This window comes from Xenorhabdus sp. BG5 (assembly GCF_015163665.1).
Classification (GTDB): Bacteria; Pseudomonadota; Gammaproteobacteria; order Enterobacterales; family Enterobacteriaceae; genus Xenorhabdus.
Genome location: NZ_JADEUG010000020.1, coordinates 1 through 57,671, shown reverse-complemented (window position 1 = coordinate 57,671; position 57,671 = coordinate 1). Strand labels below are relative to the sequence as shown.

52 protein-coding genes and 1 pseudogene (1 of these 53 running past the window's edge) are annotated in these 57,671 nt (G+C 43.8%); 37 read left to right on the top strand and 16 right to left on the bottom strand.

Annotation, left to right across the window (positions count from 1 at the left end; translation table 11 throughout):
• Nucleotides 1–67: the end of a bifunctional isocitrate dehydrogenase kinase/phosphatase gene (gene aceK / locus IQ209_RS11795; protein ID WP_193851487.1), read on the top strand. 1,736 nt of this gene lie to the left of the window's left edge; the window shows 67 of its 1,803 coding nt (coding positions 1,737–1,803); its start codon lies beyond the left edge, outside the window; the stop codon is at nucleotides 65–67.
• 205 nt (nucleotides 68–272) lie between these two features.
• Here the strand turns inward: aceK and iclR are convergent, their stop codons facing one another.
• Nucleotides 273–1,103: a glyoxylate bypass operon transcriptional repressor IclR gene (gene iclR, locus IQ209_RS11790; protein ID WP_193851486.1), complete on the bottom strand. Its 831-nt coding sequence runs from the start codon at nucleotides 1,101–1,103 to the stop codon at nucleotides 273–275.
• Between the two features lie 207 nt (nucleotides 1,104–1,310).
• Complete coding sequence (gene lysC, locus IQ209_RS11785; RefSeq protein ID WP_193851485.1) at nucleotides 1,311–2,684, bottom strand: lysine-sensitive aspartokinase 3; 1,374 nt, start codon at nucleotides 2,682–2,684, stop codon at nucleotides 1,311–1,313.
• A 276-nt stretch (nucleotides 2,685–2,960) separates the two neighbouring features.
• Here lysC and pgi point away from each other — a divergent pair, with 276 nt between their 5' ends.
• The 3 genes from pgi to ubiA all read left to right on the top strand — a co-directional run bounded on the left by pgi (nucleotide 2,961) and on the right by ubiA (nucleotide 6,297).
• A complete protein-coding gene (pgi, locus tag IQ209_RS11780; RefSeq protein ID WP_193851484.1) occupies nucleotides 2,961–4,607 on the top strand; it encodes a glucose-6-phosphate isomerase in 1,647 nt (548 codons plus the stop codon).
• 281 nt (nucleotides 4,608–4,888) lie between these two features.
• Nucleotides 4,889–5,395 (top strand): chorismate lyase, encoded by a 507-nt coding sequence (gene ubiC, locus IQ209_RS11775; RefSeq protein ID WP_193851483.1) that lies wholly within the window; start codon nucleotides 4,889–4,891, stop codon nucleotides 5,393–5,395.
• A gap of 47 nt (nucleotides 5,396–5,442) precedes the next feature.
• A complete protein-coding gene (gene ubiA / locus IQ209_RS11770; RefSeq protein WP_193851482.1) occupies nucleotides 5,443–6,297 on the top strand; it encodes a 4-hydroxybenzoate octaprenyltransferase in 855 nt (284 codons plus the stop codon).
• An 83-nt stretch (nucleotides 6,298–6,380) separates the two neighbouring features.
• Here ubiA and plsB read toward each other — a convergent pair whose 3' ends face one another.
• Complete coding sequence (gene plsB, locus IQ209_RS11765) at nucleotides 6,381–8,837, bottom strand: glycerol-3-phosphate 1-O-acyltransferase PlsB (RefSeq protein WP_193851481.1); 2,457 nt, start codon at nucleotides 8,835–8,837, stop codon at nucleotides 6,381–6,383.
• A gap of 137 nt (nucleotides 8,838–8,974) precedes the next feature.
• Between plsB and IQ209_RS11760 the strand changes: the two genes are divergently transcribed.
• A complete protein-coding gene (locus tag IQ209_RS11760) occupies nucleotides 8,975–9,346 on the top strand; it encodes a diacylglycerol kinase (RefSeq protein ID WP_193851480.1) in 372 nt (123 codons plus the stop codon).
• Nucleotides 9,347–9,464: 118 nt separating this feature from the next.
• On the top strand, nucleotides 9,465–10,079 hold the full coding sequence (gene lexA, locus IQ209_RS11755; protein WP_193851479.1) for a transcriptional repressor LexA: 615 nt from the start codon (nucleotides 9,465–9,467) through the stop codon (nucleotides 10,077–10,079).
• 149 nt (nucleotides 10,080–10,228) lie between these two features.
• Here lexA and zur read toward each other — a convergent pair whose 3' ends face one another.
• Entirely contained in the window at nucleotides 10,229–10,741 is a 513-nt protein-coding gene (gene zur / locus IQ209_RS11750) for a zinc uptake transcriptional repressor Zur (RefSeq protein WP_193851478.1), read from the bottom strand.
• A 141-nt stretch (nucleotides 10,742–10,882) separates the two neighbouring features.
• Between zur and IQ209_RS18345 the strand changes: the two genes are divergently transcribed.
• The 5 genes from IQ209_RS18345 (at nucleotide 10,883) to dusA (ending at nucleotide 13,837) form a co-directional block, all read left to right on the top strand.
• A complete protein-coding gene (locus IQ209_RS18345) occupies nucleotides 10,883–11,095 on the top strand; it encodes a hypothetical protein (protein ID WP_228005849.1) in 213 nt (70 codons plus the stop codon).
• Entirely contained in the window at nucleotides 11,080–11,460 is a 381-nt protein-coding gene (locus IQ209_RS18340) for a DUF1266 domain-containing protein (protein ID WP_339378877.1), read from the top strand. Before IQ209_RS18345 ends, IQ209_RS18340 begins: the two co-directional genes overlap by 16 nt.
• Nucleotides 11,461–11,586 (top strand): hypothetical protein, encoded by a 126-nt coding sequence (locus IQ209_RS18585; RefSeq protein WP_255528773.1) that lies wholly within the window; start codon nucleotides 11,461–11,463, stop codon nucleotides 11,584–11,586.
• Between the two features lie 73 nt (nucleotides 11,587–11,659).
• On the top strand, nucleotides 11,660–12,673 hold the full coding sequence (locus IQ209_RS11740; RefSeq protein WP_193851477.1) for a hypothetical protein: 1,014 nt from the start codon (nucleotides 11,660–11,662) through the stop codon (nucleotides 12,671–12,673).
• 189 nt (nucleotides 12,674–12,862) lie between these two features.
• Nucleotides 12,863–13,837: a tRNA dihydrouridine(20/20a) synthase DusA gene (gene dusA, locus IQ209_RS11735; RefSeq protein WP_228005848.1), complete on the top strand. Its 975-nt coding sequence runs from the start codon at nucleotides 12,863–12,865 to the stop codon at nucleotides 13,835–13,837.
• Nucleotides 13,838–13,862: 25 nt separating this feature from the next.
• On the opposite strand, the gene IQ209_RS11730 is transcribed toward dusA, so the two are convergent.
• Entirely contained in the window at nucleotides 13,863–14,846 is a 984-nt protein-coding gene (locus tag IQ209_RS11730) for a quinone oxidoreductase (protein WP_193851476.1), read from the bottom strand.
• A gap of 182 nt (nucleotides 14,847–15,028) precedes the next feature.
• Here IQ209_RS11730 and dnaB point away from each other — a divergent pair, with 182 nt between their 5' ends.
• The 3 genes from dnaB (at nucleotide 15,029) to IQ209_RS11715 (ending at nucleotide 18,885) form a co-directional block, all read left to right on the top strand.
• On the top strand, nucleotides 15,029–16,438 hold the full coding sequence (gene dnaB, locus IQ209_RS11725; RefSeq protein WP_193851475.1) for a replicative DNA helicase: 1,410 nt from the start codon (nucleotides 15,029–15,031) through the stop codon (nucleotides 16,436–16,438).
• 102 nt (nucleotides 16,439–16,540) lie between these two features.
• Nucleotides 16,541–17,620 carry an alanine racemase gene (alr, locus tag IQ209_RS11720; protein WP_193851474.1) on the top strand — a complete coding sequence of 360 codons (1,080 nt, stop codon included), beginning with the start codon at nucleotides 16,541–16,543 and terminating at the stop codon, nucleotides 17,618–17,620.
• Between the two features lie 68 nt (nucleotides 17,621–17,688).
• On the top strand, nucleotides 17,689–18,885 hold the full coding sequence (locus tag IQ209_RS11715; protein ID WP_193851473.1) for an amino acid aminotransferase: 1,197 nt from the start codon (nucleotides 17,689–17,691) through the stop codon (nucleotides 18,883–18,885).
• A gap of 344 nt (nucleotides 18,886–19,229) precedes the next feature.
• Here IQ209_RS11715 and IQ209_RS11710 read toward each other — a convergent pair whose 3' ends face one another.
• The 3 genes from IQ209_RS11710 to uvrA form a co-directional block, all read right to left on the bottom strand.
• Nucleotides 19,230–19,796: a disulfide bond formation protein B gene (locus IQ209_RS11710; RefSeq protein ID WP_193851472.1), complete on the bottom strand. Its 567-nt coding sequence runs from the start codon at nucleotides 19,794–19,796 to the stop codon at nucleotides 19,230–19,232.
• Nucleotides 19,797–19,808: 12 nt separating this feature from the next.
• Nucleotides 19,809–19,967 (bottom strand): DUF5993 family protein, encoded by a 159-nt coding sequence (locus tag IQ209_RS11705; RefSeq protein WP_193851471.1) that lies wholly within the window; start codon nucleotides 19,965–19,967, stop codon nucleotides 19,809–19,811.
• A gap of 253 nt (nucleotides 19,968–20,220) precedes the next feature.
• Entirely contained in the window at nucleotides 20,221–23,052 is a 2,832-nt protein-coding gene (gene uvrA / locus IQ209_RS11700) for an excinuclease ABC subunit UvrA (RefSeq protein ID WP_193851470.1), read from the bottom strand.
• Between the two features lie 250 nt (nucleotides 23,053–23,302).
• Here uvrA and IQ209_RS11695 point away from each other — a divergent pair, with 250 nt between their 5' ends.
• The gene (locus IQ209_RS11695; RefSeq protein ID WP_193851469.1) at nucleotides 23,303–23,818 is read left to right on the top strand and encodes a single-stranded DNA-binding protein; all 516 of its coding nucleotides are present in this window, start codon (nucleotides 23,303–23,305) and stop codon (nucleotides 23,816–23,818) included.
• A 109-nt stretch (nucleotides 23,819–23,927) separates the two neighbouring features.
• Here the strand turns inward: IQ209_RS11695 and IQ209_RS11690 are convergent, their stop codons facing one another.
• The 4 genes from IQ209_RS11690 to IQ209_RS11675 form a co-directional block, all read right to left on the bottom strand.
• On the bottom strand, nucleotides 23,928–24,710 hold the full coding sequence (locus IQ209_RS11690; RefSeq protein WP_193851468.1) for an aminoglycoside adenylyltransferase family protein: 783 nt from the start codon (nucleotides 24,708–24,710) through the stop codon (nucleotides 23,928–23,930).
• Between the two features lie 204 nt (nucleotides 24,711–24,914).
• The gene (gene glk / locus IQ209_RS11685) at nucleotides 24,915–25,883 is read right to left on the bottom strand and encodes a glucokinase (RefSeq protein ID WP_193851467.1); all 969 of its coding nucleotides are present in this window, start codon (nucleotides 25,881–25,883) and stop codon (nucleotides 24,915–24,917) included.
• A gap of 119 nt (nucleotides 25,884–26,002) precedes the next feature.
• Nucleotides 26,003–26,638, bottom strand: coding sequence for an RES family NAD+ phosphorylase (locus IQ209_RS11680; RefSeq protein ID WP_193851466.1), 636 nt, complete (start codon nucleotides 26,636–26,638; stop codon nucleotides 26,003–26,005).
• On the bottom strand, nucleotides 26,631–27,386 hold the full coding sequence (locus IQ209_RS11675) for a hypothetical protein (protein WP_339378876.1): 756 nt from the start codon (nucleotides 27,384–27,386) through the stop codon (nucleotides 26,631–26,633). The genes IQ209_RS11680 and IQ209_RS11675 overlap by 8 nt, the downstream gene beginning before the upstream one ends.
• Before the next feature lie 708 nt (nucleotides 27,387–28,094).
• Between IQ209_RS11675 and IQ209_RS11670 the strand changes: the two genes are divergently transcribed.
• From IQ209_RS11670 to IQ209_RS11660, 3 genes are all read left to right on the top strand, one after another.
• The gene (locus tag IQ209_RS11670; RefSeq protein WP_193851465.1) at nucleotides 28,095–29,441 is read left to right on the top strand and encodes an NCS2 family permease; all 1,347 of its coding nucleotides are present in this window, start codon (nucleotides 28,095–28,097) and stop codon (nucleotides 29,439–29,441) included.
• Between the two features lie 292 nt (nucleotides 29,442–29,733).
• Nucleotides 29,734–31,383: a Na+/H+ antiporter gene (locus tag IQ209_RS11665; protein WP_193851464.1), complete on the top strand. Its 1,650-nt coding sequence runs from the start codon at nucleotides 29,734–29,736 to the stop codon at nucleotides 31,381–31,383.
• Between the two features lie 21 nt (nucleotides 31,384–31,404).
• Nucleotides 31,405–32,304, top strand: coding sequence for a carboxylate/amino acid/amine transporter (locus tag IQ209_RS11660; protein WP_193851463.1), 900 nt, complete (start codon nucleotides 31,405–31,407; stop codon nucleotides 32,302–32,304).
• Here the strand turns inward: IQ209_RS11660 and metR are convergent.
• Nucleotides 32,189–33,145 (bottom strand): HTH-type transcriptional regulator MetR, encoded by a 957-nt coding sequence (metR, locus tag IQ209_RS11655; protein WP_193851462.1) that lies wholly within the window; start codon nucleotides 33,143–33,145, stop codon nucleotides 32,189–32,191. The genes IQ209_RS11660 and metR overlap by 116 nt on opposite strands.
• A gap of 107 nt (nucleotides 33,146–33,252) precedes the next feature.
• Between metR and metE the strand changes: the two genes are divergently transcribed.
• The 13 genes and pseudogenes from metE to hemB all read left to right on the top strand — a co-directional run bounded on the left by metE (nucleotide 33,253) and on the right by hemB (nucleotide 46,545).
• On the top strand, nucleotides 33,253–35,532 hold the full coding sequence (gene metE / locus IQ209_RS11650) for a 5-methyltetrahydropteroyltriglutamate--homocysteine S-methyltransferase (RefSeq protein ID WP_193851461.1): 2,280 nt from the start codon (nucleotides 33,253–33,255) through the stop codon (nucleotides 35,530–35,532).
• 248 nt (nucleotides 35,533–35,780) lie between these two features.
• The gene (locus IQ209_RS11645; protein WP_193851460.1) at nucleotides 35,781–37,166 is read left to right on the top strand and encodes a GntP family permease; all 1,386 of its coding nucleotides are present in this window, start codon (nucleotides 35,781–35,783) and stop codon (nucleotides 37,164–37,166) included.
• A 187-nt stretch (nucleotides 37,167–37,353) separates the two neighbouring features.
• On the top strand, nucleotides 37,354–38,109 hold the full coding sequence (gene udp, locus IQ209_RS11640; RefSeq protein WP_193851459.1) for a uridine phosphorylase: 756 nt from the start codon (nucleotides 37,354–37,356) through the stop codon (nucleotides 38,107–38,109).
• Nucleotides 38,110–38,257: 148 nt separating this feature from the next.
• A complete protein-coding gene (locus tag IQ209_RS11635; RefSeq protein ID WP_193851458.1) occupies nucleotides 38,258–39,043 on the top strand; it encodes a tyrosine-protein phosphatase in 786 nt (261 codons plus the stop codon).
• Between the two features lie 76 nt (nucleotides 39,044–39,119).
• Complete coding sequence (locus tag IQ209_RS11630; RefSeq protein ID WP_193851457.1) at nucleotides 39,120–39,650, top strand: DedA family protein; 531 nt, start codon at nucleotides 39,120–39,122, stop codon at nucleotides 39,648–39,650.
• 300 nt (nucleotides 39,651–39,950) lie between these two features.
• Nucleotides 39,951–40,650, top strand: a pseudogene (rmuC, locus tag IQ209_RS11625) (DNA recombination protein RmuC); the annotation flags it as partial.
• A gap of 75 nt (nucleotides 40,651–40,725) precedes the next feature.
• Nucleotides 40,726–41,481, top strand: a complete 756-nt coding sequence (gene ubiE, locus IQ209_RS11620; RefSeq protein WP_193851456.1) for a bifunctional demethylmenaquinone methyltransferase/2-methoxy-6-polyprenyl-1,4-benzoquinol methylase UbiE — start codon at nucleotides 40,726–40,728, stop codon at nucleotides 41,479–41,481.
• 1 nt (nucleotide 41,482) lies between these two features.
• Complete coding sequence (locus IQ209_RS11615) at nucleotides 41,483–42,151, top strand: SCP2 domain-containing protein (RefSeq protein ID WP_193851455.1); 669 nt, start codon at nucleotides 41,483–41,485, stop codon at nucleotides 42,149–42,151.
• A complete protein-coding gene (gene ubiB / locus IQ209_RS11610; RefSeq protein ID WP_193851454.1) occupies nucleotides 42,138–43,775 on the top strand; it encodes a ubiquinone biosynthesis regulatory protein kinase UbiB in 1,638 nt (545 codons plus the stop codon). Before IQ209_RS11615 ends, ubiB begins: the two co-directional genes overlap by 14 nt.
• Before the next feature lie 133 nt (nucleotides 43,776–43,908).
• A complete protein-coding gene (gene tatA / locus IQ209_RS11605) occupies nucleotides 43,909–44,175 on the top strand; it encodes a Sec-independent protein translocase subunit TatA (RefSeq protein ID WP_193851453.1) in 267 nt (88 codons plus the stop codon).
• 3 nt (nucleotides 44,176–44,178) lie between these two features.
• A complete protein-coding gene (gene tatB, locus IQ209_RS11600) occupies nucleotides 44,179–44,661 on the top strand; it encodes a Sec-independent protein translocase protein TatB (protein ID WP_193851452.1) in 483 nt (160 codons plus the stop codon).
• Between the two features lie 3 nt (nucleotides 44,662–44,664).
• Nucleotides 44,665–45,453, top strand: coding sequence for a Sec-independent protein translocase subunit TatC (gene tatC / locus IQ209_RS11595; RefSeq protein WP_193851451.1), 789 nt, complete (start codon nucleotides 44,665–44,667; stop codon nucleotides 45,451–45,453).
• 75 nt (nucleotides 45,454–45,528) lie between these two features.
• Nucleotides 45,529–46,545, top strand: coding sequence for a porphobilinogen synthase (hemB, locus tag IQ209_RS11590; protein ID WP_193851450.1), 1,017 nt, complete (start codon nucleotides 45,529–45,531; stop codon nucleotides 46,543–46,545).
• 52 nt (nucleotides 46,546–46,597) lie between these two features.
• On the opposite strand, the gene rfaH is transcribed toward hemB, so the two are convergent.
• On the bottom strand, nucleotides 46,598–47,086 hold the full coding sequence (rfaH, locus tag IQ209_RS11585) for a transcription/translation regulatory transformer protein RfaH (protein WP_193851449.1): 489 nt from the start codon (nucleotides 47,084–47,086) through the stop codon (nucleotides 46,598–46,600).
• A gap of 358 nt (nucleotides 47,087–47,444) precedes the next feature.
• Between rfaH and ubiD the strand changes: the two genes are divergently transcribed.
• The gene (ubiD, locus tag IQ209_RS11580; RefSeq protein ID WP_193851448.1) at nucleotides 47,445–48,917 is read left to right on the top strand and encodes a 4-hydroxy-3-polyprenylbenzoate decarboxylase; all 1,473 of its coding nucleotides are present in this window, start codon (nucleotides 47,445–47,447) and stop codon (nucleotides 48,915–48,917) included.
• 10 nt (nucleotides 48,918–48,927) lie between these two features.
• Nucleotides 48,928–49,629: an NAD(P)H-flavin reductase gene (fre, locus tag IQ209_RS11575; RefSeq protein ID WP_193851447.1), complete on the top strand. Its 702-nt coding sequence runs from the start codon at nucleotides 48,928–48,930 to the stop codon at nucleotides 49,627–49,629.
• A gap of 177 nt (nucleotides 49,630–49,806) precedes the next feature.
• Here fre and fadA read toward each other — a convergent pair whose 3' ends face one another.
• Both fadA and fadB read right to left on the bottom strand, forming a co-directional pair.
• Entirely contained in the window at nucleotides 49,807–50,970 is a 1,164-nt protein-coding gene (gene fadA / locus IQ209_RS11570; RefSeq protein WP_193851446.1) for an acetyl-CoA C-acyltransferase FadA, read from the bottom strand.
• 11 nt (nucleotides 50,971–50,981) lie between these two features.
• Nucleotides 50,982–53,168 carry a fatty acid oxidation complex subunit alpha FadB gene (gene fadB, locus IQ209_RS11565; RefSeq protein WP_193851445.1) on the bottom strand — a complete coding sequence of 729 codons (2,187 nt, stop codon included), beginning with the start codon at nucleotides 53,166–53,168 and terminating at the stop codon, nucleotides 50,982–50,984.
• 273 nt (nucleotides 53,169–53,441) lie between these two features.
• Between fadB and pepQ the strand changes: the two genes are divergently transcribed.
• Genes pepQ through hemG form a run of 4 tightly spaced genes read left to right on the top strand, consistent with a single transcriptional unit; the run spans nucleotide 53,442 to nucleotide 57,468 of the window.
• Nucleotides 53,442–54,776, top strand: coding sequence for a Xaa-Pro dipeptidase (gene pepQ / locus IQ209_RS11560; RefSeq protein ID WP_193851444.1), 1,335 nt, complete (start codon nucleotides 53,442–53,444; stop codon nucleotides 54,774–54,776).
• Nucleotides 54,776–55,387: an IMPACT family protein gene (locus tag IQ209_RS11555; RefSeq protein WP_193851443.1), complete on the top strand. Its 612-nt coding sequence runs from the start codon at nucleotides 54,776–54,778 to the stop codon at nucleotides 55,385–55,387. The genes pepQ and IQ209_RS11555 overlap by 1 nt, the downstream gene beginning before the upstream one ends.
• Before the next feature lie 36 nt (nucleotides 55,388–55,423).
• On the top strand, nucleotides 55,424–56,875 hold the full coding sequence (gene trkH, locus IQ209_RS11550; RefSeq protein WP_193851442.1) for a Trk system potassium transporter TrkH: 1,452 nt from the start codon (nucleotides 55,424–55,426) through the stop codon (nucleotides 56,873–56,875).
• A 50-nt stretch (nucleotides 56,876–56,925) separates the two neighbouring features.
• Entirely contained in the window at nucleotides 56,926–57,468 is a 543-nt protein-coding gene (hemG, locus tag IQ209_RS11545; RefSeq protein ID WP_193851441.1) for a menaquinone-dependent protoporphyrinogen IX dehydrogenase, read from the top strand.
• Nucleotides 57,469–57,671: the final 203 nt, after the last annotated feature.

Below are 57,671 nucleotides of genomic sequence, written 5' to 3'. Positions count from 1 at the left end.
AAGTCTAATCAGTGGTATTACCATTACCACAGATAAAAATAATGTGTTATTACATAATAAAAAATAGCGGCTACAGGATGTTATTTTAAAATGACAGGGATGACCGGGCTATCGGTCAGGATATTTTCTGCGGTTGTTTTCCAATTATTCATTATCAGTTCCTCTCGTTTATTCAAATGTAATGCAACATGTGCAATTCCGGCATTACATTAGCTTGTGGGCCTTGATAATGGACAACGACAACACAGTCACGATTTAGCTTGCCAGTCTCATTACTTAATTCCACCGTAATCACGGCTAATTGTTTTTGCTGCTCGCATTACAAGAGCGCCAAGTTCAGTCACTCGATCATCAGAGATACGTGATACTGGGCCTGAGATGGAAATAGCGGCAAAAGCTTCATGATGCTCATCATAGATACAGGCAGCAATACAGCGTAATCCTAGCGCATGTTCTTCATCATCAAATGAAAAACCCTGCTTGCGGATCTGTTCGAGATTTTCTGTTAAGGCAGCGGCGGTGGTACAGGTATGTTGGGTATAAGCGTGCATCCCTTTTTTATGCAGCAATTGGAGGCGTTTTTGTTCAGATAGGGTAGACAGCAGGGCTTTTCCAGCGCCGGAAGCGTGCATCGGTAGATTGCCACCAATGGGAGCGGACATTCTCATCAGCGCGTTACATTGCACTTGATCGACAATCACGGCTTCATATTCATCAAGATTAAGGATGGCAAGGTTGACGGTTTCACCGGAATCTTCCATTAACTGACGCAATATCGGGTGAACCAGCACCATCAGATTACGGCTCTGTAAGAAACTACTGCCAACGACAAAAGCATGGGAGGCGATCACCCATAACCCAAGATCACCTATTTGGCGAACAAAACCATGTTGTTGTAAGGTGGTTAAAAGACGGTGGGTAGTGGAGTTGGGCAGACCGGCTTGTATCGCCAGATCAGTCAGGGTAACACCAATAGGCGAATCGGAAATATATTCCAAAAGTGTTAGCCCGCGGCTTAAAGATTGAACCTGACCGCTTGCAGCGGCACTGTTTGTCGTCATTTTCGTTTTTTTTGTGCGTTTGCTGGCAACGGTTGTGCTCATAAGATTCCCTCTGAATAATCGTCTGCTTGCAACAACGATAGCTGCGATGGACAAAAAATGGAATTTATTTTCGTTTTCTTATTATGGATGATAACAAGGGGAAAAACACATCCGATGTGTTGTGGTTTGCTTGATTATCCTCTTTGCAAGATCAAAAAAACCCGCTTTTTATGCGGGTTTTCTGGCAAGATATTTGACTTTATTTTATCAGCCTTCAAACAAACTTTGATGCAAGGTCTGAATGACCTGTTCCGCATCGTTACCAGGAACAAGCAGACAGACATTATGGCTGCTTGCACCACAGCTAATCATGCGAATATTAAATGGTTCCAACACACCAAAAATTCCTTTTCCCAATCCTTTTGCTCGTGAAAGTTCATTACCGATAATTGCGACTAATGCCAGATCTTCTTCGACTTCCACACGACACAATTTAGCAAGTTCAGTTAGCAATGCATTGGTCAACAGGTTGCCATTAGTGCTGGTGGAACCTTTAGTGTCCAGCGTCAGGGCGATGCTGACTTCTGATGTAGTAATCAAATCTACCGAAATATTATGGCGTGACAGCAGGGTAAAAACTTCTGCCAGAAAGCCCCTGGCATGTAGCATTTTCAGGCTATGTAATGTCAGTAAAGTTTGTTTGCGGCGCAAGGCCAATGCACGAAACAGCGGGGGATTTTCTGTTTTATCACAAACCACCGTACCGCCTGCTTGTGGCTCTTTGCTGGAGCCAACAAATACCGGAATGCCACAGCGAACAGCCGGTAGCAGTGTGGCAGGATGGAGGATTTTAGCACCAAATGTTGCCATTTCTGCCGCTTCATCAAAGGCAATTTTATTGATGCGTTTAGCGGTAGGAACAATACGGGGATCGGTAGTGTAGATACCTGGAACATCTGTCCAGATATCTACACGCTGTAAACCAAGTGCTTCACCCAGTAAGGCGGCGGTATAATCACTGCCACCTCGCCCTAGCGTAGTTGTACGACCTTTTTCTTCTTTGCCAATAAACCCTTGAGTGATGACGATTGTATCGTTCAGGCGAGGATGAAGAGATTCTATTGCCAAAGTATGGAGCTGGAGTATATCTGGCTCTGCCCGCCCAAAGTTATCATTGGTTCGCATAATCCGCCGGATATCAAACCATTCGGCATCCATATTGCGTTGACGTAGCAACTCTACAAACAATAAGGTGGACATGACTTCACCGTGGCTAACCAATTCATCTGTTAACGCTTCTGAAGTAGCGAGCGATGCCGCTTCTGACAGCATCTCAATATTTTCCAGCAGACGATCAATTTCCTCACGGATCACATCGGCTTCATTCAATCGGTTAATAATGGCGTATTGAATGTCACGGATCTGTTTCAGGTAGTTCTCCCGTTTGTCACTCTCGCAGCCAGCTGCTAATGCAACCAGCAAATTGGTTACGCCAGCGGAAGCTGACAGAACGACCACACGGATATTTGTGTCCGCCAAAATAATGTCGGCGCAATGATTCATGGCATCAAAATCTGCCACACTAGTACCACCAAATTTTGCTACTACATACTGCGAGTTAGGAGATGAAACAGCACACATGGATGATAACCTTTTGTTCGGAGAATAGTTCAGAGAATAGACTCTTAGAAATATCGGGTTAGGCGTATGGAGTCAATATTTGACGATGAAGCATAAATAATTTTCATGATGGAAAGGCAATTATCGTTTTTGCCTATCTCAACAATTAAGACTGGAAATCATGAGCTATTTTGACCAATATCAGTAATTACAAGGAAAAGGAGATTAATCACAGAATTAAACCGTTACAATCTGTGCATTCCTATTGTTATTGACAGTTGATAGAGAGCATTATTCATGAAAAGCATCAACCCTAGCCAGACCGAAGCCTGGAAAGCATTGCAGCAGCATTTTGAGCAAATGAAAAATGTGCATTTGCGGGATCTGTTTGAACAGGATAAAAAACGATTTACGACATTTTCTGCGACGTTTGATCAGCAGATTCTGGTGGATTACGCTAAAAACCGCATTACCGCGGAAACACTAGAGAAATTACAAGCATTGGCGCAAGAAACCGATTTAGCCAGCGCAATTCGCAGTATGTTCTCTGGTGAGAAAATCAATCGTACTGAAGATCGTGCGGTGCTGCATATTGCCCTACGTAACCGTAGTAATACTCCGATTATGGTGGATGGGGAAGATGTGATGCCGCAAGTCAATGCGGTGTTGGCGAAAATGAAATCATTCAGCGAGCGCATCATTAGTGGCGAGTGGAAAGGCTATACAGGCAAAGCCATTACAGATGTCGTCAATATTGGCATTGGTGGCTCTGATCTTGGTCCTTATATGGTGACTGAAGCACTGAAAGCGTATAAAAATCACCTGAATATGCATTTTGTTTCCAATGTTGATGGAACCCACATTGTCGAAACACTAAAAAACGTAGATCCAGAAACCACTTTATTTTTGGTAGCCTCCAAGACGTTTACCACGCAAGAAACGATGACCAATGCACATTCTGCTCGCCATTGGTTCCTGCAAAGTGCTGTTGATGAAACGTATATTGCGAAACATTTTGCGGCATTATCCACCAATGAACAAGAAGTGAGAAAATTCGGTATCGATCCCCAAAACATGTTTGAGTTCTGGGATTGGGTAGGGGGACGCTATTCGCTCTGGTCTGCAATTGGTTTATCTATTGCGCTTTCCATTGGTTATGAAAATTTCGAACAGCTGCTGAGTGGCGCTCATGCAATGGATAAACACTTTGAGCAAACGGCCTTCGAGCAGAACATTCCTGTTTTGCTGGCCCTGATCGGCATCTGGTATAACAATTTCTTTGGTGCGGAAACTGAAGCGATTCTGCCCTACGATCAATACCTGCACCGTTTTGCTGCCTATTTCCAACAAGGCAATATGGAATCAAATGGTAAGTATATCGATCGTAATGGTAATCCGGTGAATTACCAGACAGGGCCGATTATCTGGGGTGAGCCTGGCACCAATGGTCAGCATGCGTTCTATCAGCTTATCCATCAGGGAACTAAATTGATCCCGTGTGATTTTATTGCGCCAGCAATGAGCCATAATCCAGTGAGCGATCACCACAGTAAACTGCTTTCTAACTTCTTTGCACAAACTGAAGCACTGGCATTTGGTAAAACACAGGCTCAGGTGGAAGCTGAATTTGCGCAAGCAGGAAAAAATGCCGAAGACGTAGCGAATGTTGTGCCATTCAAAGTGTTTGAAGGTAACCGTCCGACCAACTCTATTTTATTACGTGAAATTACCCCATTCAGCTTGGGGGCATTGATTGCTATGTATGAACATAAGATCTTTGTTCAAGGTGCCATTCTGAATATCTTCTCATTTGACCAATGGGGCGTGGAATTGGGCAAACAACTGGCGAACCGGATTCTGCCTGAGCTGCACGATGTAGAAGCTGTAACTAGCCATGACAGCTCTACAAATGGCCTGATTAACCAATTCAAAGCCTGGCGTTAATCTGAACTGCCGTATTATCTATACGCATTAAACTTCAAGTTGCAATTTACAACACTATGAAACCTGATTTCTCCCCGCTTCACGGGGAGAAATCACACGCATCTTGAAGTTAGATTGGTATAGTCTCTTCTCACCTTAATAACCGTTATTAAGGTGAGTTTTTTTGTGATTTACATAATTTGTTATCAACTTTTAATTTTATTGGTCTGCAACATGATATCCTCACCCCCCATTCGTTGTGCTGTCGGGGAAATTGATATTCCCCGCAATGGGAAAATGATATGGCAGATGACACAATATTAAATTCAACCCCCATCCACTGGTTATCATCAAATGAGACTGACCTTCTGTCTGAATCTGTTTTAGATTGGCTGATGGAAGTCGGCTCAATGACACGTCGTTTTGAACAACATTGTCAGCAGGTATCAGTTGTTCCTTTCCGGGAAGATTTTATCACTCTGGCAGAGTTAAATGATGAAAGTGAGCACCTACCTGTAAGTGAAAAATATTGGTTACGTGAAATTGTCTTGTATGGGGATAACATCCCGTGGCTTTTGGGACGCACAGTGATTCCAGAGGAAACACTCACTGGCCCAGATAGAAAATTGGTTGATGTAGGTACTGTTCCACTTGGACGTTATCTTTTTAGTGGTAATAATTTAACGCGGGATTATATTCAAATAGGCCGGCAGGGGGAGCGTTGGGCGCGTCGTTCTTTATTGAGGCTGTCGGGCAAGCCACTGCTGCTCACAGAGGTTTTTTTACCGAATTCACCTGCATATAAATAGAATTAAGATCAACAGAACTAAAGGGGAGAAATAGATTGAAGGTCTGTATGACGCGGGATAAATGGCGTGCTTATTGCCGTTTAATGCGTATCGATAAACCCATTGGCACATTATTACTATTATGGCCAACCTATTGGGCATTGTGGATCGCCGCAAAAGGCATGCCAGATTTGCAGATAGGGTTAGTATTTACTCTTGGTGTGTTTTTTATGCGTGCTGCGGGATGTTGCATTAATGATTTCGCAGACAGAAAATTTGATGGATATGTAGAACGGACAAAATCTCGTCCTCTTCCCAGTGGTGATATTACCGAAAAAGAAAGCAAAATCTTGTTTGCCACACTGGTACTCATTTCTTTCGCACTGGTTTTGACACTGAATAAAATGACGATTGCATTGTCGGTCGTTGGTCTGGCACTGGCGTGGGTTTACCCTTTTGTCAAACGCGTTAGTCACTTGCCACAAGTTGTGTTAGGTGCTGCTTACGGCTGGTCAATTCCGATGGCGTTTGCCGCAGTTAGTGAATCCTTACCTTTAGAATGTTGGCTATTATTTTTAGCCAATATCATTTGGTCTGTAATTTACGATACGCAGTATGCAATGGTTGATCGTGACGATGACCTGAAAATCGGCGTGAAATCGACCGCCGTACTTTTCGGACGCTTTGATAAACTGATCATTGGCATTCTGCAATTCATCATGCTGGGCATTTTGGTCTTAGTTGGCGGGATGGTGAATCTGGGGGGAATATATTATTGGACGGTATTACTGGCAACAGCATTATTCATTTATCAGCAAAAACTGATCACAAATCGGAAAAGGTCTGCCTGTTTTCAAGCGTTTATGAACAACAACTATGTCGGTTTAGTTCTATTCCTTGGCGTCTTTTTTAGCTATGTCTAATAGGGTGTAGCATTAATATAACGGGCGATTTACCGCCCGTTAATTTCTGTTTCCATACTAGCTTGGCATTGTTATGACTACACTTACGCTATCTGTACAGGTTCATTTTGTTCTGGTGGCATACTGACACTTTCAATCGTCAAGCGAATTTCAGGTGACATCAGTTCACTCAATACCTGATAGAGTTCCTGGGCGCTGGTGGTAATCATATCGCCGCTGTCTTGAATATAACCTTCTTCGCGCAGCGTATTGACCGAACAAGCAAAAACTGCCTTGTCAAAGAACTCCGGCGCATTGATGCCATGCAGAACGGATAGACGTTGTGCCAGCATCCGGCTCTCTTTTTCCAGTACACCACGGCTAATTTCAGGTGTAGCATTCAACAAAGAAAGCGTTATGGCATAACGTTGCAGCGTTTCCCTGATGCCAGCTGCCAATAATTGCAGTGGGCGAATACGTGCAGGATTTAGTACCAGCATTCCTTGCTCTTTGTTGCAGATAAGGCATTGGCGTACCAGCTCATCAATCAAGGTATTGACGACGTCCGGGAGCGTTTCCTTGCTGTAACGCATGAAAAGTTCCTGCTTGATCAACGGATAAATCAGCGCTACCTGTCTGAGTAATTCACTACGACTAATGCGGCGGTGGTGCATAATAATACTGGTAATCAGAGATGGCAGGATCAATAAGTGCTGGATATTATTACGATAATAAGTCATCAATACCGCGCTTTCACGTGGCAGGATAATAATATCTCCCAGACTATCTTTCTCGACTTCAAACTTATTCATCATAAGAGCATGATCTAACAACTCTTCTGCGGTTTGGTTTGGCACTGTAATATCGTCAGTGTAAGGCACATTACGCAGTAATTGCAGATAGCAATCCAACTGTTCAATAAGCTGTTCACGAGTCAGTGCTCGCTGACGTGATGACAACAATGCTGTAGTGCATAAATTAATAGCATTAGCGGCGGCAGCATTATTGATATTGACCATAATATTGTCAGCCAGTTTACTGACTGTTGGCGTCAGCCATGTTGGACGCTGAGATTCTATTGGATCAATGGAGTCACGCCATTCTGGTACATGCTGATTCAGGTATTGCGTCAACGGGATCGGTTCACCAAAATTCACGTAACCTTGTCCCAGATTACGTAATTTGCGCAACCCTCGAACCATCTGGAAAAAGCCTTCTTTTTCTTTGGTTGCACCGCGCAGCTCTTTGGCATAAGTTGCCACTTCCATCACATGCTCATAACCGATATAGATCGGCACAATCGTGATGGGACGAGATTCCCCTCGCAGCATAGCTTGCAAGGTCATGGAGAGCGTTCCCGTTTTGGGATCAAGCAAACGACCAGTACGGGAGCGTCCTCCCTCGACAAAGTATTCAACTGAATAACCGCGGGTAAACAATTCACCGAGATATTCACGAAAGAGGGTTGAGTAGAGCTTATTGCCTTTAAACGTACGGCGGATAAAGAACGCACCGAGACGACGGAATATCGGACCAGCAGGCCAGAAATTCAGGTTAATGCCCGCAGCAATGTGCGGTGGAACCAGCCCTTGATGATAGAGCACATAAGAGAGCAGAAGATAGTCCATATGGCTGCGATGGCATGGAACATAAACCAGTTCATGACCATCCTGTGCCAACTGGCGAACTCGTTCGGCGTTATGAACATTGATGCCTTGATACAAACGGTTCCAGGTCCAACTTAAAACCCGATCGGTCAAGCGTACGGTTTCATAGGAGAAATCCGCAGCAATCTCTTCCAACATATTGATAGCGTTCTGCTTTGCCTTTTCGGGAGAGATTTTCTTGCTACGGGCTTCATCAGCAATCGCTTTTTCTATTGCTTTTGATGTCAGTAACTTGTTGAACAGATCCTGTCTGGCTGGCAAACGAGGCCCAACCGCCGCAAGACGCTGGCGGGAATAGTGCATCCGAGCCACACGGGCGAGTTTATTGGCGATGATATTATCTGTACCATGCTCGTCGGCCATATGGCGTAAAGACACCGGTGTGGAGAAACGGACAAAACTATCCCGTCCAAGCCATAAGATCGCAAAAAACTTCTGCACGCCGTTTAGCAAGCGTAATTGTGGGGCTGTGTGCCCTTCTTGCCCTTCGCGTCCTGGAGAGCGGCCAAACATGACGGAAACGGGCACCATCTGGATATCCAGATCGGGATTATTGTGATGCAAGTCCAGATAAGAGTGGAAAATTCTCACAGATTCATGTTTTGGTGCATAACAACGGAACACACGTGGACCATTATCGATAAAGACACAACTGGGAAGCTGTGTATCACCAATTTCCAAAGGATCCAACGGATCAGGCAGATCTTGCGCCAGACATTGTTGACGTAGAGTCAATAAGTCTGTTTTTGAGCGATACGGCAGTATGTACAAAATAGGCCGAGTCGTATCAAGACGAAGCTCTGCAATAGGATCTGTAGGGATTAGTTTACTTTTTACTAATAATTTTAGTGGTAAATTCAATAACTTATAATATATTTTACGCCAACCTGACATAACTGCTTTAAGCCTCTTGTTAGCAACGCATCGCAAGGATACCAGAAACAGATTTTGAGATCTGTGGAAATAAGACAATAATAAGAGCTAAAAGTTATATAACCATATAATCATTAAGTTCATTAAAGAAAATTTTTATGGCAAATCAATCTACGGGTTTGAGTCGCATCATTAAAGCGGCTGGATATTCGGCGAAAGGAATCAAGGCGGCATGGCAAAATGAAGCGGCATTTCGGCAGGAAGCAATTGCTGCCATACTTGCGATCATCATTGCATTTTCTTTAGATTTTGGCTTACATGAGAGACTCCTCCTGATTGGCTCTGTTATGCTGGTGGTCATTGTCGAAATCCTCAATAGTGCCATAGAAGCCGTCGTGGATCGCATCGGTAGTGAATATCATGAATTATCAGGTCGAGCGAAAGATATGGGGTCTGCGGCTGTATTGTTTTCCATACTTTTGGCGTTGTTTATTTGGGGAATGATCTTTTGGTCGCATTTTATGCGCTGAGGTAGTGTGTTTTTTCATTAAATACGTTATTTAGCTGCTTTTACATGCTGACAGGTTCCAAATTCGACTTTACCTGTATATACTCACAGTCTGACTGTATAAACAAACAGGGGGCGAAATGAAAGCATTAACTGCCAGGCAGCAGCAAGTCTATGACTTGGTGCGTGACCATATTTCGCAAACGGGTATGCCACCAACACGTGCTGAAATTGCAGCGCGACTTGGTTTTCGTTCACCTAACGCAGCAGAAGAGCATTTAAAAGCACTTGCGCGTAAAGGGGTGATAGAGATTATCTCTGGTGCATCCAGAGGTATCCGTTTGCTGCTTGAAGAAAATGAAGGGGCAGGATTGCCGCTGATCGGTCGTGTTGCTGCTGGGGAACCACTGCTGGCTCAGGAACACATTGAAAGTCACTATAAGGTTGATCCTGAATTATTCAAACCAAGTGCTGATTTTCTGTTACGTGTCAGTGGTATGTCCATGAAAGACATTGGGATTATGGACGGAGATTTACTGGCTGTGCATAAAACACAGGATGTTCATAATGGACAAGTCATTGTGGCGCGCATTGAAGATGAAGTCACAGTAAAACGCTTCAAACAAACAGGAAACAAAATTGAACTGATTGCTGAAAATCCGGAATTTAAACCCATTGTTGTTGATTTGAGCGAGCAGAATTTCACTATTGAAGGATTGGCAGTCGGCGTTATTCGTAGCGGGGACTGGTTCTGATTGCAAAGGCGGATAATTGCAGTTTGCCATTCTGGGGCGGTCATTTTTCCCAGAACCCGTTAAACTTAAGTTTAACGGGTTCTGGGAAAATATAAGTTTATATTAGTTATGATCGCCTCATTGCTCGATTTGGCTTCAAATATTTTTTCTTATTTCTTTTTATTTTCTTCAATCGAATGATCGTGCTGGCATATATCGCGCTCCGTGCAGGATTCAATCTCATGGCAGGAAGAACACATGCCATGAACTTCTATCACGCTATTTCGCAAATGAAAACCCGTACCTTGCGCTAACTGTTGAATAGCTGATTCAATATTCTTTGCATCCTTTTCGGTTACTGAGCCACAAAATTCACAGATAAACATTGCCGAAGTATGGCATGGCTCTTCAAAATGATGGCAAAGCACATAGCTATTTGTAGATTCTATTTTGTGAATAAAACCTTGTTCCAGCAGAAACTCCAATCCACGATAAACGGTTGGAGGCTTGGCTTGTGGCTCGACTTCACGCAATAAATCCAGCAAATCATAAGCGCTTATCGCGCTAGGCTGTTCAGTGATTAAACGAAGAATTTCAAGGCGTTGAGGTGTCAAACGAACCCCTCTTGCCAGGCAGATTATTTCAGCCTGTGCCAGTAATTTTTTTTGATTGATAGTTTTCATTACACCTCTCACACCTACACGATGCTAATGACTTTAATGTTATCATGTTTTTTAACTAGGGAGAGGGATCTATATGACGTTCAGTTCTCGTCTGATGTGTAACATACTTGTGAAGAAGAGTAGTTAGCTTGTTATGATGAGATGCTTGAAAAGAAAGTTAATCCGTGGATAAGAACATTGCCCTTATCTGATGCAGAGTCTCATCAGTCCCAAGTCTATACAAATTGGGGAATACTTGATGAAAAAGATTATTGGAAAGTAGTGCATGATTTATGGGCAGGAATGCACTCAGAGCGTTTTGCGGTTGATTCAGTTTTTACCGATGGCGAAATGTTTAAATACTTGGCAGTTTAATTGAAGAGCCAGAAGAATATGTACAGCAATGTTCTCGCTCAATTAATGGACGACAGCCCGCTTTACTTTGGGGATTTGATCTCTGGCGCGCGATTGTTCTGAGCCGAAATTGTTTTGCGGCGGGCTATATTAGTGAAGAAACGGCGTGGAAAAATATACTAAAAACAGCTGATTATATTTATGAAATTTTTGGCAGCTTCGAAGAATTCCACACGAATTATCGGTTAGGTAATGCCTATTGGAGTCGGGATTTTGACACAGCGAAAGGACGCCTGAAAGCGTTTTGGTTTTACAAGGAACATTGTGACTGGCCGATGGCTCAATTACCTTGGCCAAACCCGAAAGGTATCTTTATGGAACAATAGATGAAAGATGGTTTTGCTGATGTGGTCAATTCCATGTTACGCGATCAACAAATGGAAGATCCATTCGACGACGACGAAGTAATGGATGAGGATAATAGCCATACTGAAATTCGCGTTTTGCATTAACAGCCTGTAGGGATAGGTATGTATACTATATGGCACAAAGGAACAATGACAAAAAAATAATACAAGTACAAACATGGCAATATATGAATTAACACAGGATACGTTAATAGAAGTTGAAATGACTTCATTTGAGGCAGAGAAGCTGAAGGAACGACAAGACATCCAGCGTCTTTTAAGATCACAAATTGGCGCCATTAGTCCAGATACATTAGTGATCGCAGAAGAATATAGCCATTTTGTTGGCTCTAAGCGAAGCCTTGATTTACTTGGTATCGATAAGTCTGCCAATCTTGTCGTCATAGAGCTTAAGCGGGATGAAGATGGTGGTCATATGGAACTTCAGGCGATTCGGTACGCAGCTATGGTTTCGAATCTAACGTGGGAGCAGGCTGTTAGTGCCTACAGGGAATTTTTGAGTCAAACGGGACAGGATATTGATGCTGAAAGTTCGTTGTTGGATTTTCTGGCCTGGGACTCTCCACAACATAATGATTTTGCTAAAGAAACACGTATCGTTTTAGCTGCTTTTGGTTTTTCTAAAGAGATTACGACATCGGTTTTGTGGATGAATGATATAGGGATGGATATAACTTGTGTTCGTCTTCAACCTTTTCGAGTCAATGAAAAACTTTTATTGAATGTTGAGCAAATTATTCCTCTTCCCGAAGCGGTAGATTACCAGATAGAGGTACGCCATAAAAATCGGGAAAAGAGAGCTGTTAGCAGTGAAAAAGATCACTCATCACTTAATCTGTATGTTAATGGAATGCTTTACCAGCAAGGTTTCCGTAAGTCAGACATTGGTTTTTATACAGTTAAGGCACTTGAGGATCATAAATTAATTGATGAGTCTGGTTTTCACTATCTCCGAAATAATAAAACTTGTTCGTTTCAGTTGTTGAAAAAATATGAAGAAATTAAAGGAACTGAAGACAAATACAAAAAGTACCGTACTCAGTTAGAGCCTGAGTTTGATTATCAAGGTGAAGGCTATTACATCGCTAGAAATTGGAGCCTTTCTAATACAGATCGATTTATTACTGAAATTCAAGAGAAATTCTCGTCATTACATTTTAAATGGAACTAATTCAAGCATTCACTTTTGGTTGAGTTTGAAGCTACCCTTTTCGCTCTGTATAATCGCCCGCCTTGGATAATTTGGGGGAGTTTGTGCTCCCCCTTAATATCTCCTAATGGCTGAATAAGCCGAAATAAACCAGAATATAAAGTGGCGATATCGGCGCTATCTTTTTGATTTTTAAATGAGGTTTGTGATATGCACCCATCATCCCGCTTTTCCGTTGCACCCATGCTAGACTGGACTGATCGTCATTGCCGTTACTTTCATCGTTTATTGAGTAAAGAGGCGTTGCTTTACACGGAAATGGTTACAACGGGGGCGATTATTCATGGCAAAGGGGATTATCTGGCCTGTAACGAGCAAGAACATCCGTTGGCACTGCAATTGGGGGGCAGTGATCCTCAAGCATTGGCACAGTGTGCCAGGATCGCACAGGAAAGAGGTTACGATGAGATCAATCTGAATGTGGGTTGTCCTTCTGATCGTGTGCAGAATGGCCGTTTTGGTGCTTGCCTGATGGGAGAATCCGCGCTGGTAGCTGATTGTATTAAGGCAATGCAGGATGTCGTGGATATTCCTGTTACCGTTAAAACCCGCATTGGAATTGATGAACAGGATAGCTACGAGTTTCTCTGTGATTTCATTGATATTATTGTGAAAAACAGCGATTGCGATAATTTTATTATCCATGCGCGTAAAGCGTGGCTGTCGGGTTTAAGCCCGAAAGAAAACCGCGAAATTCCGCCCTTGGATTACCCGCGAGTCTATCAATTGAAACAAGATTTCCCCTACCTGACGCTTTCGATTAATGGTGGCATTAAATCGCTGGAAGAAGCCAAACAGCATTTGCAGTATGTGGATGGTGTGATGGTTGGACGAGAAGCCTACCAAAATCCATCCATTCTGGCACATGTGGATCGTGAATTGTTTGACCAAACAGTTCCCGTGACCAATACGGTTGAGGTGGTTAAGGTGCTTTATCCTTATATTGAACGAGAGCTATCAAAAGGCACTTATTTAGGGCATATCACCCGCCATATTTTAGGCATTTTCCAAGGGATCCCTGGGGCACGTCAGTGGCGTCGTCATTTAAGTGAAAACGCCCATAAGCCGGGCGCTGATATTATGGTTGTTGAAAAAGCGTTGGAAATGGTGACAGAGCGGATGTAAATCCGCTCAGGAGTTTTGTCTGAAATTATGGAATCAATAAACTGGAACCGTGGGTTGCACGGTTTTCCAGCGTCTGGTGTGCTCTTACTGCTTCTCTTAGTGGAAATTGCTGATTTTCTGGTACATCCACATTGATTTTGCCGCTGGCAATGAAACCAAACAGTGTCTTGCTGGCTTCTGCTAACTCTTCGCGAGTAGTGATATAGCCATTAAGAGAAGGGCGGGTGAGAAACAGTGAACCTTTCTGATTGAGGATACCCAAATTCACGCCGGTTACGGGGCCTGAAGCGTTACCGAAACTGACCATCAAACCTTGTCGTTTCAGGCAATCCAGTGAATCCAGCCATGTCTCTTTGCCAACAGAATCGTATACGACACCGACTTTTTCCCCGCCAGTAATAGCCAGGACACGTTCTACAATATTCTCGCGACGATAGTTGATAGTTTGCCATGCCCCTGCTGCCTTGGCGAGTGCCGCTTTTTCGTCTGAACCTACTGTGCCAACCAATTTTGCACCCAATGCTTTTGCCCATTGGCAGGCAATCAAACCAACACCACCGGCGGCGGCATGAAATAAAGTTGTTTCTCCTGCCTGGAGCTTATGTGTCAAATTGAACAGATAGTAAACAGTCAGGCCTTTTAAAAATGACGCCGCCGCTTGTTCGAACGAAATCTCATTCGGCAACAGCGCGACTTTACTTTCAGAAACGTTGTGTATTTCACTGTAAGCCCCTAATGCTGACTGGGCATAAACCACACGATCACCGACTTTAATTGATGTCACATTGGAGCCAACTTTAGTGACAATGCCTGCGGCTTCCGTTCCCAGGCCACAGGGCAGGCAGGCTGGTGGATATAAACCACTGCGTATGTAGGTATCGATATAATTAATGCCGATAGCTTTGTTTTCGACTTGTATTTCATCGGGAGTAAGGTCAGCAGGTGTAAATTCACAATATCGGAGTACTTCTGGGCCGCCAGTGGCGGATAATTCAATGTGTTTTGCCATGGTAACTCTCTCATTATGTTATAAATATTGGGAACAGCCTCGCACGTTTGCAATGAAATGGCTGCAAATAGCGCTAATGTATCTGAAATCATCACAGACTATATATAATTACTCAAGGCTGTTTTCATGGCGTATACTGATACCCTATTTCGTTTTTTGTTTAGTGGATTGATGCGGTATACATGGCTGGAAAAAAACCAACTAACAACAGTATGGCTGAACCAAAAGATCGCCAAGTGGAAGGGCTGAAACTTCCACCACACTCTTTGGAAGCAGAGCAATCCGTGTTAGGCGGTTTGATGCTGGATAATGAACGTTGGGATAGTGTATCCGAACGGGTTACCAGCAATGACTTTTTTAGCCGACCACACAGACGTATTTTCGCTGAAATGCAGCGTTTGCTCGAAACGGGCAAACCTATCGACCTGATCACATTGTCGGAATCTCTTGAACAAAATGGCGAACTCGATAATGTCGGAGGGTTTGCCTATCTTGCTGAATTGTCGAAAAATACCCCAAGCGCGGCGAATATCAATGCTTATGCCGATATTGTCCGCGAACGTGCAGTAGTACGCGATATGATCGCGGTAGCCAATGAAATTGCCGATGCGGGATACGATCCACAAGGGCGAACCAGCGAAGAACTGTTGGATTTGGCTGAATCACGAGTATTCCAGATCGCAGAAAATCGGGCAAATAAAGACGAGGGCCCGAAAGGCATTGAACAGATCCTGGAAGAAACTGTTGAACGAATTGAACAGCTCTATCAGCGCCCGCATGATGGTGTAACAGGCGTTTCTACCGGCTATCAAGATCTGGATAAGAAAACCGCAGGATTGCAAAAATCAGATTTAGTTATCGTAGCGGCGCGTCCTTCAATGGGTAAAACGACTTTTGCGATGAACCTGTGTGAAAACGCAGCTATGATGCAGGATAAGCCTGTTTTGATTTTCAGCCTTGAGATGCCCGGCAACCAGATCATGATGCGTATGCTAGCGTCCCTGTCCCGCGTAGACCAAACACGTATTCGTACTGGTCAACTTGATGATGAGGATTGGGCACGAATTTCCAGCACAATGGGGATCTTGCTGGAAAAACGCAATATGTATATCGATGACTCATCCGGTTTGACGCCAACAGAAGTGCGTTCCCGGGCGCGCCGAGTTTTCCGCGAACACGGTGGGCTCAGTTTGATTATGATCGACTACCTGCAATTGATGCGGGTACCTTCTTTATCTGACAACCGAACACTGGAAATTGCGGAAATATCCCGCTCACTAAAAGCATTGGCAAAAGAGCTTCAAGTGCCGGTTGTTGCGCTCTCCCAGCTTAACCGTAGTTTGGAACAGCGAGCCGATAAGCGTCCGGTTAACTCCGATCTGCGTGAATCAGGCTCTATCGAACAGGATGCTGACTTGATCATGTTTATCTATCGTGACGAGGTTTATCACGATAACAGTGAACTGAAAGGTGTGGCAGAAATCATTCTTGGTAAACAGCGTAACGGCCCTATCGGCACAGTAAGGCTGACATTTAACGGTCAATGGTCACGATTCGATAATTATGCTGGTCCGAGTTACAGTGACGAATAAATCCAAGTGCCTATCGTTCGTGTTCAAATGACTTTAATAATCAACATCGAAGATAGGCTGTTATTATCAAACCTGACTGAAAAATGATAAAAAGGGGATGGAATGAAAGCGGCCACTGCTGTTATCGACCGCCGCGCTCTGCGACACAATTTGCAACAAGTGAGAGTACAAGCTCCTGATAGTAAACTTATTGCAGTTGTGAAAGCAAACGCCTATGGACATGGTTTATTAGAAACTGCGTACACAATGGAAGATGCTGATTGCTTTGGTGTCGCTCGCATTGGGGAAGCGCTTGCCCTGCGCAGTGGTGGGATTGTCAAGCCAATCTTGCTACTAGAAGGTTTTTTTGAAGCGGCTGCTCTTCCTGTTTTAGTCGTCAATCATATTGAAACCGTGGTGCATAGCCTTGAGCAGCTTGAAGCATTGGAACAGGCAGATTTGTCCCATCCGATTAAAGTATGGATGAAACTCGATACAGGAATGCACCGTCTGGGTATCCGGATCGATGAAGCAGACGCATTTTATCAACGCCTGAGCCGTTGTCGTAATATTGAGCAACCCGTTAATATTATCAGCCATTTTAGCCGTGCAGATGAGCCTACAGTTGAAACGACCCAGCAACAAATTGAACGCTTTATGGCATTTATTGCGGATAAATCTGGCGAAAAATCCATCTCTGCATCAGGGGGGATTTTATTATGGCCAAAGGCGCATTTGAACTGGGTTCGTCCCGGCATCATGATGTATGGTGCTTCGCCGATGGCAGATAAGACCGCTGCCGATTTTAATTTACTCCCTGCCATGACACTTAAATCCAGTTTAATCGCCGTCCGTAAACACAAAGCGGGTGAAGCAGTAGGATATGGAGGTACGTGGAGCAGTGAACAAGACACCTATCTTGGCGTTGTGGCAATGGGATATGGTGATGGCTATCCCCGCAGTGCACCTGTCGGTACGCCAGTATTGATCAATGGTCGGGAAGTGCCACTTGTTGGCCGTGTATCTATGGATATGATTACTGTGGATCTGGGACCAACATGCCAGGATAAAGTTGGGGATGAAGTTATCCTTTGGGGGAATGCCCTGCCAGTTGAAAAAATTGCAGCGCATTCGGGGATCAGCGCTTATGAGCTAATTACGAAACTGACCTCACGTGTTGCGATGGAATATCTAGACGAATAATCCGGGTAAGTTATATTGTCTGTTATTGCACTTTTAATAAATAACACAATAGCAGGGAGTATAACGTAATGTTCCAGAATGTTGATGCGTATGCCGGCGATCCTATCCTGTCATTAATGGAAGAATTTAAAAACGATCCTCGCGCAGAAAAAATAAATCTGGGCATCGGGCTATATTACGATGAACGGGGTATAACCCCAAAATTACAGGCTGTTGCAACTGCTGAAAAACAAATAAACGCCTTGCCACAGTCTGCTTCCCTTTACCTCCCAATGGAAGGGTTGCTTGCTTATCGCACGGCAATTCAGGAACTACTATTCGGCAAAGATCACCCACTATTAAACCAACAACGTGTTGCCACGATTCAAACACTGGGTGGCTCAGGCGCATTAAAAGTAGGGGCTGATTTTTTACACCATTATTTTCCTGATTCTGAAGTATGGTGCAGTGATCCGACGTGGGAAAACCATGCCACTATTTTTACCGGAGCAGGCATCAAAGTGAACTATTACCCTTATTTTGATGATAAAACCAAAGGGGTAAAATTTGACGAAATGCTGGCAACATTCAAGCAATTGCCGACAAAAAGTATTATTTTGATGCATCCTTGTTGCCATAACCCAACAGGTTCCGATCTCACCAATGACCAATGGGATCAGGTGGTTCAGGTTGCGAAAGAGCGGGCATTGCTTCCTTTCCTTGATATCGCTTATCAGGGATTTGCCGACGGCATGGAAGAAGATGCATACGCGATTCGCGCAATGGCCAATGCGGGGTTGCCTTGCCTGGTCAGCAACTCATTTTCGAAAATTTTCTCATTGTATGGTGAGCGTGTTGGTGGATTATCCGTTATCTGTGACGATGTAAAAGCGGCTGAACATGTCTTGGGACAATTGAAAGCGACGGTGCGCCGTATTTACTCCAGCCCACCAAATTTTGGTGCGCAGATTGTTGCCAGGGTATTGAGTAACCCTGAATTAAAAAACCAGTGGCTGGATGAAGTTGAACGGATGCGCTTGCGTATTCTGGAAATGCGGACAGTATTAGTAAATGCCCTGCAACAAGCACTACCAGAGAAAAACTTTAACCATTTACTGAAACAGCGTGGAATGTTCAGTTATACCGGATTCAGTCAGGCACAAGTTGATAGATTACGTGAAGAATTTGGCGTCTATCTGGTCGGCTCTGGCCGCGTTTGTATGGCGGGTGTGAATCATCATAACGTGCAACGTATTGCAAAAGCGTTTGCTGCGGTGAGTGAATAATTTTTTTTGTCTACGCAAAGAAAATTAGAATTACAATTGTCACCTATTCCAAGCCGTTCAGTGAACGGCTTTATAGAATATAGCTGGAGATCTTATATCCTAAATAAGGAATATCATAATGAAAGAATATGATTTTCCATTGGTTTATCTGATGCAGCTGAATTTGCTCATTTGACTCGTTCTGCCATGTCAAAATTTAGCAAAGGAATTAGGGAGATGGTTTTCCAGCACCTTATTTTCGATTGAACAGTCAAACCCGTGCCTGAAAACATTCAGTTGAAAAAAACAGAAGGTTGCTGGAATTATGCAGCCTTCTGTTTTAATGGTTTCAATATAGAGAAAGATTACTTTTGCAATAACTGATAGAACGTTGGGTTGTCATCACATTGCCCGCCACCACATTCTAATAAGGTGGAAACCAGATTGGCTGCAATTAAAAATGCGAACAATCCCATGACAATTTTGCTTAATGTTGGTGGTGTGTATCTTGCTGAATCAACATTGCCTGCTTTCAGGGGCATGATAGCTGCGATGGCAATAATAGCCAGGATAGATAGAATTGCAGCCCAGGTATAAAAATGCAGGCCGAAGAAAGTTGAACCATATCCCGTATCGCCCGGCATGATATGGAGAGAAACCTGACGCATGGCAATGAAACCAGTCACAATGCAGCCAAGTAGTGAAAGGCTATAATGGGCATTTTTTATGCCAAAATAAATATTAAACAAAAATCCAAAACCAATCATGATAATGCCTGCTCGCTGCAATAAACATAATGGGCAAGGTAGTTCAAAACGTGCTAATTGATAATAAAACGCGACTATCAAAACCACACTAATACCGAACAGACCCAGAATATTTAAGGCCATGGCAAGGTTAATATTACGCGGTGCTGACATTGTATTATTCATTACGTCCCCCAATTAGAAAGAAAGATTCAATGCATCAGTTGCATGATATTTAAACCAAAATACCGTGATAATGAATAAAGCAAACCAAAGGGTATACGTCAGCTTTTTCTTACCGGTAATGACAGTGATGATGATAATTAGCGCAATTAAGAACGGTAAAAACATATACATGTTTAATCTCCATTATAAGTTTAAAGCATATGTTATGCCATTATGACATTAATGCTTCGGCAATGTGAGTATTAATAATATTAGATCAACAATACAATACTAATTCACGAAAGATTGTTTCACCTGAATTGACTGTAAAAAAGGTTTTACTGCCCGTAGTAAATTGAATTTGATTAATAATTGGCTAGAAAATAAATAAAAACCCCCCACGGAGTGAGGGGGTTATAGATAGTTTAGTTTTAAAATTAATAAATTAATCTCGTTCAAGTATTGGCTTCAAAAAACGAGCAGTGTGAGATTTCTCACATTGAATGACTTCTTCGGGTGTTCCTGAAATCAATATTTCACCACCGCCGCTACCACCTTCAGGGCCAAGATCGACAATCCAGTCAGCCGTTTTGATCACATCCAGATTATGTTCAATAACGACAATAGTATTTCCTTGATCCCGCAATTGATGCAAAACGGACAGTAGTTGCTGAATATCCGCAAAATGCAGGCCGGTTGTTGGCTCATCAAGAATATACAGTGTCTGGCCTGTACCCCGTTTAGATAATTCCCGTGCTAGTTTTACCCGTTGTGCTTCCCCGCCAGAAAGTGTCGTTGCGGATTGCCCCAGACGAATATAGGAAAGACCGACATCTATCAAAGTTTGCAACTTGCGGGAAAGCGCAGGAACTGCGTCAAAAAACTCACGAGCCTCTTCGATGGTCATATTCAGCACTTCATTAATATTCTTGCTTTTATATTTGATTTCCAGCGTTTCTCGATTGTAACGCTTGCCCTTACATTGATCGCAAGGCACATAAACATCAGGTAAGAAATGCATCTCAACTTTAATTACGCCATCGCCCTGACAGGCTTCACAACGTCCGCCTTTAACGTTGAAACTGAAACGCCCCGGTGTATAGCCACGGGTACGGGATTCAGGAACGCCTGAGAATAACTCTCTGACAGGCGTAAATATACCCGTATAAGTGGCAGGATTTGAACGTGGGGTTCTGCCAATCGGGCTTTGGTCGATATCGATTACCTTATCAAAATGCTCAAGACCCTGGATATCAATATAAGGGGCAGGACTAATATTTGTTGCTCCGTTTAACTGACGCTGTGCAATAGGAAACAACGTATCGTTGATCAACGTTGATTTTCCGGAACCAGAAACCCCTGTGATACAAGTAAACAGGCCTACAGGCAGTTTTAATGTCACTTTTTTCAGGTTATTGCCTTTTGCGCCAATCAATTTCAGCATCTTATCTGGATTAACAGACACGCGCTGCTCTGGAATAGCAATTTGACGTTCACCACTGAGGAATTTTCCTGTGAGCGATTTTGGACTTTCCATGATAGCGGTAATTGTTCCTTCGGCAACAATCTCGCCACCATGTACGCCCGCGCCTGGTCCGATGTCAATGATATGGTCAGCCGCACGGATGGCATCTTCGTCATGTTCGACAACGATAACCGTGTTGCCCAAATTGCGCAGGTGCAGCAATGTTTCCAGCAAACGCTCATTATCTCTCTGATGCAGGCCAATGGAAGGCTCATCCAGCACATACATCACACCGACAAGGCCTGCACCAATCTGGCTCGCCAAACGGATACGCTGGGCTTCCCCACCGGAAAGCGTTTCTGCTGAACGGGAGAGCGTCAGGTAATTTAATCCAACATTAACCAAGAATTTCAGGCGATCACGGATCTCTTTCAGGACTTTTTCGGCAATTTGGGCGCGTTGTCCACTCAGTTTGATATTGTGGAAAAATGCCATCGCATGCCCAATGCTGAAATCCGAAATTTGTGGCAGCGTAGTATTTTCGATAAAGACATAACGTGCTTCCTTACGCAGTCGCGTTCCATCGCAGGAAATGCAAGATCGATTGCTGATATATTTTGCCAACTCTTCCCGTACTGCGGTGGATTCCGTCTCTTTATAGCGGCGTTCCATATTATGCAGCACACCTTCGAACGGATGGTGACGAACCGTCACATCACCACGATCATTGGTGTATTTAAATTCGATGGATTCTTTACCTGAACCGTATAAAACCACTTTCTGGATGGTTGGGCTTAACTGATTAAATGGTGTTTCGATATCGAATTTGTAGTGTTCTGCTAGTGATCTCAGCATCTGAAAGTAATAGAAGTTACGGCGATCCCAACCACGGATCGCGCCTCCGGCAAGGGAGATACTTTCATTCTGGACAACGCGTTCGGGGTCAAAAAATTGCTGAATCCCTAATCCATCACAAGTAGGGCAAGCACCAGCGGGATTGTTGAAGGAAAACAGGCGAGGCTCCAACTCGCTCATGCTATAACCACATATTGGACAGGCAAAATTAGCGGAGAAAACCAGTTCTTCGGCCTGTGTATCATCCATATTGGCAATGACGGCAGTGCCACCGGAAAGTTCCAATGCAGTTTCGAATGATTCCGCTAATCGCTGGGCGAGGTCAGCACGCACTTTAAAGCGGTCGATGACGACTTCGATAGTATGTTTTTTCTGTAATTCGAGTTTTGGTGGATCGGAAAGGTCACACACTTCGCCATCAATACGGGCGCGGATATAGCCTTGTGCAGCGAGATTATCCAGCAGCTTGGTATGTTCGCCCTTACGTTCTTTGACGACGGGAGCCAGTAACATCAGGCGTTGGCCTTCTGGCAGTGCCAAGACGTTATCTACCATCTGGCTGATCGTTTGCGCTGCCAGCGTAATATTGTGCTCAGGACAACGTGGTTCACCTACTCGTGCAAATAGCAAACGAAGATAATCGTGAATTTCAGTTATCGTTCCCACTGTAGAGCGTGGGTTATGGGAAGTAGACTTTTGTTCAATGGAAATGGCTGGGGATAGCCCCTCAATATGATCGACATCTGGTTTTTCCATCAGTGACAAAAACTGGCGGGCATAAGCAGAGAGGGATTCAACATAGCGACGTTGCCCTTCCGCATACAGGGTATCGAAAGCCAAAGATGACTTACCGGAGCCAGATAGCCCAGTAATGACTATCAGCTTGTCACGGGGAATTATTAAATTGATATTCTTAAGATTATGGGTGCGGGCGCCCCGAATTTCGATGTTATCCATATACCACTTCCCAGATTATTGATAGAGCAAAACTCATAAACGCATTATTATTGCACAAACATTGCTGAACGGATATACAGTATTTAATGGGTAATCGTGCTGTAATCATGACAATGTAAAGTACGATACGCTTCGCAAAGTATAATATAACGGCTCTCTATTTAAACTTATCCCTCGCATGGTAAACTACATTGCTTATAATTAGAGAAATCCGTTTTTAGCAAAATTCATTTCATCAGGAGTATTCCCAATGGCCAGCAGAGGCATAAACAAAGTTATTTTAGTGGGTAATTTGGGACAGGACCCAGAAGTTCGCTATATGCCGAATGGCGGTGCAGTGACCAACATTACTCTGGCAACGTCTGAGAGCTGGCGTGATAAGCAAACCGGTGAGATGAGAGAGAAAACCGAATGGCATCGTGTCGTATTTTTCGGCAAATTGGCCGAAGTTGCCGGTGAATATCTGCGCAAAGGTTCTCAGGTTTATATTGAAGGTTCTTTGCAGACCCGCAAATGGCAGGATCAGAACGGCCAAGACCGTTATACCACGGAAATTGTCGTCAATCCTATCGGTGGGGTAATGCAGATGCTGGGTAGCCGTAGTGGTGCAGCACAGGATGCGCCAGCGCAAGTCGGTTGGGGGCAACCACAACAGCCACAAGCCTCTCAGCAATTCAGTGGCGGTGCTCCATCTCGTCCAGCGCAGTCGCCTATGCCACAGAGCAATGAGCCGCCGATGGATTTCGATGATGATATTCCTTTCTGAGTGAACTAAAAAAGCAGCTTGATTCTGGTCAGAACCAGTCACAGATTTTGCGATCTGTAGTCGTTTAACTTTGATCTGGCAATTGTTTTTTGTTTCGATAATTGTCAGATCAAGTCTTAAGTTTCACACATAGATTTGTTAGCACACAATCGTGCAGCGAACTTACCGTAATTTGAAGTTCTTGCTGGCGATTTTGCCAATCTTCTTCATGCCCTTTCAAATAGGTTTCCCGCGCATCGGCTAAGACAGCGGCCTGTGTGGCTGGAAGACGCGCAGCCGCCCAATCGGCAGCAACATCCTTAGAAACAAACTCTCCCGTCACTAATGTCCGCCACATACGCGCCAGCGTTAGAAGGACATTACGTTCATCTCCCTGTAGCGTCTCAATTAAATTCGGCAGGACATCCTTAATAGCCCGATGAATATCCGAACTTGGAATAGTGGGTAGAAGATTGCTTGTGTTCGAGCCGACCAGCGGTATTGCTTCCTGCTGTGCTTGAGCCAACACTAAGGTAAGTTCTGGATCACAAACCGACTTGGGAATATTTCCCACCCCATATTCATGGCGTAGCCACTCGCCGTAAATAAATTCACACCGGGCAGGATAAAGTGATGCGCTGAGATCGGCGCGCAAGAAAACAATCAGTTCAATCGGGCGACGCCCATCAGGATCAAAAGGATATCGGCCTGATATCATCATTAAATCGGCAGCGAGAGATGCCCGAACCCCAGATGTCATCGGTTGGTCAATAACCACGAGCAAATCTACATCGCTGTGGGGGCGAAGACCACCAACCGCAGCCGAACCATGAAGGTAGACCGCGACCAGCGATTCGGCTAATCGCTTCTGAACGATCAACAATGCTTGCTTTGCTTCGGAAGGAATAGTCACTCAATAGCTCACTCATAAAATACTTATGCCAAATATTGCTCAAAATTATCACCAGCAAAGCAAACAAATAGCATGAGCATATACCAATCTCATTTCAAGATGCGTGTGATTTCTCCCCGTGAAGCGGGGAGAAATCACGTTTCATAGCGTGTTGTAAATTGCAACTTGAAGTTTAATGCGTATATATAAATATCTTGGTTCTATTTAACCAATCGCTTTACCCAGCAATTGGCGAATATAAGATCCCGCACCCAATAACCCCGGTTTGTCATGAGTAATCAGATACACTGGAATATCTTTTAAATAGTCTGTAAATCTGCCTTTGTTTTCAAATCCTTGCCGGAAACCTGATTTTTGGAAGAAATCAAGGAAACGAGGAACGATCCCACCTGCAATGTAAACACCGCCAAATGCACTAATATTCAGCGCTAAATTCCCACCAAAACGTCCTAACGCGGTACAGAAGAGTTCTAACGCTTGTTTGCAGATAGGGCAATTTCCATTCAGTGCACGGTCAGAAACATCGCGAGGGGTAAGATCTTCGGCGACTTGCCCGTTGAGTTTCATCAGGGAACGATAAATATTCACTAAACCAGGGCCGGAAAGGACTCGTTCAGCGGAGACATGTCCATGTTCTTCGCGCAGTACGCTCAACATATGATCTTCTTCCGCACTATCTGGCGCGAACTCTACGTGACCGCCTTCACCCGGTAAGCTCATCCATTGGCTGCCTGTGTGAATAAGATGTGCGACTCCTAACCCAGTCCCTGCACCATAAACCGCAATAGGGCGTTTAGTTTGAGGTTGCTTTCCACCAATCTGAATTACATCATCTGCTCCCAGAACCGGAATGGCGAGGGAAACGGCAGTAAAATCGTTAATTACCTCAAAACGTTCCCACCCCAAAGAGGCTTTCATTTGACTAACAGAAAAACGCCAACTGTGGTTGGTCATACTGATTACATCATCCGTCACCGGACAGGCAATAGCGATACTGCCATATTTGACTTCACAGTTCTGCTGTTTCAAATATTGGCGGATAACAATTTCAAGTGATTCATAATGCGCACAGGGATAGAATTCGACCGCGCTCAATTGCCCAGTATCTACATCACATAATGCCAGACGTGCATTTGTACCGCCGATATCACCTACCAGGGCATAAGTTGTCATTGTTTATCTCCTTAATTCTTACAGAAATCCTAATGAATCAGTCAAAAGTCGAATTGAGGGGATTTTACACAAGGTCAGGCTTAAAGGCCGCATAAAAATGTGTCGATATGGTGCAGGAATCAGATAATATCTTGATTATTATAGGTTATAAGGCCCATTTCATCTGCCAGAAAATCTACGGCTTTGATAACTGAGTTAGAAGACCAGAGTGGTTGTGATTCAATAGATACTGCCAGTTGATTTTTTTTAAGCCGATCACCGAATAGCATTATCGCCTTATCACCATGTTGTTTTGATGCCCACGTTATCGCCTGAGCAGATGGATTATCGCGGTAAATTTGGCTTGCGAGTTCTTGGGTATGGGGATAACTGTCGGCTTCGGAAAGCAAAACATCTTTTGGTTCATAGCCCCACTTGCGTAATACTCGCATATTGATATCTACCATAATGAGATCGATATTAGGGATCAGCTGGCTGTAGACAAGCGGAGCTAATTTACCCAGGTCGAAAGGCAGATTATTGCTTCCTGTTGGCACGTCATGATAAATGGTTTCCATGACTGCAACGGAAATGTTCTCACCACCATAAATTGTGGGGATAGGTTCACCTTGCTCATTTTTGCAGGGGCTGAATCGTGTGTTCCCTTTTCCCGGATTAAACTCAGCGCCTTTGTATGCTTGGTGATGAATACGTTCAATTGGGTGTTGGGCTTTCCAGATCCCCATTTTGACAGATTTGCCAAGGGAATTATCCATGCCACGGTCCTTCAGCTTCCTGCTTTGCTGCATTCAACACATCATTTGGGCGGTTTATCAAAACGTCTTTCGGTTTTTCTTTTCCTAACCATGAATTAGGCGTATTAAACCAAATTGCTATGCCCCAGGAAGTTTTTTTTCCATCAAAAACTTCAATGATATTTTTGAGAATGGGGATAGGTAATCCTCCTTCATCCAGTGCATACTGCGGGTATAAGTCTTTTCCCTTGACTGAAACAGCGAAGATTTTTTTAGCTTTTTTCCAGCGATTGGGCGTTGCACTAGGATTAAGCAACGAAAAACCGGCAGATTGGCTGAGCTTACATGCAGGGAGCCAGTTTGATTCTTCGAGTATTGAATTTTTCAACGCTTCAATCCGATCTTTTCGGTTTGATGTTCTCCAGGAATCTTTTTGGTTTTCTTCACGCAAATCATCTGGATGGACATAAAGTTCTGGATTGCTCATCTTAGGCGCAGATTTACCGGATGGAGTGCTGCGTTTTATGGAGGTCGCTGTATTTAGTGCACTTAACAGGGCAATACGAAGATCCCTGACATCAAGATCTCTGGCTGTTTCTTCGGGTAATTCAACAACTAAAAAACGATCTGCTTCGTTAGGCGGAATTTCAGTGACATGAATATGCTCAATATGTTCTTGTTGATGCGAAAGAACATCAAGAAGGGAAACGTAACCTAAGCTGAGCGTTTTTTCTTTTACTCTGCTTTTTCTTGCTACTTTAGTACTCACTCTAGACCCCCTTATCCCTATTTGCATAGGACGTATACCCGTTAGCTTTCGCTCAATCAATGATGAAACATGACTGGGGAATTGTTCCTTTGACATTGAGCTGTAACTTGAAAGACTTGGGTATGGATAATAGATATTGTTGATATGGTTTATATCAATTATATTGCAGATTCGCACAAAATATAGACAATTGCAATATTTCCTATGTCAAAATATTCTTATCCTCAATCAATAGTATCATCAGAAAGTTGGGCAAAAACTGTTTAAGGCACATTATACCAATCTAACTTCAAGATGCGTGAGATTTCTCCCCGTGAAGCGGGGAGAAATCAGGTTTCATATCGTGTTGTAAATTGCAACTTGAAGTTTAATGCGTATATACATATCTTCATCATTATTGGGCAAATAGGCATCAATGTTAACCAACTACCCTGTAAATATACAGAATATAGAGCATGAGTCTTATCATCTTCGATGTGATTATCGCTTGATTCTTATCCCTGATTCACTGGATAATCATCTGCTTCAAATTTTCTCACTTTTTCTTTACCCAAAAAGCCAAACGATTGCGCAAGCGAATGGTTGAATTCATGAATGCAGCACTGATTTTTATTATCTTGTGACGTAATCGTTTTCGTTTGAAGAGGTGAAGAAATAGGAAGAGAGCTTTTTAAAGCGATATATTTTTAACAGAAGCAGGGGAAAAACATGTCTGGTATGCAGGCACCAACTCAATGCAAACTCGATAGGTATTTTAAGATTACTGAACGCGGATCGACGGTACGTCAGGAAGTTCTCGCTGGATTAACGACGTTTTTGGCGATGGTCTATTCCGTTATTGTGGTACCAGGGATGCTTGGGCAAGCCGGATTTCCTCATACCGCCGTGTTTATTTCTGTTTGTTTGGTAACCGGTATCGGTTCGTTATTGATGGGGTTGTGGGTTAATTTGCCAATGGCGATTGGTTGTGCGATCTCGTTGACGGCATTTACCGCATTTAGCCTGGTATTAGGGCAACAGGTCAGCATTCCAGTGGCTCTCGGTGCGGTTTTCCTGATGGGATGTTTGTTTACGTTAATTTCAGTAACGGGTGTGCGAGCGTGGATTTTACGCAATATGCCAATGGGTATTGCACATGGAACGGGTATTGGCATCGGGTTGTTTTTATTGTTGATTGCAGCCAATGGCGTTGGTCTGGTGGTGAAGAACCCAAATGCTGGCTTGCCTGTGTCCTTTGGTTCATTGACGTCATTTCCCGTGGTGATGACGTTATTGGGGCTGGCAGGCATTATCGGTCTGGAGCGGAAGAAGGTGCCGGGCGGTATCTTGCTGATGATTATCGCAATTTCTATTATCGGCTTGATTTTTGATCCAGCCGTTAAATATCAAGGATTCTTTAAATTTCCTACATTGGGGGAAGATGGCCTATCCCTGATGTTCAGTATGGATATTATGGGTGCTTTACAGCCTATTGTATTACCCAGTGTTTTGGCGCTGGTAATGACAGCTATATTTGATGCAACGGGTACGATCCGGGCTGTGGCAGGGCAAGCAAATTTATTGGATAAGAGAGGCCAGATTATCAATGGCGGCAAGGCGCTGACAGCAGATTCTGTCAGTAGTATTTTTGCTGGGGTTATCGGTTCTTCTCCCGCAGCGGTTTATATTGAGTCTGCCGCAGGAACCGCTGCGGGTGGTAAAACAGGTTTAACAGCTTCCGTTGTTGGTATTTTATTCCTGTTGATTTTATTCCTGTCTCCGCTGTCGTATTTAGTGCCTGGTTATGCTACGGCTCCTGCCTTGATGTATGTCGGATTACTGATGCTGAGCAATGTGCGAAAGCTGAATTTTGATGATTTTGTTGACGCAATGTCAGGCTTACTGTGTGCGGTATTTATTGTGCTGACTTGTAATATCGTCACAGGCATTATGCTGGGTTTTAGTACACTGGTTGTTGGGCGTATTTTTTCGGGTGAATGGCGTAAATTGAATATTGGTACGATTATACTTGCCATTGTATTAGTGGTCTTTTATGCCGGCAATTGGGCTATCTAATTAAAATAGGATGCGTAAACGACAAAGAGTTGCGCATCCCTTCTATATTATTCCATTCCACAGTTAATCATATTGCACGCCAGATATATTCTAAAATGCGCTAATTTTTCAACACACTCAAGCCGATAAGCATAAAATAGAAAAATGAATCAATATTTATTGATTCACAATGTGATTGCTTTTTGATTTTCTTTAATAACTGTAATATTTATGGTTATTAGCGCTATTATTAACAATAAAAAACAGTCACAATCTTTCCACTGACGGATTTTTGGCAATTTGTAAGGGTAACATGGAAATATTCTTTACTATCTTGATCTTGATTTTGGTGGTGTCAGTTTCTGGTGTTCTTACTAAAATGATTCCGTTCCGTATCCCCTTGCCGATAGTGCAAATAGCAATGGGAGCGTTGCTGGCCTGGCCTCATTTTGGTTTACACGTTACTTTCGATCCTGAGCTCTTCCTCGTATTACTTATCCCTCCTTTGTTATTTGTTGATGGTTGGAAAACACCGACCAGAGAGTTTTTCCAGCATGGGCGTGAAATCGTCATTTTAGTTTTAGTATTGGTATTAGTGACGGTTATTGGCATCGGCTATTTGATCTATTGGTTATTGCCAAGTATTCCTCTTATCGCTGCTTTTGCATTGGCGGCAGTATTATCCCCAACAGATGCGGTAGCATTGTCATCAATTGTTGGAAAAGGGCGTATTCCTAAAAATATGATGAGCGTGCTGGAAGGGGAGGCATTAATGAATGATGCTTCCGGTCTGGTGGCTCTGAAATTTGCTGTGGCGATTGCCATGGGCACGATGGTATTTACTGTCACTGGCGCAACAGTGGAGTTTTTCAAGGTTGCGATTGGTGGTTTGTTGTCGGGTATCGCCATCACATGGTTATACAGTAAATCACTACGCTTGATGAGTCGCTGGAGCGGGGATGATCCTGCAACTCAAATCATGTTTATGATGTTGTTGCCGTTCGCTTCCTATATGATTGCTGAGCATATCGGTGTATCAGGGATTCTGGCTGCGGTTTCCGCAGGTATGACTATCAGTAAGGCCGGCGTTATCCGCAACGCACCACTGGACATGCGTCTGCGTGCCGATAATGTATGGGGAATGCTGGCCTTTGTCTTCAATGGACTGGTGTTTATCATGCTGGGGCTGCAATTGCCGGGCATCTGGGAAACATCGGTAGCTCAGGCTGAGCTTGACCCAAATGTTGAAACCTGGATGTTGTTCGCTGCCGTTGGCGTCATTTACGTTGCACTGGTATTACTGCGATTCAGTTGGTTATGGCTGATGAAAAATATCAGCAAAGTGTTGATAAAGAAAAAACCGCTCCAGTTTGCCTCCTATACAACCCGTGAGTTGTGGTTGGCTTCATTTGCGGGTGTTCGTGGGGCAATTACGCTGGCAGGCGCACTGTCTGTGCCACTGTTCTTGCCGGATGGTGACCCGTTCCCGGCACGTTATCAGTTGATTTTCATTGCTGCGGGCGTGATTCTGTTCTCTCTCTTTGTCGGGGTTATCGGTTTACCTTTGCTGCTACGTGGCATGAAAGTTGGCGATAAACTGGCAGATCTCAATGAAATCAGGATGGCAAAATCAGCGATGGCTGAAGTTGCTATTGTCAGTATGAATAAGATGGAAGAGCGTCTGTCGGCCAGCACTGAAGAAAAACTGGATGCAGAAGTCATTAGTGAAGTTGCTTCTCGTGTTACCGGTTATTTGCGGCGCCGTACCGCGGGAACGGATGAAATCGAGCATAACCTGATGGTTGAAGATTTGGAACGTCGTTTCCGTTTGACGGCATTAAGGGCTGAACGCGGGGAGTTATATCACCTGCGTGCAACCCGTAAAATTAGTAATGAAACACTACAAACGTTGCTGCATGATCTTGATTTGCTAGAAGCGCTTTTAGTGGAGAAAGATCAATAAAAGGTAAAAGATCAATAAATTATGTGGCTGTTAACGATCACAACATTTTTGTGGGCCGCCTCATTTAGCCTGATTGGCGCTTATCTCGCTGGTCAGGTTGATAGCTGGTTTTCGGTTCTTGTCAGGGTAATGTTGGCAGCGATGGTATTTTTACCCTTTTTGCGCTGGCGTGGGTTATCTCTGAAAGTTATTTCACTGTATATGGCTGTCGGTGCCTGTCAGCTTGGTGTGATGTATTTGTTTGTATTTCATGCCTATCATTACCTGACTGTGGCAGAATTTTTGCTGTTTACCATCATGACGCCGCTCTATGTCACATTAATTTATGATCTGATGGGGCGTCAGCGATTGCGCTGGGGTTATGCCTTGAGTTCTTTATTGGCAGTGGCTGGTGCAGCGATTATTCGTTATGACCAATTGAGTGAATCTTTCTGGATTGGCTTGCTGTTAGTGCAATTGGCAAATATTTTCTTTGCGATTGGTCAGGTCGGTTATAAGCGCTTGATGGAGATCCATCCCATTCCACAACGAGTGGCATTTTCATGGTTTTATCTGGGCGCTTGTGTTGTCGCCATCATTGGCTGGCTCATGTTTGGTGATCCGCAAAAATTGCCAACAACTCAGCTACAGTGGGGCGTTTTGCTTTGGCTGGGTGTTGGGGCGTCGGGGATTGGCTACTTTATGTGGAACTATGGTGCCACCCAAGTGGATGCCGGAACACTGGCAATTATGAATAATATGTTGGTTCCGGCGGGGTTATTGGTCAATTTTGCAATTTGGCAGCAGCATCCTAACTGGCTGAGCTTTACCATTGGAGGCAGCCTGATTGTTGCGTCGCTTTGGGTGCATCACCGTTGGATACTGAAACCCGTTTCACCAACGGCAAATTGTCCACCGCGTGCTGGCGCGCAGAACGAATAAAGGTATCGATAGCGGGTTGGCGCTGCTCCCCTTCTCGGCTGGCAGCGTACAATCTGCTCCATAATCCCTCTCCTAATGTTTGGGTTACAACCAACCCTTGTCTTTCGAATGTTTCCACGGCCCAGTGTGGTAACGCGGCAATACCCAATCGGGCGGCAACCATCTGAATCAGCAGTAGCGTATTGTCGACCGTTTTTAATGTCGGCGTAATTTCCGCTGGTTGGAGAAAGCGTCGCCAGATATCAAGCCGTTGGCGCTGGACCGGATAAATCAGTAAAGTTTCAGCGGCAAGATCTTGTGGGCGAATATCGTGTTTACTTGCCAGTGGATGATCCGGTGCGATCACCAGCTTCACTTCATAATCAAACAGCGGCGTATAGTGCAGGTTACTGTCTGCAATAATGTCAGATGTCAGGACAATATCCAGCTCGCGTTTTTGCAGGGCAGGTTGAGGATCAAATGTCACACCGGATTTAAAATCCACATTAACCTGTGGCCAGCTTTCACGAAAACGCCTAAGTGCTGGTGTCAGCCATTGAATACAGCTATGGCACTCAATGGCAATGCGTAAGTTTGTCTCTTCCGGCTCATGGCATTGACGTAAGGAAGCGGTCACCAAGGGCAAGACTTGCTCTGCCAACTTTAATAACACTTCTCCTTGAGGCGTTAACTTCAAGGGTTGGCTTTTACGAATGAATAACTTAAATCCCAGCCGATGTTCTAATTCACTGAACTGATGAGAGAGGGCAGATTGCGTTTGATGCAAATAATTTGCTGTCGCGGCGAGTGAGCCGCAATGGTTCAGTGCTTGTAGTGTTTTTAAGTGTTTTAGTTCGATCATGAAAAACCTTCAAGATGATAATGAATAATTTGCGCTTGTGGTTTATACATTACCTGTTGATTATAGAAGTGTAAACATCTAGACGGCTAAAAATTACGGGTGACGACATGACGGTTTTGAATCATACATTAGGTTTTCCACGTATCGGATTGAAAAGAGAGCTAAAAAAGGCGCAAGAAAACTATTGGGCGGGCAAAATTTCTCAACAGGAATTGCTGGAGACAGGTCGTGAATTACGTGCACGTCACTGGCAACAACAAAAAGAAGCGGGCGTTGATTTAGTCCCTGTGGGTGATTTTGCCTGGTATGACCAAGTATTGACCACTAGCCTGTTATTGGGCAATGTTCCACCACGTCATCAAAATGAAGATGGCAATATTGATCTGGATACACTGTTCCGTATCGCTCGTGGTCGAGCACCAACAGGTACACCTGCGGCCGCTTCGGAAATGACTAAATGGTTTAATACAAATTATCATTATATCGTGCCTGAATTTCAGGAAGGGCAGGCGTTTAAACTGGGTTGGACTCAATTGTTGGACGAAGTTGATGAAGCTCTGGCATTGGGGCACAACGTAAAACCTGTTCTGTTGGGACCTGTGACCTATTTATGGCTCGGTAAGGTAAAAGGCAAAGTTTTTGATCGCTTGTCTCTATTAAAAGATATCCTGCCGGTATACCAGCAAGTTCTGGCAGAACTGGCAAAACGTGGCATTGAATGGGTACAGATTGATGAACCGGCTCTTGTACTGGAATTGCCAGAAGAATGGCTGGCGGCATTCTCAACGGCTTATCAAGCACTTGAGGGTCAGGTGAAATTGTTGCTGACGACCTATTTCGATAGCATCGATCACAATCTGGAGACAATCAAATCGCTGCCAGTGCAAGGATTACATGTTGATTTGGTTGCAGGAAGGGATTCTCTTGAGAATTTGGATAAATCTCTGCCGGAAGATTGGTTGCTTTCATTGGGGGTAATTAACGGCCGCAATGTTTGGCGAGCCGATTTGAGTGAGAAATATCAGCTTGTCTCACCATGGGTTGGTAAGAGAAATGTGTGGATCGGCACTTCCTGTTCATTGCTTCATAGCCCCATTGACCTGAATGATGAAACGGGGTTGGATGAAGAAGTGAAAAGCTGGTTTGCCTTTGCATTGCAAAAATGTGCGGAACTTTCTTTGTTGTCGCAGGCATTGAATGTGCCAGAAGGCAATAAACAGGCTGAACTGGATGCCTACAGTGCCCCAATTCGCGCCCGTCGCAGTTCCGCAAGGGTGAATAATCCAGCGGTCGCTGGGCGCATTGCGGCAATTAAGCCACAGGATAGTGAACGTAATCAGGTATATCCTGAACGTGCTAAACTCCAGCGTCAACGTTATAACTTACCGCTGTGGCCAACAACAACCATAGGTTCATTCCCGCAAACAACGGAAATTCGTAGCCTGCGTCTCGATTTCAAAAAAGGTCGGGTGGATAGTACGCACTACCGAGCCAATATCAGTGAACATATTAAACAGGCGATCCAAGAGCAGGAGCGTTTGGGATTGGATGTCTTGGTACACGGTGAAGCTGAACGTAACGACATGGTGGAATATTTCGGTGAACACTTTGACGGTTATGTCTTTACCCAAAATGGTTGGGTGCAGAGTTACGGCTCCCGTTGCGTGAAACCCCCGGTAATCATTGGCGATATTAGCCGTCCAGAGGCGATAACAGTAAATTGGGCGACATATGCACAATCCTTGACTGATAAGCCAGTCAAAGGCATGTTGACGGGGCCTGTGACCATTCTCTGTTGGTCATTCCCAAGGGAAGATATTAGTCGTGAAACCATCGCTAAACAGATCGCACTGGCTTTGCGTGATGAAGTTGATGATTTGCAGAAGGCAGGCATTGGCATTATCCAGATTGATGAACCTGCATTGCGTGAAGGCTTGCCACTGCGCAGAGAAGAGTGGCAGGAATATCTGGAATGGGCGGTGGATGCTTTCAAACTGAGCGCAGCCATTGCGAAAGATGATACCCAAATCCATACTCATATGTGTTATTGCGAGTTCAATGACATCATGCCGTCCATTGCAGCGCTGGATGCGGATGTGATCACCATTGAAACCTCGCGCTCGGATATGGAATTGCTGGATTCATTCGAAGATTTTTCTTATCCGAATGAGATAGGGCCTGGTGTGTATGACATTCACTCACCAAACGTCCCCAGCGTTGAATGGATTGAGGCATTGTTACGCAAAGCGGCTGATCGTATTCCGGTCGAGCGTTTGTGGGTGAACCCGGACTGTGGCTTGAAAACGCGCGGTTGGACAGAAACCAGACAAGCATTGGCAAACATGGTTGAAGCAGCAAAACGCTTGCGCTCTTCGTTAAATAGTTAGTTTAAAATTTGATCGGCCAGTTTCAATTAAAATAAACGGAAAATATCCGCCACAGACAGGATCCTGTCTGTGGCGGGTGAAAAAGTCATTCCCTTTCTTCCAATTGCAATTTTCCTTCCTTGTCACTGAGTTTTTCAGGCACTTTTTCGCTGTTCCTAAATTACCCTTGGAAAAAATCGATTTCTGATAGCGAAAAGCATAGTAAATATGGCATGTTCCAATTTATCCATTTTTAATGAGGTTTTGTGATGGGGTTTTATATTCCAATTATTGGGTTGGGAGTGGCGGTATTTACGCTGGTTTTTCTGGTTTTGCGAACTCGTGTTCATGTTCTCATAGCTATGCTAATTGCGGCAATAATCGCTGGAATATCAGGTGGTTTGACTATAAATAATGTCGTTGAAGTGATCGCTAAAGGATTTGGTTCGACATTAGGCAACATCGGTATCGTGATTGGATTGGGATGCATGATGGGGAGGATATTGGAAGTCTCGGGAGCAACGGAGCAGATCGCTTATAGCCTGATTAAATGGTTGGGTAAAAGGCGCGAAGAGTGGGCTTTGGCGATTACCGGTTATATTGTCAGTATTCCCATATTTGTGAATTCAGCTTTTGTGATCCTCTATCCGCTAGTGAAAGCACTGGCGAAGAAAGGTAAACGCAATGTATTGTCCCTTGGGGTTGCTCTGGCGGGAGGGTTAGTGGTAACACACCATATTGTTCCTCCAACACCAGGGCCGCTTGGTGTCGCCGGAATATTCGGGGTGAGTATTGGCCAAATGATGCTGGCAGGTATGATACTGGCGGTGCCCTGTGTCATTGGTATTACCTGCTATGCAAAGTGGTTGGAGACTAAATACCCTGAATATCAACTTGGTGATACAGAAGAAAGTGCAGAAAATTTGCCACAAGTACATCAGCGTTATATGGAAGAGAAAGAGCAAAAATCACTTCCAAGTCTATTTCTTTCTCTTTTACCCATCGTCGTACCAATTATTCTGATTTTTATTGGCGTAATTAATGGAATGATACTGAGAACTGATGAGTTTGCCGGTAAGGAGAACGCTTTCTATTTTCAGATTTTTGATTTTCTAGGATCACCCATTATTGCGCTAGCAATCAGTGTATTACTGGCGGTTTATACCTTAATGCCAAACGTCAGTAAGCATGAAGTGATTGAACATCTAGAAACAGGGTTAAAAACGGTAGGTATTATTTTGTTGGTGTCAGGAGCGGGAGGGGCATTAGGCGCGGTGTTGAACGAAAGCTCAACAGGCACGATATTAGCGCATTATATTGCCAGCCTGCCAATAACACCTGTTTTGATCCCATTTATCATTGCGACACTCATACGCATAATTCAAGGCTCTGGTACAGTGGCAATGATAACTGCGGCTTCTATTTCTGCGCCGGTTATCAAGCAAATACCGGATGTTAATATGTTGGTGGCGGCTCAAGCTGCGATGATGGGTACACTGTTTTTCAGTTACTTCAATGACTGTTTTTTCTGGGTGGTTAACCGAATGATGGGCATTAAAAGTGCGAGGCAACAGATTATCGTTTGGTCGATTCCCACCACAATTGCATGGGGGATCGGATTATGCGGTGTGCTGCTTCTTAATCTCGTCATGTAACTTTTTATATGAATAGTGATATCGTCTTCTACAGGGCGCCATCTCTTAAATGTGATTTTTATCACAAATTTATGTATGTGTTTCTTTCTTATATTAATTAAAGATGATTTTAATCACTAAAAAATGTCAGAGTATTGACTAAATTTAGGTATTCATATTTTGAATCATGCCCGTTGAGGAGTCTGATATGTCTGATGTGTTTCACTTAGGTATCACCAAAAGCGACCTGCAAGGCGCGACGCTGGCAATTGTACCCGGCGATCCTAACCGTGTTGAGAAAATTGCGCGACTGATGGATAACCCGGTACATCTGGCTTCCCACCGTGAATTTACAACCTGGCGTGCAGAAATTAACGGAAAGGCTGTGGTTGTCTGCTCTACAGGCATTGGAGGCCCCTCAACGTCGATTGCTGTAGAAGAACTGGCACAGTTAGGAGTACGTACTTTCCTGCGTATCGGAACAACGGGTGCAATTCAGCCACATATCAATGTAGGGGATGTATTGGTTACGACTGCGGCGGTTCGTTTGGATGGTGCCAGCTTGCACTTTGCCCCAATGGAGTTCCCTGCGGTTGCTGATTTTGAGTGTACAAATGCTTTGTATGAAGCAGCAAAAGCCTCTGGTTCTGCTACCCATGTTGGTATTACTGCATCTTCCGATACCTTCTATCCAGGCCAGGAACGTTACGATACTTATTCTGGCCGTGTCGTTCGTCGTTTCCAGGGTTCGATGAAAGAATGGCAAGAAATGGGCGTAATGAACTTTGAAATGGAATCAGCAACATTGCTGACCATGTGTGCAAGTCAGGGATTGCGGGCTGGTATGGTGGCTGGCGTGATCGTTAACCGTACCCAACAGGAAATCCCAGATGTTGAGTTACTGAAGAAAACAGAAAGCAATGCGCTGGGGATAGTTGTAGAGGCCGCCCGTCGCCTGTTGTAATGCCTTCCATATAGGGTCAGAATATTCTGGCCCTATCATTTGTGCGATCTTCTCTTCCCTTCATTTCAAAATTTGATAATGTCATAGCATTTTGTACTAATAGATAGTGTGTTCTATTAACTATTTTTTAATCGCAACAAGAGTGACTATGACTACAACATTATTTCTATCTCATCCTTCACTACTTCCTTTGAATGGCGGCATTAATTTTCGTGATTTAGGTAATAAGACACTGAACAACGGCACCAGGATTAAACCAGGCGTGTTATTTCGTTCCGGTTCATTGGACAGGCTGACAGAAAACGATCAGGCTTTTTTAGTGGATCAAAACCTTTTGCAGGTTATTGATTATCGTGATAGCAGCGAAATTATGGATAAACCCGATCGAATATGGAATGGAGCACATTATCACCATGCTCCTGCCAACCCGCTTTCCAAAGAAGTGGATGCTAATCTGGATAAGTTAGACAAGGAAATACTGGAGCAATTCGACGCGAAAATATTTATGTCTCGCTTATATGAATTATTACCCATTAACAATCCAGCGTATAAGACGTTAGCGACATTATTGCAGCAACCAGAGAAAGGCGGCATTGTGCAACATTGCGCGGTTGGTAAAGACAGGACAGGCGTGGGCTCTGCACTGGTTTTATTCGCATTGGGGGCTGATCTGGATACGGTGATGGAAGATTATTTGTTGACCAATATCACACTGGCTCCATACCGCGACTATTTATTGAATGAACACGCAAAAATGATGAGCGAAAGTGTGGTCGAAAAATTTGCCTATGTTTATTCAGTGAAGGAAGAGTTTTTACTGACCGCACTTAATAGCATCAACCAGCATTATGGCAGCATAGATATTTGGCTGGAAAAAGATATTGGACTCAATATCGCTGCGCGTGAAAAACTACAAGCTTATTTTCTTGAATAAAAATATCAGGTTAGCATTGGACGGATTGTTCAGGGCTGGCCTATAACCTCCTACTGATAACACAGGAAAGATTAATGTGAGCCTGCATGAAATTATCGAACTGGTTATAAACTTTGTAAAAGCCCATGAAGTTTGGGCAATTCCCATCATTTTCCTACTGGCATTTGGTGAATCGTTGGCATTTATTTCCCTATTGTTACCAGCAACGATCATTTTGTTAGGGTTAGGGGCGTTAATTGGTGAAAGTGAGTTAACTTTTTGGCCAATATGGATAGCCGCTGCAGCTGGCGCTTTCTTTGGTGATTGGGTTTCTTACTGGTTTGGTTGCCATTACAAAGAAGATGTTGGCAAAATGTGGCCACTTTCTCGCCATCCTCAAACTTTGGTTCGCGGACATCGTTTCTTTGAACGATGGGGTGTATGGGGCGTTTTCATTGGGCGTTTTTTTGGTCCCTTGAGAGCCGTTGTACCGCTGGTAGCTGGAATCTGTGCCATGCCAAAACGTCATTTTCAGCTTGCTAACTTAGCTTCTGCATTGATTTGGGCATTCGGTATCTTAGCTCCAGGGGCATTTGGCTTGCGTTGGTTGGCAGAGTGGATGGGATAATTGCGAGCTACTTTGCAAACTGAAAGAAAGCCATTGAACACTCTGGACATCTATACAGCATCTATTTAACTTACATTGAGGCTAATGACTCAGAAAAGTTGTCTGAAATTTATCGGTAATCGTGCCAATAAAGAATAGGGTTAACAAAGAATGGGGTTAAAAAATAATAGAGTTAGCGAGGGTGTATAGGTGGATATCCAGTGGTTATACATGCTGATCGGTGGTTTAGGTGGATTGCTGGGCGGAGGGATCTTCGTCTGGCTTTCTGTTCAGCAGAGAATCCAGCAGAAAGAGCAGGAACTGCGTGAGGGATATGAATTTGATACACAGGTCAATATTAAGTCTGAAAACAGCGAGCGTTTTCAACCTGATGTGATCGTGCATCTGCCGCAGGGAAAAGAGTCATTATTGATGCCAAAATGTCCCTGGTCGCTTATGAACGTTCTTTCAACAGTGATAGTGAAGAACAACAAGCACAACATTACAAGAACATATCAACTCCATCAGAGAGCATATTCGTGGCCTGAGCCGAAAAGATTATCAGCAATTACCCGGATTGCGATCACTGGACTATGTTTTGATGTTTATTCCTGTAGAACCCGCTTATTTGGTTGCACTCAATCAGGCGCCAGAATTACTTGATGAAGCATTGAAACATAATATTATGCTGGTTAGCCCATCAACTTTGCTGGTTGCTGTTCGTACTATCAATAACTTGTGGCGTTATGAATATCAAAGCCAAAATGCACGTTTGATAGCTGATAAGGCTGCCAGAATGTATGACAAAATGCGGTTGTTTGTGGATGATATGCAAGGATTGGGGCAAAGTCTTAATAAAGCACAGGCGAGTTACCATTCCGCAATGAAAAAGCGTGCTGAGGGCAGAGGTAATTTAATTAGTCAGGACGAAGCATTTCGTGATTTAGGCGTGGATGTGAAGTGTCCTATTGATTCACAGTTGATTGATAAGTCTTTTCAATCGTTGCAGGTGAATGAGTGAAGTCAACATAGGGTTTTGTTGGAAAGGCTGGTACACTGACTATAAATTTTTTTGAATAAAAAGTGGACAAATAACATGGCAGATCAATCAAAAGAAACCACTGATTTTGGTTTCCGCACCGTAGCCAAAGAACAAAAAAAAGAGATGGTGGCAGACGTGTTTCACTCTGTGGCTTCGAAATATGATTTAATGAATGACTTGATGTCATTTGGCATTCACCGTATCTGGAAACGTTTCACTATTGAGTCAAGTGGTGTTCGCCGTGGTCATAAGGTGCTTGATCTCGCTGGTGGAACAGGTGATCTAACCGCAAAGTTCTCCCGAATGGTGGGGGAAAAAGGTCAAGTTGTTCTGGCGGATATCAACGACTCAATGTTGAAAGTTGGACGTGAAAAATTACGCGATACCGGTATCGTAGGCAATGTCAGTTATGTTCAAGCCAATGCTGAAGAATTGCCTTTCCCAGATAACCACTTTGACTGTATTACCATTTCCTTTGGCTTGCGTAATGTCACGGATAAAGAAAAAGCGCTACGTTCCATGTATCGGGTACTTAAGCCAGGCGGACGCTTATTAGTGTTGGAGTTTTCTAAACCTGTATTGGCACCGTTAAGTAAGGTTTATGATGTTTATTCATTCCATGTTCTGCCCCGAATCGGTCAGATGGTTGTGAAGGATGCGGACAGTTACCGTTATCTGACAGAATCCATCCGTATGCACCCTGATCAGGAAACCTTGAAAGGCATGATGGAAGATGCGGGCTTTGACCAGGTTTACTACACCAACATGACTGGTGGGATTGTTGCACTGCACAAAGGATTCAAATTCTGAGATGGAAACACCTTCATCAAGCCATAGTATGAGTTCTGCGGCATCAAATGATAAGGTGTTGTTTCCGGTAGTAACGGCCTTTCTGGAAACAACTCTGAATCATCTGTTATATCGCGAAGCTGTATTAAAACCTGCCCGCTTGAGACTAGCAGGTAAGATACTGTCCATCAAATTGAAAGAAATAGAAATACCCTTGATACTGATATTCAGTGAGAAACGAGTGGATGTTTTGAGCCAATGGTCAGAACCGGTGGATTGCTCGATGAAAGCAACGCTCCCTGCACTACTCAAGCTACGGGATCGCCAGTGCCTTTCAACCCTGATTAACAGCGGTGAAATTGTCATTGAAGGGGACATGCAAGTGATTCAACAATGGTCTGCTTTGCTGGATATGTCAGAGCGGGACCCTGCGCATTACCTTTCTCCTTATGTTGGTGATATTGTCGCGGAAAGTATTACCCAGGTGATGAAGAAAAGTTTTGAATTCGCCAGCAATACCCTTGCAAGAAAGAAAACATATTTCACCGAATCATTAACAGAAGAATGGGAAATGGTTCCCAGTGCGTTGGAAGTGGCTTATTTCAGTGAAGAAGTTAATGCCGTTGCCAATCAAATAAATCAACTCGAAAAACGGTTGGCGGCACTGGAGGAAAAATATGACACCCAGTGAAATTAGACGACTTTATTTTATTATCAGGGTCTTTCTTTCTTACGGGTTGGATGAACTCATCCCTAATATTCGCTTGACATGGCCGTTGCGTTTTGGACGTTATTTCCTGTTTTGGATACCTAACCGACATAAAGATAAACCTCTTGGCGAACGTTTGCGTTTGGCATTACAAGAACTCGGTCCCGTGTGGATCAAATTTGGCCAGATGCTCTCCACGCGTCGTGACTTGTTCCCGCCTGCAATCGCAGATCAACTTTCGATGTTACAAGATCGGGTGGTTCCCTTTGATGGCGCGGTGGCACGAAAATCGATTGAAACGGCTTTAGAGGGAGCACTGGAAACGTGGTTTGAGGATTTTGATCCACAACCACTGGCTTCCGCTTCTATTGCTCAGGTACATACTGCCCGGTTGAAGGAGAATGGCAGAGACGTTGTCCTAAAGGTGATCCGCCCGGATATTCTGCCTGTAATTAAAGCTGACGTGCGGTTAATGTATCGCCTGGCAAATTTGGTTCCCCTTTTACCTGATGGTCGTCGTCTTCGTCCGCGTGAAGTTGTAAGAGAATATGAGAAAACCCTGCTTGATGAACTGAATTTATTGCGTGAAACTGCAAACGCGATTCAATTGCGGCGTAATTTTGAAGATAGTTCAATGCTCTACGTGCCAGAAGTCTATCCCGACTATTGCCGGGAAAATGTTTTGGTGATGGAGCGCATTTATGGTATTCCCGTGTCAGATGTTGCGGCCTTAGAGGCGCAGAACACCAATATGAAATTGTTGGCTGAGCGTGGAGTTCAGGTATTTTTCACCCAAGTATTTCGTGACAGTTTTTTCCATGCGGATATGCATCCCGGCAATATTTTCGTCAGTTATGACAAACCGGAAGATCCCACTTATATCGGCATCGATTACGGCATTGTTGGCTCTTTGAATAAAGATGATAAACGCTATCTGGCCGAAAATTTCATTGCTTTCTTCAATCGTGATTATCGTCGGGTCGCTGAACTGCATGTCGATTCTGGCTGGGTGCCAGCAGATACCAATGTGGAAGATTTCGAATTTGCTATCCGTACCGTTTGTGAACCGATTTTTGAAAAACCATTGGCTGAAATCTCATTTGGGCATGTTCTGTTAAACCTTTTCAATACCGCTCGTCGTTTTAATATGACAGTTCAGCCCCAGCTGGTTTTGCTGCAAAAAACGCTGTTGTATGTTGAGGGCTTGGGGCGTCAACTTTATCCTCAGCTTGATCTGTGGAAAACAGCAAAACCTTTTCTGGAGGATTGGTTGCATGATCAGGTAGGGCTTCCCGCTATTGTGCGGGCCTTTAAAGAGAAGGCGCCTTATTGGGCAGAAAAGTTGCCAGAGCTTCCAGAGCTGGTATATGGCACGCTCCAACAGCATCGGCGTTTGCAGAGCAGCATTGATCAGATATCGCAACAATTCAGGAAACAACAGCTCAGCCAGCGAAAATCTCTTTATTTGTTGGGGATTGGTGCAACTCTCTTTATCTGTGGTAGTTTGTTTTTCATCATAGATCAGAAACACTTGGCATGGGGAATGATAGGGGCTGGAATTACATCATGGGGATTGGGCTGGCGTCATTTAAGCAAACATCAATAATTCAGTAATGGTGAATATTAAATGAAGGTAATTTTGCCACGATCCTTGATATAATTGCATTATTTTTGAACATAAAGTTCGTCGTTTATAATTAAATCACGAGTAATATTCTGATGAATAGAGGTAGGTCAATATGGGTGGTATAAGTATTTGGCAATTGCTCATCATTGCCGTCATTGTCGTACTGTTGTTTGGTACTAATAAGCTTCGTACCTTGGGTTCAGACTTGGGTGAGTCAATAAAGGGCTTTAAAAAGGCAATGAGTGATGATGAAAAGCCACAACAGCTGGAAAAAATGAGTCAGGATGCCGAGTTTGAAACTAAAAACCTGACTGAAAAGTCCACGGCTGCGCAATCTGAAAAATCAGAGAGTAAAAGTAAAGACAAAGAGCAGGTATAAACCGTGTTTGACATTGGTTTTAGTGAGCTACTGTTAGTGATGATCATTGGCTTGGTTGTTTTGGGGCCGGAACGTTTGCCTATCGCGGTCAAAACAGTGGCTGGATGGATTCGCGTATTGCGCTCGCTGGCGGCTAATGTTCAGAATGAACTTGCTCAAGAACTAAAATTGCAAGAGCTTCAGGACACACTGAAAAAAATGGAAGAAAAAGCTGACCTGCAATCACTTTCGCCAGAACTGAAAGCTTCAATGGAGGAGTTGAAGGATGCGGCTGAATCATTGAAAAATACCTATCAGTTGAAACCGGATGAAATGAGGGAATTGGAGGAAGACGAAACGCATTTTCATTCTTCTGGGGCCCAATCGGTTGCAAGGCACTCGAATTCAGAACAGGCCAGTCTGGAACCAGTCATTGCAGAGCAATCGAGTGCAATACCAGAGCAACAGAAAAGAAAACCTCCTGAACAAGCAAATGGCGAACACTGAAACATGTCTGTGGATAATACCCAACCTCTTATCAGTCACCTGATTGAACTGCGTAAGCGGATTTTAAATAGCCTAATTACCGTGCTGGTAGTGTTTCTGGCATTGGTTTATTTTTCCAATGACATTTATCGGCTTATTGCAGCACCTTTAATGGAGCAATTACCTAAAGGTGCAAATATGATTGCGACAGATGTTGCATCACCTTTTTTTACACCCATTAAACTGACCATTATGGTGTCTATCTTTGTTTCGGCACCGATGATCCTTTATCAAGTATGGGCATTTATTGCACCGGCACTGTATAAGCACGAACGCCGTTTGATTATGCCCTTACTGTTTTCCAGTAGTATATTGTTTTACCTGGGAATGGCATTTGCATATTTTATCGTTTTTCCCATTGCGTTTGGTTTTTTTATCAATACCGTGCCCGCAGGGGTTGTGATCTCGACAGATATCAGCAATTACTTAAGCTTTGTTATGGCGCTATTTATGGCTTTTGGCGTTTCATTCGAAATACCCATTGCCATTATTTTGCTGTGTTGGAGTGGGGTAGTGACGCCAGAATCACTAAAGAAAAAACGTCCTTATATTTTAGTTGGGGCATTTGTCGTTGGGATGTTGTTAACTCCACCTGATGTTTTCTCACAGACTCTGCTGGCTGTTCCTATGTATTTGCTATTTGAAATGGGAATTTTGCTTTCGCAGTTCTATGTTGGTAAACGGGGCCGCCGTAATTTCATCAATCCAGAAGATAAATCAGACAGTGATATTGGTGACAATTTTAAAAAATAATCGGATGCCAGGCATTCATGCTTATCGCGAACTAACCCAGCGCTTTGTCGCTGGGTTTTACATTAGGAGAACCCTATGAGCTATGTATTTCCGGGGATATTTCCCGGTCGTCGTATGCGCCGTGTGCGCCGTCATGACTTTTCCCGCCGCTTAGTTGCTGAAAATCAACTTACTGTTAATGATCTGATTTATCCTGTATTTGTTATGGAAGGAACAAATCAGCGTCAGGAAGTGTCTTCAATGCCAGGAGTGTATCGTCTGACAATCGATCTTTTGCTGAAAGAAGCAGAAGAGATTGCCCGACTGGGTATTCCTGTTTTATCTCTGTTTCCAGCCATTGAAGCAGACAAGAAATCGTTGGATGCGAAAGAAGCCTATAATCCAGACGGCTTGATTCAGCGCTCTGTTCGTACCCTGAAAGATGCAGTTCCTGAATTGGGTCTTTTGACGGATGTAGCACTCGATCCATTTACTACCCACGGGCAAGATGGTGTTATTGATCAGGATGGCTATGTTATCAATGACATTACCAAAGATATTCTGGTTAAGCAGGCATTATCCCATGCTGAAGCTGGAGCCGAAATTGTCGCGCCAAGCGATATGATGGATGGCCGCATTGGCGCTATTCGTGAGCAGCTTGAGATGGATGGTTATGTTAATACCCAAATTATGGCCTATTCTGCCAAATACGCTTCTTGTTACTATGGGCCATTTAGAGATGCCATTGGTTCCAGTGGCAACCTGAAAGGTGGTAATAAGATGACCTATCAAATGGATCCTGCAAACAGTGATGAAGCGTTGCAGGAAATTGCACAGGATTTACAGGAAGGTGCAGATAGCGTCATGGTTAAACCCGGTATGCCGTATTTGGATGTGATTCGCCGTGTAAAAGATACTTTCGGTGTGCCGACATTTGCTTATCAAGTTTCTGGTGAATATGCCATGCATATGGCGGCTATTCAAAATGGTTGGTTGAAAGAGCAGCCAGCGATTATGGAATCATTATTATGCTTCAAACGAGCGGGAGCAGATGGTGTTCTGACCTATTTTGCCAAGCGTGTAGCGCAGTGGCTGCATGAACAGAAATACTGATTATTGTAATCGCATGGGGATACAAAGACGGGCAATTTTGCCCGTTTTTTGATTAAATTTTGATGAAATATTTATTATCTAAAACTTTAGAAACTTCTTTATTAAGAATATTTAGCAAGAGAATGGAGCGGGTTTCCCCATCCGGTTCGTTATAAATTGCCTGAATGCCTTCGAAAATTCCCTCAGTGATCAGGACAGTATCACCAGTAATTGGGGTTTCAGGTGCAATATATTCTTGCTCAGTAACAGACATTAATTCATCAATTAATGTCTGTGGAACAATGGCGGGATAAGTGCTAAATCGAACGAAATTATTGACGCCACGTGTTGAGTTAACGGTCGTAGTATGAATAACTTCGGGATCAAAGTGAACAAACAGGTAATTGGGAAACAGAGGTTCAGTAACGATGGTTCGTTTACCTCGCATGATTTTTTCAATTTTGGCTGTAGGCGTTAAGCAAATCACGTCCTGTCTCTCTAAGTTCTCTATTGCCCGAGAGACTTGCCCACGTTTACAGTAAAGAAGATACCAATTTCCCATAATATTTCGACTCCATTGCGTAGAATGTTTAGCATAACAAAACCAGTGCTAAGGGGTCATCAGTAAAGATAGAAGTTATTTAAAATGTAAGCCGTATTTTTTTATATTCTACCGTGCTTATTTTCAGTAAAAGTCTATACCCATCCAATGGCAAGTTGCAGCTTGCAAATCAATGTGATTGTTTATATCTCCCCGCTATGCGGGGAGATATAAGACGCATTTTGAAAGGTGATTGGTATATGTATTAATTATTGCACTAAATTCATTGATTTTTAGCAGGTTATGAGTTTTCCTTGTAACCCTTAGGAGAGGGATTATAATAGCTTTCCCTCCTTGAAAATCGGCACGAATGAACAATATGAAATATCGCGATCTAAGAGACTTTCTTTCCTTGTTGGAACAATCAGGTGAATTAAAACGAATTCGTATGGAAGTTGATCCATACCTGGAAATGACTGAAATCTCAGATCGTACTCTTCGTGCCGGTGGTCCCGCCTTATTATTTGAAAATCCTAAGGGATATTCGATGCCTGTATTGTGCAACTTGTTTGGCACACCTAAGCGTGTTGCCATGGGAATGGGGCAGGATGATGTTAAGGCATTGCATGATGTTGGGAACTTATTGGCTTTCCTTAAAGAGCCTGAGCCCCCAAAAGGCTTTCGTGATTTGGTCGATAAGCTGCCTAAATTCAAACAAGTTTTGAATATGCCAACCAAACGCCTCAGCTCTGCGCCTTGTCAGGAACAGATTTGGACAGGGGATGAGGTGGATCTTACCCGTATTCCAGTTATGCATTGTTGGCCAGAAGATGCCGCTCCTTTGATTACCTGGGGATTGACGGTAACTAAAGGGCCTAATAAAGAGCGCCAGAACTTGGGGATCTACCGCCAACAGGTATTGGGAAAAAACAAACTGATTATGCGCTGGTTATCACATCGTGGTGGTGCGCTTGATTTTCAGGAATGGTGTCAGGCACATCCGGGGGAACGTTTCCCTGTATCCGTTGCATTAGGTGCCGATCCTGCCACGATATTGGGGGCGGTTACCCCAATTCCTGATACTTTGTCTGAATATGCGTTTGCTGGATTATTACGTGGGCATAAAACGGAAGTTGTTAAATGTATATCTAATGATCTGGAAGTGCCTGCCAGTGCTGAAATTATCCTTGAAGGCTATATTGAGCCTGGTGAAATGGCACCGGAAGGACCATACGGTGATCATACCGGTTATTACAATGAAATAGATACGTTCCCGGTATTTACGGTATCCCATATTACCCAACGCAGTGATGCTATCTATCATTCCACTTACACAGGGCGTCCGCCGGATGAACCAGCGGTGCTAGGGGTTGCGTTGAATGAAGTATTGGTGCCAATATTGCAAAAACAATTTCCTGAAATTGTGGATTTTTACTTGCCGCCAGAGGGCTGCTCTTATCGACTCGCGATCGTTACAATGAAAAAACAGTATGCAGGCCATGCCAAGCGAGTAATGATGGGAGTTTGGTCATATCTGAGACAATTTATGTACACAAAATTTGTTATCGTTTGTGATGATGATATCAATGCGCGAGATTGGAATGATGTCATTTGGGCGATAACAACGCGAATGGACCCGCAGAGAGATACTGTCTTAATGGAAAATACACCCATTGACTATCTCGATTTTGCATCCCCTATTTCTGGGTTAGGTTCAAAAATGGGATTAGATGCAACGAATAAATGGCCAGGAGAGACACAAAGGGAATGGGGGCGCCCGATAGTGATGAGCGATGAGATTCGGGCCCGTGTCGATGAAATTTGGGATCAATTAGATATTTTGAAGCGATAAGAGGGAACGCATGACAATATTAAGCTGTAAAGTAACATCGGTTGACTCCATTACAGATACAGTTTATCGGGTTCGTTTATTACCTGATTCGCCTTTTTCTTTCCGTGCGGGGCAATATTTAATGGTGATTATGGATGAAAGGGATAAGCGTCCTTTCTCCATGGCATCACCACCATCAGAAAAACAGATAATTGAGTTGCATATTGGTGCTTCTGAGCTAAATCTCTATGCGATGGCGGTAATGGATAGAATTCTGGATCAGAAAGTCATTGATATTGATATTCCGCATGGCCAGGCTTGGTTTCGTGAAGACAGCAAAAACCCGATGTTATTGATTGCCGGTGGAACGGGATTCTCATATACGCGCTCTATCTTATTGGCTGCATTGGAAAAAAATCCTAATCGTGAAATTTCCATCTATTGGGGAGGACGAGAGTTGCAACATCTTTATGATTTGAGGGAGTTGCAATCATTAAGTGAGCACTACCCTAATTTGACCGTTGTACCTGTGGTTGAACAAGTTGATGAACACTGGTGCGGAAGAACGGGCACAGTTCTGAGTGCAGTTTTGGAAGATTTTGGCAGTTTGGCAAACCATGATATTTACATTGCTGGCCGTTTTGAGATGGCTAAAATTGCCCGTGAACGGTTCTGTAGTGAGCGTGATGCATCTATCGAACACATGTATGGGGATGCATTTGAGTTTATTTGAGCCATTTGCCGATAAAAGATAAGACGACAAAAATAAAAAAACCCGCCCCTGACAGGCGGGAAACTACGGCAACAACTTACTAGAGTGATGCAATAGACAAGACAGACAAGGGAAAACGTTTTTTTAAAAGCCATAAATTTCAATTGTCAGCTATGTTTTATAGCTAGGTTTTCATGGCTACACTCTTTCAATAATTGTGGCTATACCTTGGCCTAACCCGATGCACATGGTTGATAGCCCGAACTGAACATCTTTACTTTCCATCAAGTTAAGCAAGGTGGTTGTAATGCGAGTACCAGAGCACCCCAGTGGGTGACCAAGAGCAATAGCGCCACCGTTCAGGTTGATTCTGTCATCCATACTATCCAGCAGACTTAACCCTTTTACGCAGGCTAGGGATTGTGCAGCGAATGCTTCGTTCAATTCCATGACACCAATATCCGTAAGGCTTAATCCTGCTTTTTTCAAGGCCATTTGTGTGGCTGGCACAGGGCCATAACCCATGATCGAAGGATCACAACCAACAACTGCCATTGAACGAATACGAGCGCGAGGTTTTAATCCTAACGCTTTAGCTTTGCTTTCGCTCATGATCAGCATGGCAGAGGCACCATCGGAAAGCGCTGAGGAGTTACCCGCAGTCACACTTCCAGTGACAGGATCAAAAACGGGACGCAGTGCAGCCAAATCTTTGAGATTAGCATCTGTACGGATCACCTCATCAAAATCGACGAGTTTCATATTCCCATCAGCATCGTGTCCATATATAGGAACAATTTCGTTAGCAAAAGCTTTTGATTCGGTCGCTTGTATTGCGCGTTGATGAGAACGCAGGGCAAACTCATCTTGCATTTCTCGACTAATATTGTGCATTTTAGCCAGCATTTCTGCCGTTAATCCCATAACACCTGCTGCCTTAGCAACGTTACGGCTTAATTTGGAATGAAAGTCGACACCGTGTGTCATGGGAACATGTCCCATATGTTCAACACCACCGACCATAACAATACTGGCATCACCGGTCATGATCATGCGGGCACCATCGTGCAGTGATTGCATTGAAGAACCACAGAGGCGATTAACGGTTACCGCGGGGACTGAGTGAGGAATGCCCGCCAGTAAAGCAGAGTTGCGGGCAATATTGAACCCTTGTTCCAGCGTTTGTTGCACGCATCCCCAAGAGATATCATCAATCTCTTCAGGATTAACGGCAGGATTGCGCTTGAGTATTGACATCATCAGATGTGCAGAGAGATCTTCGGCACGGACCTGACGGAATACACCACCTTTTGAGCGCCCCATTGGGGTACGGATACCATCAATAATAACTACGTTTTCCATGTTTTCAGACCTCACGCTTTTTCACCTGGATTAACAGCAAGTTCTGCTGGTGCAGGGTAGTAACTGTCATTGCTTTCGGATTTTGCTTTCAGGCCAGCGGGTATGTGATAGAGTGCGCCCAAATGAGCATAACTTTCTGCCATCTTCACATAGGCTGCGGTTCCCATGGTATCCAGGTAGCGGAAAACACCACCATGGAATGGAGGGAAGCCTAAACCATATACCAGTGCCATGTCTGCTTCTGCTGGGCTGGCAATGACACCTTCTTCTAAGCAGCGAACAACTTCGTTGATCATTGGGAGCATGGTTCTGGCAATGATCTCTTCACCAGAGAAAGTATGTTTCGTTTTGCTGATGCTTGCCAGTAACTGATCGGTAGTTTCATCCAATTCTTTCTTCGGCTTGCCTTTTTTATCTTGGGTATATTTATAGAAACCAACGCCATTTTTCTGACCATAACGCTGATTTTCAAAGAGTACATCAATGGCATCCCGATAATCGCGGCTCATGCGGTCTGGGAAACCTTGAGCCATGACAGCTTGTGCATGGTGAGCAGTATCAATACCGACAACATCAATGAGATATGCAGGACCCATTGGCCAGCCAAATTCTTTTTCCATGATTTTGTCGATTTGGCGGAAATCGCCCCCATCCCGTAGCAACATGCCAAAACCAGCCAGATAAGGGAACAATACGCGGTTTACAAAGAAGCCTGGGCAATCGTTAACAACGATCGGTGTTTTACCCATTTTACTGGCATAGGCGACAACGCTTGCAATAGTCTTCTCTGAAGTTTTTTCTCCACGGATGACTTCAACCAACGGCATACGATGTACTGGGTTGAAGAAATGCATACCACAGAAGTTTTCCGGGCGTTTTAGTGATTTTGCTAATTCAGTGATTGGGATAGTGGAAGTATTGGAAGCCAGAATGCAGTCATTGCTGATATGTGATTCTGTTTCTGCCAAAACCGCAGCTTTAATCTTAGGATTTTCAACTACAGCTTCAACAACAATTTCGGATTGCTCAATACCCGCATAATTCAAGGTTGGTTGGATGGATGCCAGAATTTTGGCCATCTTCATGGCATCTAACCGCCCACGTTCAAACTGTTTATTCAGCAATTTGGCCGCTTCATTGATACCTAAATCCAGCGCTTTTTGATTAATATCTTTCATCAAGACAGGAATACCCTTGCGCGCTGATTGATAGGCAATACCTCCTCCCATGATCCCTGCACCCAATACAGTCGCATGCTCAGGGGTTGTAACGGTTTGCAGGTGTTTCTTCGCCAGCCCTTTAACATATTGCTCATTCAGGAAGATGCCGACTAAAGCACGCGCGACAGAGGTGTGCGCTAATGATACAAAACTGGCTGATTCCAGTTTCAAGGCTTCATCGCGGCCGAGTGTAGCGGCTTTTTCAATGGTTTTTATCGCCGTGATTGGTGCTGGATAATGCGGGCCGGCAACCTTCATTACCATACCTTTTGCTACGGTGAAACTCATGGTACGTTCGATCTCATTGAGAGTCAGAGGCATCAGTTTAGGCTGGCGGGCGGCTTGCCAATCCAAGTCTCCTCGAATAGCTTGTTCCAGAACTGAAACGGCAGAGTCAACCAGTTTTTCGGCGGAAACTACGGCATCAACCAGGCCATTTTTCAGCGCTTCTTCAGCACCAATATCTTTTCCTGCGGAAATGATTTCGAGAGCATTGTCTGTGCCAATCAAGCGTGGCAGGCGAACAGAACCCCCAAATCCCGGCATAATGCCCAATTTAGTTTCTGGTAATCCAATGCGAAGATCGGGGGATGCGATACGAAAATCTGTTGAAAGTACCAATTCACATCCACCGCCAAGGGCATAGCCATTGATAGCAGAAATAGTCGGAACCGGGAGATCTTCTATACGGTTAAAAATATTGTTAGCGAGATTCAGTAATTCGTGCAGTTTTTCTGCTGGTGCACTGAATAGCGATAAAAATTCTGTGATATCAGCACCAACAATAAAAGCTTGTTTTTCAGAACGTAGCAGTAACCCTTTTAGTTTAGTCTCTTGCTCAAGGGTCGCAACGGCTTTATCCAGTGAAGTGACCGTTTTTGTGTCTAATTTATTAATTGCAGCCGGTGCATTGAAAATGAGTTCAGCAATGCCATCTTTTAGCCATTTTACTTGAATAGTTTCACTTAGGTAGAGCATGTCATTCTCCTCAATGAGTGCATACCTTCTGGTATGACCAGATGCAGTTGATTGTGATTACTGTGTTAATTTAATGCAAACTGATGATTAATTTTTTGTAGGGCGGATCACAGGTAAGATTTATGGCAGAGAATAATATATTTTGTTAATGCTTTGAAAAATATAACTATATTGGTTTGGTTGTAGAGAGTGCGTTTTTTGCGTGATAGCTCCGACGATAATGAATTGTGGTAATATTTAAGCTCCTGCCAAAAAATCAAAAGGCTAATTAAGATGGAAAAGTTGGCATCTCTGTACCAAGAACATATTAAAATTTTACAAAAACGTGCCCGAGAAATCTTAGAACGAACTCAGTTTGACGCCTTGCTTATTCATTCAGGCGAATCATTACGGGTTTTTTTGGATGACAGCCATTATCCGTTTAAGGTAAATGCACACTTTAAGGCTTGGGTACCTGTGACCAAAGTGCCTAATTGCTGGTTGTGGATTGATGGTGTCAATAAACCTAAGCTCTGGTTTTATTCACCGGTAGACTACTGGCACAGCGTAGAGCCACTACCTAGTGGCTATTGGACTGAAGACATAGAAATGATTCATTTGGCAAAAGCTGAAGATATCAGCATTAAACTGAATGGATTATCAAAACAGAACGCTGCTTATATTGGTGAACAAACGGAGCGTGCTAAATCCTTGGGTATTCTTGAGCACAATATCAACCCAGAAGCTGTCTTGGACTACTTGCATTATCATCGTTCATATAAAACAGATTATGAGTTGGCTTGTATGCGTGAGGCCCAGAAAACCGCCGTTAATGGTCATCTGGCAGCCTATGATGCATTTTTGTCTGGTGTGAGCGAATTCGAAATCAATATGTTCTATTTGATGGCAACAGGGCACCGTGATACCGATGTTCCTTATGATAATATTGTTGCTCTGAATGAAAACACGGCTGTTTTGCACTACAACAAATTACAGCAGAGGGCTCCTTCGGAAATACGCAGTTTCTTGATTGATGCGGGAGCGGAATATCATGGTTATACCGCGGATATCACCAGAACCTATGCAGCAAAATCTCATAACGATTTCGCTTCACTGATAAAGGATTTGAATGAAGAACAACAGGCGCTCATTGGCACAATTAAAACGGGAGTTCGATATACCGACTACCATATTAATATGCATCAACGTATAGCCAGGATACTGAAAAAACATGATATTGTTCATGGGATCAGTGAAGAAGATATGGTTGAGACAGGATTGACGACGCCGTTTTTCCCACATGGGCTCGGCCATCCTTTAGGTTTGCAGGTGCATGACGCGGCCGGGTTTATGCAAGATGATCGTGGAACCCATCTGGCAGCCCCGGAGAGGCAGCCTTATTTGCGTTGTACCCGTATTCTGGAGCCAAGAATGGTTTTGACCATTGAACCTGGGATCTATTTCATTGAAACTTTATTAGCGCAGTGGCGTGAAAGCGAATATCGTCAATATTTCGATTGGAAAAAAATCGATATGTTGAAAACTTATGGTGGTATTCGTATTGAAGATAACATCGTTATTCACGATGGAAAAATTGAAAATATGACCAGAGAATTACAATTATCGTAATGAAGCCTTATTTAATTCCTGCGGCTTCAGTCAGCTTTACTGAAGAAATAAAAAAGAGTCGTTTCATTACCCTGCTGGAGCACACCAGCGGGGTAGATGAGGCTAAGTTATTTATCCAAAGCATTAAAGAGCAATATCCTGATGCTCGGCATCATTGCTGGGCTTTTGTGGCAGGGGCACCGGATGATTCCCAACAGTTAGGGTTTTCTGATGATGGTGAACCTACCGGAACCGCTGGCAAGCCGATGATTGCCCAGTTAATAGGAAGTGGTCTGGGGGAAATTACCGCTATATCTGTTCGCTATTTTGGTGGCATAAAACTTGGTACGGGTGGTTTGGTCAAAGCCTATGGCAATGGGGTACAACAAGCCCTGAAACTGTTGCAAACCGAATACAAAGTACCGCAGAAGTTATACCAGTTACAGTGTGAATATTCGCATATTTCAATGGTAGAACAGTTGCTACACCAATTTTCTGGGCAGGTGATCGCCAGTGATTATGCTGAAAATGTCACGTTGCAAGTCTCGTTGCCAGCTACCCTTGTTGGTGAGATAGGTGATAAATTACGGGACTTGAGCCGTGGTGCTTTGTTTTTAACGCCAAAATCATAACTATTCTTCATACCGGATTTCTAAGGAACCAGCCGAATGCATTTTCGCGCCATAACCCGTATTGTTGGACTACTTGTCATTCTTTTTTCTGTCACAATGATTATTCCGGGGCTGGTCGCATTGATCTATCGCGATGGCGCAGGCAGGGCATTTAGCCAGACATTCATCTTTGCTCTCGTCATTGGTTTAATATTGTGGGTACCTAATCGCGAACAAAAATCTGAGCTCAAGCCGAAAGAGGGCTTTTTGATTGTTGTCCTATTTTGGACTGTGTTGGGAAGTGTGGGTGCATTGCCATTCATTTTCTCTGAAAAACCCAATCTTTCAGTCACAGATGCCTTTTTTGAATCATTTTCTGGCCTAACGACCACTGGCGCGACGACGCTTGTTGGCCTCGATTCCCTTCCCAAGGCTATTTTGTTCTATCGACAAATGTTGCAATGGTTGGGGGGGATGGGGATTATCGTTCTGGCTGTGGCGATCTTGCCTCTGCTTGGTGTGGGGGGAATGCAGCTTTATCGTGCAGAAATGCCGGGGCCGTTGAAAGACAATAAGATGCGTCCTCGTATTGCAGAAACGGCAAAAACGCTTTGGCTGATTTATGTCTTGTTGACCATTGCCTGTGCCCTGGCATTGTGGGCTGCGGGGATGCCAGTGTTCGATGCGATTTCTCATAGCTTTTCTACCATCGCTATTGGTGGATTTTCTACCCATGATGCGAGTATCGGTTTTTTCAATAGCCCAGCCATCAACACGATTATTGCCATTTTCTTATTGATTTCGGGCTGTAATTTTGGTTTGCATTTTGCGGTTCTTTCTGGACGAAGCTTGAACGTGTATTGGCGTGATCCAGAGTTTCGGATGTTCATTACTATCCAGTTGGCACTATTGGCAGTCTGTATGCTGATATTATGGCAACATTCCGTTTATGAATCAGAATGGGAAGCATTGAATCACGCTTTTTTTCAAGTTGTCTCCATGGCGACAACAGCCGGATTTACAACGGACACTTTTGCCAATTGGCCTCTTTTTCTGCCTTTTCTGCTGTTATGTTCTGCATTTATAGGGGGATGTGCGGGTTCAACGGGAGGCGGTCTCAAAGTTATCCGTATTTTGTTGCTGTTCTTGCAAGGATCGCGTGAATTAAAGCGATTAGTGCACCCGAATGCGGTGTATACCATTAAATTGGGACGGCGAGCATTACCGGAACGAATTATTGAAGCAGTCTGGGGTTTTTTCTCTGCTTATGCACTGGTTTTCATTGTCAGTATGTTGTTACTGATCGCAACGGGTGTTGACGAATTTTCTGCTTTTTCTGCCATCGCCGCAACACTGAATAACCTGGGACCCGGTTTGGGAGTGGTTGCTGATAACTTTACAACCATGAATCCGGCGGCTAAATGGATATTGGTTATCACTATGTTATTTGGACGTTTGGAAGTGTTCACATTATTGGTGTTGTTTACACCGACTTTTTGGCGTGAATAGTGAACGATTGAATTTTTATATGTGATTCTCTGTTTAATAAGGGCGTATCTATGAGTTATTTGTTGCTTTATTCTACCCAAGATGGACAGACCAAAAAAATTATTACCCGTATCGCAGAGAACCTTCGTCGTGCTGGTATTAAGTGTGAATTAAGAGATCTTTCTACCGTGAAACAAGTCAACTTGACGCCTTACCAAAAAGTAATGGTAGGTGCGTCGATACGTTATGGCCGTTTCAATTCTGTATTGCATGATTTTGTCATTCGCCATCAAAAACAATTGAACCAAATGCCAACAGCTTTCTTTGGCGTCAACTTAACGGCGAGAAAGCCAGAAAAAAGAACGCCAGAAACGAACGCTTATGTACGTAAGTTTTTAATAAAAAGTCCGTGGCAACCTGATTTATGCGGAGTTTTCGCAGGGGCTCTACTTTATCCACGTTATCGTTGGTTGGATCGCATCATGATTCAGTTCATTATGCGAATGACCGGAGGAGAAACAGATACTACAAAAGAAGTCGAATACACCGATTGGGAACAGGTAGATCATTTTTCTGAGAAATTTTTGCAAATAACGTGTGATAAAACGCCTTAAAAACAGTCTTTCTGCTGGTTATTACCTCGTTTTGAGGAAAAAAACCACGAACAGAAAGAAATTTAAAAAAAACTATTGTCAGCGCCGTAAAACTCCCTATAATGCGCTTCCGTTGTCACGACAAACACACAAACCGGTCGGGATGACAACGTGAAAAGCCCTGAAAAATAAGGCTTGACACGGTAAGAGGAAAGCGTAAGATA

Bases quoted from the DNA above. Each gene is read 5' to 3' on its own strand.
- lysC (WP_193851485.1), bottom strand. From the start codon at position 2,684: ATGTGTGCTGTTTCATCTCCTAACTCGCAGTATGTAGTAGCAAAATTT.
- fadB (WP_193851445.1), bottom strand. From the start codon at position 53,168: ATGCTCTACCTAAGTGAAACTATTCAAGTAAAATGGCTAAAAGATGGC.
- ubiB (WP_193851454.1), top strand. From the start codon at position 42,138: ATGACACCCAGTGAAATTAGACGACTTTATTTTATTATCAGGGTCTTT.
- IQ209_RS11615 (WP_193851455.1), top strand. From the start codon at position 41,483: ATGGAAACACCTTCATCAAGCCATAGTATGAGTTCTGCGGCATCAAAT.
- tatC (WP_193851451.1), top strand. From the start codon at position 44,665: ATGTCTGTGGATAATACCCAACCTCTTATCAGTCACCTGATTGAACTG.
- iclR (WP_193851486.1), bottom strand. From the start codon at position 1,103: ATGAGCACAACCGTTGCCAGCAAACGCACAAAAAAAACGAAAATGACG.
- tatA (WP_193851453.1), top strand. From the start codon at position 43,909: ATGGGTGGTATAAGTATTTGGCAATTGCTCATCATTGCCGTCATTGTC.
- IQ209_RS11670 (WP_193851465.1), top strand. From the start codon at position 28,095: ATGTCTGGTATGCAGGCACCAACTCAATGCAAACTCGATAGGTATTTT.
- hemB (WP_193851450.1), top strand. From the start codon at position 45,529: ATGAGCTATGTATTTCCGGGGATATTTCCCGGTCGTCGTATGCGCCGT.
- ubiE (WP_193851456.1), top strand. From the start codon at position 40,726: ATGGCAGATCAATCAAAAGAAACCACTGATTTTGGTTTCCGCACCGTA.
- IQ209_RS11715 (WP_193851473.1), top strand. From the start codon at position 17,689: ATGTTCCAGAATGTTGATGCGTATGCCGGCGATCCTATCCTGTCATTA.
- dusA (WP_228005848.1), top strand. From the start codon at position 12,863: ATGCACCCATCATCCCGCTTTTCCGTTGCACCCATGCTAGACTGGACT.
- pepQ (WP_193851444.1), top strand. From the start codon at position 53,442: ATGGAAAAGTTGGCATCTCTGTACCAAGAACATATTAAAATTTTACAA.
- IQ209_RS11730 (WP_193851476.1), bottom strand. From the start codon at position 14,846: ATGGCAAAACACATTGAATTATCCGCCACTGGCGGCCCAGAAGTACTC.
- metR (WP_193851462.1), bottom strand. From the start codon at position 33,145: ATGATCGAACTAAAACACTTAAAAACACTACAAGCACTGAACCATTGC.
- dnaB (WP_193851475.1), top strand. From the start codon at position 15,029: ATGGCTGGAAAAAAACCAACTAACAACAGTATGGCTGAACCAAAAGAT.
- zur (WP_193851478.1), bottom strand. From the start codon at position 10,741: ATGAAAACTATCAATCAAAAAAAATTACTGGCACAGGCTGAAATAATC.
- pgi (WP_193851484.1), top strand. From the start codon at position 2,961: ATGAAAAGCATCAACCCTAGCCAGACCGAAGCCTGGAAAGCATTGCAG.
- alr (WP_193851474.1), top strand. From the start codon at position 16,541: ATGAAAGCGGCCACTGCTGTTATCGACCGCCGCGCTCTGCGACACAAT.
- IQ209_RS11710 (WP_193851472.1), bottom strand. From the start codon at position 19,796: ATGAATAATACAATGTCAGCACCGCGTAATATTAACCTTGCCATGGCC.
- lexA (WP_193851479.1), top strand. From the start codon at position 9,465: ATGAAAGCATTAACTGCCAGGCAGCAGCAAGTCTATGACTTGGTGCGT.
- glk (WP_193851467.1), bottom strand. From the start codon at position 25,883: ATGACAACTTATGCCCTGGTAGGTGATATCGGCGGTACAAATGCACGT.
- IQ209_RS11760 (WP_193851480.1), top strand. From the start codon at position 8,975: ATGGCAAATCAATCTACGGGTTTGAGTCGCATCATTAAAGCGGCTGGA.
- trkH (WP_193851442.1), top strand. From the start codon at position 55,424: ATGCATTTTCGCGCCATAACCCGTATTGTTGGACTACTTGTCATTCTT.
- IQ209_RS11665 (WP_193851464.1), top strand. From the start codon at position 29,734: ATGGAAATATTCTTTACTATCTTGATCTTGATTTTGGTGGTGTCAGTT.
- metE (WP_193851461.1), top strand. From the start codon at position 33,253: ATGACGGTTTTGAATCATACATTAGGTTTTCCACGTATCGGATTGAAA.
- fre (WP_193851447.1), top strand. From the start codon at position 48,928: ATGACAATATTAAGCTGTAAAGTAACATCGGTTGACTCCATTACAGAT.
- IQ209_RS11635 (WP_193851458.1), top strand. From the start codon at position 38,258: ATGACTACAACATTATTTCTATCTCATCCTTCACTACTTCCTTTGAAT.
- hemG (WP_193851441.1), top strand. From the start codon at position 56,926: ATGAGTTATTTGTTGCTTTATTCTACCCAAGATGGACAGACCAAAAAA.
- IQ209_RS11645 (WP_193851460.1), top strand. From the start codon at position 35,781: ATGGGGTTTTATATTCCAATTATTGGGTTGGGAGTGGCGGTATTTACG.
- udp (WP_193851459.1), top strand. From the start codon at position 37,354: ATGTCTGATGTGTTTCACTTAGGTATCACCAAAAGCGACCTGCAAGGC.
- ubiC (WP_193851483.1), top strand. From the start codon at position 4,889: ATGGCAGATGACACAATATTAAATTCAACCCCCATCCACTGGTTATCA.
- IQ209_RS18345 (WP_228005849.1), top strand. From the start codon at position 10,883: ATGCTTGAAAAGAAAGTTAATCCGTGGATAAGAACATTGCCCTTATCT.
- fadA (WP_193851446.1), bottom strand. From the start codon at position 50,970: ATGGAAAACGTAGTTATTATTGATGGTATCCGTACCCCAATGGGGCGC.
- plsB (WP_193851481.1), bottom strand. From the start codon at position 8,837: ATGTCAGGTTGGCGTAAAATATATTATAAGTTATTGAATTTACCACTA.
- IQ209_RS11660 (WP_193851463.1), top strand. From the start codon at position 31,405: ATGTGGCTGTTAACGATCACAACATTTTTGTGGGCCGCCTCATTTAGC.
- ubiA (WP_193851482.1), top strand. From the start codon at position 5,443: ATGACGCGGGATAAATGGCGTGCTTATTGCCGTTTAATGCGTATCGAT.
- IQ209_RS11740 (WP_193851477.1), top strand. From the start codon at position 11,660: ATGGCAATATATGAATTAACACAGGATACGTTAATAGAAGTTGAAATG.
- ubiD (WP_193851448.1), top strand. From the start codon at position 47,445: ATGAAATATCGCGATCTAAGAGACTTTCTTTCCTTGTTGGAACAATCA.
- IQ209_RS11705 (WP_193851471.1), bottom strand. From the start codon at position 19,967: ATGTATATGTTTTTACCGTTCTTAATTGCGCTAATTATCATCATCACT.
- IQ209_RS18585 (WP_255528773.1), top strand. From the start codon at position 11,461: ATGAAAGATGGTTTTGCTGATGTGGTCAATTCCATGTTACGCGATCAA.
- IQ209_RS11695 (WP_193851469.1), top strand. From the start codon at position 23,303: ATGGCCAGCAGAGGCATAAACAAAGTTATTTTAGTGGGTAATTTGGGA.
- IQ209_RS11680 (WP_193851466.1), bottom strand. From the start codon at position 26,638: ATGGATAATTCCCTTGGCAAATCTGTCAAAATGGGGATCTGGAAAGCC.
- uvrA (WP_193851470.1), bottom strand. From the start codon at position 23,052: ATGGATAACATCGAAATTCGGGGCGCCCGCACCCATAATCTTAAGAAT.
- rfaH (WP_193851449.1), bottom strand. From the start codon at position 47,086: ATGGGAAATTGGTATCTTCTTTACTGTAAACGTGGGCAAGTCTCTCGG.
- IQ209_RS11555 (WP_193851443.1), top strand. From the start codon at position 54,776: ATGAAGCCTTATTTAATTCCTGCGGCTTCAGTCAGCTTTACTGAAGAA.